General features: G+C 68.3%; 46 protein-coding genes and 4 pseudogenes. 22 read left to right on the forward strand and 28 right to left on the reverse strand.

All coding sequences use genetic code 11. The features are described 5' to 3' along the window. Nucleotides 1-366 precede the first annotated feature (366 nt). The gene (locus Pth03_RS34225) at nt 367-663 is read left to right on the forward strand and encodes a hypothetical protein (protein WP_203948616.1); all 297 of its coding nucleotides are present in this window, start codon (nt 367-369) and stop codon (nt 661-663) included. Nucleotides 664-779: 116 nt separating this feature from the next. Here Pth03_RS34225 and Pth03_RS34230 read toward each other — a convergent pair whose 3' ends face one another. Genes Pth03_RS34230 through Pth03_RS34245 form a run of 4 tightly spaced genes read right to left on the reverse strand, consistent with a single transcriptional unit; the run spans nt 780 to nt 8197 of the window. Then, a complete protein-coding gene (locus Pth03_RS34230; protein WP_239119583.1) occupies nt 780-1466 on the reverse strand; it encodes an ABC transporter ATP-binding protein in 687 nt (228 codons plus the stop codon). Next, nucleotides 1459-2349, reverse strand: a complete 891-nt coding sequence (locus Pth03_RS34235; RefSeq protein ID WP_239119584.1) for an ABC transporter ATP-binding protein — start codon at nt 2347-2349, stop codon at nt 1459-1461. Before Pth03_RS34235 ends, Pth03_RS34230 begins: the two co-directional genes overlap by 8 nt. Then, nucleotides 2346-4964: an FtsX-like permease family protein gene (locus Pth03_RS34240; RefSeq protein ID WP_203948617.1), complete on the reverse strand. Its 2619-nt coding sequence runs from the start codon at nt 4962-4964 to the stop codon at nt 2346-2348. Before Pth03_RS34240 ends, Pth03_RS34235 begins: the two co-directional genes overlap by 4 nt. After that, entirely contained in the window at nt 4964-8197 is a 3234-nt protein-coding gene (locus Pth03_RS34245; RefSeq protein WP_203948618.1) for an FtsX-like permease family protein, read from the reverse strand. Before Pth03_RS34245 ends, Pth03_RS34240 begins: the two co-directional genes overlap by 1 nt. A gap of 641 nt (nt 8198-8838) precedes the next feature. Between Pth03_RS34245 and Pth03_RS34250 the strand changes: the two genes are divergently transcribed. Together Pth03_RS34250 and Pth03_RS34255 are read left to right on the forward strand one after the other, a co-directional pair. After that, nucleotides 8839-10101, forward strand: a complete 1263-nt coding sequence (locus Pth03_RS34250) for an AlbA family DNA-binding domain-containing protein (protein ID WP_203948619.1) — start codon at nt 8839-8841, stop codon at nt 10099-10101. Nucleotides 10102-10320: 219 nt separating this feature from the next. Then, nucleotides 10321-11131, forward strand: a pseudogene (locus Pth03_RS34255) (IS5 family transposase). A gap of 8 nt (nt 11132-11139) precedes the next feature. Here Pth03_RS34255 and Pth03_RS34260 read toward each other — a convergent pair. The 4 genes from Pth03_RS34260 to Pth03_RS34275 form a co-directional block, all read right to left on the reverse strand. After that, nucleotides 11140-11682, reverse strand: a complete 543-nt coding sequence (locus tag Pth03_RS34260; protein WP_203948620.1) for an HAD family hydrolase — start codon at nt 11680-11682, stop codon at nt 11140-11142. Nucleotides 11683-11803: 121 nt separating this feature from the next. Next, the gene (gene msrA, locus Pth03_RS34265; protein WP_203948621.1) at nt 11804-12358 is read right to left on the reverse strand and encodes a peptide-methionine (S)-S-oxide reductase MsrA; all 555 of its coding nucleotides are present in this window, start codon (nt 12356-12358) and stop codon (nt 11804-11806) included. After that, a complete protein-coding gene (msrB, locus tag Pth03_RS34270) occupies nt 12355-12915 on the reverse strand; it encodes a peptide-methionine (R)-S-oxide reductase MsrB (protein WP_203948622.1) in 561 nt (186 codons plus the stop codon). Before msrB ends, msrA begins: the two co-directional genes overlap by 4 nt. A 413-nt stretch (nt 12916-13328) precedes the next feature. Then, nucleotides 13329-14663: a tyrosine-type recombinase/integrase gene (locus Pth03_RS34275; RefSeq protein ID WP_203948623.1), complete on the reverse strand. Its 1335-nt coding sequence runs from the start codon at nt 14661-14663 to the stop codon at nt 13329-13331. Nucleotides 14664-14985: 322 nt separating this feature from the next. Between Pth03_RS34275 and Pth03_RS34280 the strand changes: the two genes are divergently transcribed. The 4 genes from Pth03_RS34280 to Pth03_RS34290 all read left to right on the forward strand — a co-directional run bounded on the left by Pth03_RS34280 (nt 14986) and on the right by Pth03_RS34290 (nt 16803). Further along, a complete protein-coding gene (locus Pth03_RS34280; protein ID WP_203948624.1) occupies nt 14986-15297 on the forward strand; it encodes a hypothetical protein in 312 nt (103 codons plus the stop codon). A gap of 251 nt (nt 15298-15548) precedes the next feature. Continuing rightward, nucleotides 15549-15944 carry a DUF6193 family natural product biosynthesis protein gene (locus Pth03_RS42660; protein ID WP_373318641.1) on the forward strand — a complete coding sequence of 132 codons (396 nt, stop codon included), beginning with the start codon at nt 15549-15551 and terminating at the stop codon, nt 15942-15944. Nucleotides 15945-15962: 18 nt separating this feature from the next. Beyond that, nucleotides 15963-16361 (forward strand): DUF5958 family protein, encoded by a 399-nt coding sequence (locus Pth03_RS34285; RefSeq protein WP_203948625.1) that lies wholly within the window; start codon nt 15963-15965, stop codon nt 16359-16361. A 4-nt stretch (nt 16362-16365) separates the two neighbouring features. Next, nucleotides 16366-16803, forward strand: a complete 438-nt coding sequence (locus tag Pth03_RS34290) for a hypothetical protein (RefSeq protein WP_203948626.1) — start codon at nt 16366-16368, stop codon at nt 16801-16803. A gap of 35 nt (nt 16804-16838) precedes the next feature. Here the strand turns inward: Pth03_RS34290 and Pth03_RS34295 are convergent, their stop codons facing one another. The 3 genes and pseudogenes from Pth03_RS34295 to Pth03_RS34305 form a co-directional block, all read right to left on the reverse strand. Next, nucleotides 16839-17207, reverse strand: coding sequence for a tyrosine-type recombinase/integrase (locus Pth03_RS34295; protein ID WP_239119585.1), 369 nt, complete (start codon nt 17205-17207; stop codon nt 16839-16841). Between the two features lie 51 nt (nt 17208-17258). Further along, nucleotides 17259-17498: pseudogene (locus Pth03_RS34300) on the reverse strand (transposase); the annotation flags it as partial. A gap of 16 nt (nt 17499-17514) precedes the next feature. Further along, nucleotides 17515-18288 carry a maleylpyruvate isomerase N-terminal domain-containing protein gene (locus Pth03_RS34305; RefSeq protein WP_203948627.1) on the reverse strand — a complete coding sequence of 258 codons (774 nt, stop codon included), beginning with the start codon at nt 18286-18288 and terminating at the stop codon, nt 17515-17517. Nucleotides 18289-18658: 370 nt separating this feature from the next. Between Pth03_RS34305 and Pth03_RS34310 the strand changes: the two genes are divergently transcribed. Continuing rightward, nucleotides 18659-19552, forward strand: coding sequence for an IS982 family transposase (locus Pth03_RS34310; protein ID WP_203948628.1), 894 nt, complete (start codon nt 18659-18661; stop codon nt 19550-19552). A gap of 28 nt (nt 19553-19580) precedes the next feature. Here the strand turns inward: Pth03_RS34310 and Pth03_RS34315 are convergent, their stop codons facing one another. After that, a complete protein-coding gene (locus tag Pth03_RS34315) occupies nt 19581-19988 on the reverse strand; it encodes a Rossmann-fold NAD(P)-binding domain-containing protein (protein ID WP_203948629.1) in 408 nt (135 codons plus the stop codon). 15 nt (nt 19989-20003) lie between these two features. Beyond that, nucleotides 20004-20246: a Rossmann-fold NAD(P)-binding domain-containing protein gene (locus Pth03_RS34320; RefSeq protein ID WP_203948630.1), complete on the reverse strand. Its 243-nt coding sequence runs from the start codon at nt 20244-20246 to the stop codon at nt 20004-20006. Between the two features lie 505 nt (nt 20247-20751). Between Pth03_RS34320 and Pth03_RS34325 the strand changes: the two genes are divergently transcribed. Then, complete coding sequence (locus tag Pth03_RS34325; RefSeq protein ID WP_203948631.1) at nt 20752-21786, forward strand: alpha/beta fold hydrolase; 1035 nt, start codon at nt 20752-20754, stop codon at nt 21784-21786. Here the strand turns inward: Pth03_RS34325 and Pth03_RS34330 are convergent. The 6 genes and pseudogenes from Pth03_RS34330 to Pth03_RS34345 all read right to left on the reverse strand — a co-directional run bounded on the left by Pth03_RS34330 (nt 21781) and on the right by Pth03_RS34345 (nt 28569). Then, the gene (locus Pth03_RS34330) at nt 21781-22968 is read right to left on the reverse strand and encodes a hypothetical protein (protein ID WP_203948632.1); all 1188 of its coding nucleotides are present in this window, start codon (nt 22966-22968) and stop codon (nt 21781-21783) included. The two genes, Pth03_RS34325 and Pth03_RS34330, sit on opposite strands and share 6 nt — an antisense overlap. 162 nt (nt 22969-23130) lie before the next feature. After that, nucleotides 23131-23253: a hypothetical protein gene (locus Pth03_RS42250; RefSeq protein ID WP_275413269.1), complete on the reverse strand. Its 123-nt coding sequence runs from the start codon at nt 23251-23253 to the stop codon at nt 23131-23133. 43 nt (nt 23254-23296) lie between these two features. Then, on the reverse strand, nt 23297-24445 hold the full coding sequence (locus Pth03_RS34335; RefSeq protein ID WP_203948633.1) for a HesA/MoeB/ThiF family protein: 1149 nt from the start codon (nt 24443-24445) through the stop codon (nt 23297-23299). Nucleotides 24446-24651: 206 nt separating this feature from the next. After that, a pseudogene (locus tag Pth03_RS42770) lies at nt 24652-24840 on the reverse strand (IS701 family transposase); the annotation flags it as partial. Between the two features lie 139 nt (nt 24841-24979). Then, nucleotides 24980-26508: pseudogene (locus Pth03_RS34340) on the reverse strand (ISL3 family transposase). Between the two features lie 789 nt (nt 26509-27297). Further along, nucleotides 27298-28569 carry a CynX/NimT family MFS transporter gene (locus Pth03_RS34345; protein ID WP_203948634.1) on the reverse strand — a complete coding sequence of 424 codons (1272 nt, stop codon included), beginning with the start codon at nt 28567-28569 and terminating at the stop codon, nt 27298-27300. A gap of 555 nt (nt 28570-29124) precedes the next feature. On the opposite strand from Pth03_RS34345, the gene Pth03_RS34350 reads away from it, so the two are divergent. From Pth03_RS34350 to Pth03_RS34365, 4 genes are read left to right on the forward strand one after another with little or no spacing between them, the layout of a single operon-like run. Further along, on the forward strand, nt 29125-31515 hold the full coding sequence (locus Pth03_RS34350; RefSeq protein WP_203948635.1) for a xanthine dehydrogenase family protein molybdopterin-binding subunit: 2391 nt from the start codon (nt 29125-29127) through the stop codon (nt 31513-31515). Further along, a complete protein-coding gene (locus Pth03_RS34355) occupies nt 31512-32387 on the forward strand; it encodes an FAD binding domain-containing protein (RefSeq protein WP_203948636.1) in 876 nt (291 codons plus the stop codon). Before Pth03_RS34350 ends, Pth03_RS34355 begins: the two co-directional genes overlap by 4 nt. Next, nucleotides 32380-32916 carry a (2Fe-2S)-binding protein gene (locus tag Pth03_RS34360; protein WP_203948637.1) on the forward strand — a complete coding sequence of 179 codons (537 nt, stop codon included), beginning with the start codon at nt 32380-32382 and terminating at the stop codon, nt 32914-32916. The genes Pth03_RS34355 and Pth03_RS34360 overlap by 8 nt, the downstream gene beginning before the upstream one ends. A gap of 3 nt (nt 32917-32919) precedes the next feature. Then, a complete protein-coding gene (locus Pth03_RS34365; RefSeq protein WP_203948638.1) occupies nt 32920-33579 on the forward strand; it encodes an SRPBCC family protein in 660 nt (219 codons plus the stop codon). On the opposite strand, the gene Pth03_RS34370 is transcribed toward Pth03_RS34365, so the two are convergent. Beyond that, a complete protein-coding gene (locus Pth03_RS34370) occupies nt 33518-34201 on the reverse strand; it encodes a GntR family transcriptional regulator (RefSeq protein WP_203948639.1) in 684 nt (227 codons plus the stop codon). The two genes, Pth03_RS34365 and Pth03_RS34370, sit on opposite strands and share 62 nt — an antisense overlap. A 705-nt stretch (nt 34202-34906) precedes the next feature. On the opposite strand from Pth03_RS34370, the gene Pth03_RS34375 reads away from it, so the two are divergent. Genes Pth03_RS34375 through Pth03_RS34390 form a run of 4 tightly spaced genes read left to right on the forward strand, consistent with a single transcriptional unit; the run spans nt 34907 to nt 39345 of the window. Then, nucleotides 34907-35917 carry a DUF5685 family protein gene (locus Pth03_RS34375; protein ID WP_203948640.1) on the forward strand — a complete coding sequence of 337 codons (1011 nt, stop codon included), beginning with the start codon at nt 34907-34909 and terminating at the stop codon, nt 35915-35917. After that, nucleotides 35914-36870 carry a branched-chain amino acid ABC transporter permease gene (locus tag Pth03_RS34380; RefSeq protein ID WP_203948641.1) on the forward strand — a complete coding sequence of 319 codons (957 nt, stop codon included), beginning with the start codon at nt 35914-35916 and terminating at the stop codon, nt 36868-36870. The genes Pth03_RS34375 and Pth03_RS34380 overlap by 4 nt, the downstream gene beginning before the upstream one ends. Next, complete coding sequence (locus tag Pth03_RS34385) at nt 36867-38597, forward strand: branched-chain amino acid ABC transporter ATP-binding protein/permease (RefSeq protein WP_203948642.1); 1731 nt, start codon at nt 36867-36869, stop codon at nt 38595-38597. Before Pth03_RS34380 ends, Pth03_RS34385 begins: the two co-directional genes overlap by 4 nt. Before the next feature lie 19 nt (nt 38598-38616). Continuing rightward, nucleotides 38617-39345, forward strand: a complete 729-nt coding sequence (locus tag Pth03_RS34390; RefSeq protein WP_239119586.1) for an ABC transporter ATP-binding protein — start codon at nt 38617-38619, stop codon at nt 39343-39345. A gap of 52 nt (nt 39346-39397) precedes the next feature. Here the strand turns inward: Pth03_RS34390 and Pth03_RS34395 are convergent, their stop codons facing one another. Next, the gene (locus tag Pth03_RS34395) at nt 39398-40621 is read right to left on the reverse strand and encodes an ABC transporter substrate-binding protein (protein WP_203948643.1); all 1224 of its coding nucleotides are present in this window, start codon (nt 40619-40621) and stop codon (nt 39398-39400) included. A gap of 124 nt (nt 40622-40745) precedes the next feature. Here Pth03_RS34395 and Pth03_RS34400 point away from each other — a divergent pair, with 124 nt between their 5' ends. From Pth03_RS34400 to Pth03_RS34420, 5 genes are all read left to right on the forward strand, one after another. Further along, a complete protein-coding gene (locus Pth03_RS34400) occupies nt 40746-41237 on the forward strand; it encodes a hypothetical protein (protein ID WP_203948644.1) in 492 nt (163 codons plus the stop codon). A 266-nt stretch (nt 41238-41503) separates the two neighbouring features. After that, nucleotides 41504-43894, forward strand: coding sequence for a WD40/YVTN/BNR-like repeat-containing protein (locus Pth03_RS34405; protein WP_203948645.1), 2391 nt, complete (start codon nt 41504-41506; stop codon nt 43892-43894). A gap of 162 nt (nt 43895-44056) precedes the next feature. After that, nucleotides 44057-44215 carry a hypothetical protein gene (locus tag Pth03_RS34410; protein ID WP_203948646.1) on the forward strand — a complete coding sequence of 53 codons (159 nt, stop codon included), beginning with the start codon at nt 44057-44059 and terminating at the stop codon, nt 44213-44215. 559 nt (nt 44216-44774) lie between these two features. Next, on the forward strand, nt 44775-45062 hold the full coding sequence (locus tag Pth03_RS34415; protein ID WP_203948647.1) for a hypothetical protein: 288 nt from the start codon (nt 44775-44777) through the stop codon (nt 45060-45062). A gap of 122 nt (nt 45063-45184) precedes the next feature. After that, nucleotides 45185-45388, forward strand: a complete 204-nt coding sequence (locus Pth03_RS34420) for a hypothetical protein (RefSeq protein WP_203948648.1) — start codon at nt 45185-45187, stop codon at nt 45386-45388. Between the two features lie 97 nt (nt 45389-45485). Here Pth03_RS34420 and Pth03_RS34425 read toward each other — a convergent pair whose 3' ends face one another. From Pth03_RS34425 to Pth03_RS34455, 7 genes are all read right to left on the reverse strand, one after another. Then, nucleotides 45486-46205: an alpha/beta fold hydrolase gene (locus Pth03_RS34425; protein ID WP_203948649.1), complete on the reverse strand. Its 720-nt coding sequence runs from the start codon at nt 46203-46205 to the stop codon at nt 45486-45488. Between the two features lie 16 nt (nt 46206-46221). Next, a complete protein-coding gene (locus tag Pth03_RS34430; RefSeq protein WP_203948650.1) occupies nt 46222-47172 on the reverse strand; it encodes an alpha/beta hydrolase in 951 nt (316 codons plus the stop codon). Between the two features lie 212 nt (nt 47173-47384). Beyond that, nucleotides 47385-49661, reverse strand: a complete 2277-nt coding sequence (locus Pth03_RS42255) for an ATP-binding protein (protein ID WP_203948651.1) — start codon at nt 49659-49661, stop codon at nt 47385-47387. Nucleotides 49662-49801: 140 nt separating this feature from the next. Then, complete coding sequence (locus tag Pth03_RS34440) at nt 49802-50539, reverse strand: SDR family NAD(P)-dependent oxidoreductase (protein ID WP_203948652.1); 738 nt, start codon at nt 50537-50539, stop codon at nt 49802-49804. Nucleotides 50540-50620: 81 nt separating this feature from the next. Further along, nucleotides 50621-53392, reverse strand: coding sequence for an ATP-binding protein (locus Pth03_RS34445; protein WP_203948653.1), 2772 nt, complete (start codon nt 53390-53392; stop codon nt 50621-50623). Nucleotides 53393-53645: 253 nt separating this feature from the next. Continuing rightward, on the reverse strand, nt 53646-54413 hold the full coding sequence (locus Pth03_RS34450; RefSeq protein WP_203948654.1) for an SDR family oxidoreductase: 768 nt from the start codon (nt 54411-54413) through the stop codon (nt 53646-53648). 294 nt (nt 54414-54707) lie between these two features. Then, nucleotides 54708-57536: an ATP-binding protein gene (locus Pth03_RS34455; RefSeq protein WP_308442405.1), complete on the reverse strand. Its 2829-nt coding sequence runs from the start codon at nt 57534-57536 to the stop codon at nt 54708-54710. Between the last annotated feature and the right edge of the window lie 135 nt (nt 57537-57671).

Raw genomic sequence — 57671 nt, forward strand, 5'->3', positions numbered from 1 at the left:
GGGTCTTGACTATTGCTCCTAGCGGTGCCATGGGTAGGCTGACACTCGACCATGCCGGCGAAGAAGGCGAACAGGGCGGCGCCGTGCCCGAAGGGGTCGTAGACGCCCTTGAGCGGGCCGGTGAGCGATTCGAGCTCGATGTCGTGGCGCCGCATGGGCGCTGTCCTTCATTCCCGCCTGCGCGCGATCGCCTCGATCAGCCACAGGATGTCGTCCAGGTCGGCTTTGAAGGCTGCCTGCGACCAGGAACGGTCTCGAGGCGTACCTCGGAGGCTGCGGCAGGAGGACGTCAAGAGCGGTGTCAGCGGATGCGTCGCCTCCACCGATTTCGGCGAGTACGTCTACTTCAGCGCTTGAGGCCTGTTCATGGCTCCGACCACCCCCGGCACCCGGGCGGCGCTCTACCAGATCCTCGCGGATAGCCCGTCCGTCAAGGTCACCGGACAGATCACAGACCGACAGGGCAGGACCGGCATGGCGGTCAGCGCCTACTGCGCCACGGACGGCATTACGTCGCGGCTGGTGGTCGACCCCGCTACAGCCCAGCTCCTCGACTCCGAGGTACTGCCCGGCACCTTGGCCGAGCACAGTACCGGCGACTACGTCTCCCTCGAACGCCAAGGCTGGGTGAACAGGATCGGCGTCGCCCCAAAGGACTCGTAGTGGATGCGCATCCCGCAGTATGAACTGCCCGACTCGAACGAGAGTGAGAACAGCATTGCCACTTGCATTCGGAGAGCGGGGCGCCAAGCATGTCAATGACGTGCAGCCGCCCCTAGCTATCCCATGCGGGCGCTCTCTTCGAGGATCGCGCCGTCCCGGAGCTCCAGGACGCGGTCGGCCAGGCCGATGAGGCTAGGGTCGTGTGTGGCGACCAGGGCGGTCACGCCCTCACTGCGGACGAGTTCGCGGATCAGCTCCATGATCTTCCCCGCGGTCTGCGAGTCGAGCTGCCCGGTCGGCTCGTCGGCGATCAGCAGCTGGGGCCTGTTGGCCAGCGCCCGAGCGAGCGCGACACGCTGTCTCTGGCCGCCCGACAGCTCGTACGGGCGCTGGTTGACGTGGTTCTCCAGCCCGACCAGGGCGAGCAGCGTCCGGACCCGCTCCTCGCGCTCTGCCACGTCACGCCGGGCCAGCCGCATCGGCACGCCGACGTTCTCGGAGGCCGACAGAACAGGGATCAGCCCGAACGACTGGAACACGAACCCGATGACGTCCCGCCGCAGGTCCAGCAGGCCGGCCTCGTCGAGCGAGGTGACCTCCCGCCCGGCCACGACCACTGTCCCCTCGGTGGGGCTGTCCAGGCCACCGACCAGGTTCAGCAGCGTCGTCTTGCCTGAGCCAGAACGGCCGCGGATGGCGACCAGTTCTCCCGGATGCGCCTCTAACGACACGCCGCGCAGCGCCTCGACCCCGCGCGGGTACAGCTTGCGCAGCCCCTCGACGACGACCAGAGCGTCACTCATCCTCGTCCTCCTGGTTCGCGGGCCAGACGCCGATGTGGTCGCGCTCGAGCTCCAGGCGGACCCGGCGCTCCATCCGCAGAGCGCCCATGAAATCGCGCGGCAGCTGCAGCCGTCCGACCCGATCGAGCACCGCGTACTCCTCCGCGATCACGTCACCCTCGTCGGACGTACGACGCAACGTCTCGCTCGAGGTCCGGCCGTCACGGATCCCCACCGTACGGTCCACCTGCTCGGAGACCAGCGGGTCGTGCGTGACGATGACCACGGTCACCCCGAGCTCGCGGTTGGCCCCGCGCAGGGCCGCGAAGACCTCTTCGGAGGTCTCGCTGTCGAGCTCGCCGGTCGGCTCGTCGGCCAGGATCACCTCAGGCCGGTTGGCGAGCGCCACCGCGATCGCGACCCGCTGCTGTTGGCCGCCGGACATTTCCCCCGGCATGCGGTCCGCGCACCCGGCCACGCCGAGCAACTCCAGCAGCTCGTCAGCGCGCTCCCCACGCGCCTTGCGTCCGGCCAGCCGCGCCGGGAGCAGCACGTTCTCCCGGGCGGTCAGGTAGGGCAGCAGGTTGCGCGCGGTCTGCTGCCAGATGAACCCGACGATCGACCGGCGGTAGTGCAGCCGATCCTTCCCCGTCATCGACAGCAGGTCCATGCCCGCCACCCGTGCCACTCCGGCCGTGGGCAGGTCCAGCCCGGACAGCACGTTGAGCAGCGTCGATTTGCCCGACCCTGACGGGCCGACGACGGCCACCAACTCGCCTCTGTCGATCAGCAGGTCGAGACCCTGCAGCGCCACCACCTCGACGCCCTCGGTCTTGAAGATGCGGACCAGGTTGTCGCAGAAGATGTGCGCGTCCACGACAGGCTCGGTGAGCGACGGACTCACGAGGATTCCCCCAATCGAAGAGCTCCGGCGACCGCACGCCCCGCGATCGCGTGGGTGAAGGCACCGAGCAGGGCGACCGTGGTCAGCCCGGCGGCCAGCAGCAGCGGCATTCCGAGGTCGATCGGGAACCCGTCGACCGGCAACCCGGCATAGGCGGACAGATCGATGCCTGGGGCGAGCGCCACCGGCAGGACCAGCCCGAGCAGCAGCCCCGCGAGCGAGGCGAGCACGATCAGCGGGGCGATCTCCAGCATGGTCAGGCGGCGCGCCTGCCGCTGGGTCAGCCCGAGAGTCCGTAGGTACGAGAGCGCCCGGGCCCGCTCCGCTGCGCCTATCACCAGGGCGATGACCACCGCCACCAGCGCGTAGCCGGCGAGCGCGACCGTGACGATGGTGAACGCTCTGAGCACCGTGCTGGTCAGCGGCGTGCCGGCGATCTCGCGCAGCGCGTCGTCGAACGTCGTGACGAGAGTGTTCGGCGTGTTCACCACCTTGATCAGCTGGTCCCGGTCCACCTCGCCCTTGATGAGCAGCGTGTTGGCGAACTCGCGCAGCCCCGCCCGCTTCGCCGCGTCGTACGGCAGGACGATCAGCTCGTCGGTGGCGTACGCCAGACCGGGCAGGCCCTCGATCGTGCCCTTGGTGGTCGCCTGCATCCGGCCCGGCCAGCCGACCTCGAACGTCGTCAGGGCGCCGAGCGACGGGGAGACCAGCGCCGGGACGGCCGGGGCGGGCACCTCCGCCGGCGGCGCGGGCGCGGTGAGCGGGCTCCCGGCCACGATGTGCCGGTAGGCCGCCAGGTCCAGGGCGACGACGGTCGCCGTACGGCCGCCGAAGCCCACCTGGGTGGTGCCCTTGGCCACCGGCACCACGGCCTCGACACCAGGGAGTTCGCGCACCCGCTCGATGGTCGCGGCAGGGATGTCGGCCTCCCCCTCGACGCGGGCGGACGCGCCGACCTGCTCCCAGGCGGCCAGCCGCTGCGTGTTGCCGATCGCCCCTGACACCATCGACCCGAAGACGGAAACGGCCAGCGCGGGCAGCAGGATCAGCACGGGCAGCGCGGTCACGCCCCTGGCCCGGGCCGCCTGCGCGAGACCGAGGAACGGCACGGCCCTGCGCCGGCGCGCGGCCAGCCGTACGGCCAGGCGGAGCGGGAACGGATAGCAGCGTAGGGTGATCAGCGCAGTGGCGAGGGTCAGCGCCGCCGGCACGGCCATCAGGAACGGGTCGCCGCCACCATCCGCTGAGGCCGTGAGCCCGCGGGCACGCAGCAGGTAAGCCCCGACCAGCGCAAGGCCGACGACCGTGACCTCCGCCGCGATCCGGCGTGGGGAGGGGCGGCGCGCGACCACGTCGTCCCGCGTGTCACGCAGCGGCTCGCGCTGCGACAGCGCGAGCCGTGCCGCGGGGAAGGCGACCGCGGCGATCGCCGGCAGCAGCGGGCCGAGGTGGACGGCAGGCGTGACCGGGCCGGGCACGAGGAACGCCAGGCCGTAGCCGAAAAGGACAGCGGGGGTCGCGGCCAGCGCGGCGACGGCGGTGCCCGTGCCGACGATCCTGGGCAGCCCGGCGCCGCGGGCGCGCATCAGCGACAGCGCCGGCCGCATCCGCTCGGTGAGCAGCTGCGCGGCGAGCGCGATCACGCCGAGCGCCACCAGCCCGAGCCCGCCGAGCACGAGGAACATCAGCGTCTGGGCGGTGGACAGCCGCTTGAGGTAGCCGGTGAGCAGCGCCGGGAGGCCGCTTTGCAGGACGTACCGCGTCCCCCCGCCGGACTGACGGGCGACCGCCGCCTGGTAGACGCCGAAGTCGTCGACCACCGCCTGCGCGTTCCGCGCGGTCACCGCACCCCCGCCGATGCCGAGCACCCAGGAGTAGCGCAGATCGCGGTTGCTGTCCAGGTGCTTCAGGCTGTCCGCGCTGGTGAGCCCAGTGACCGAGTACTCCTTGGTCTCGCCGACCCACCGCACGGCCGCGTGCGAGACTCCCCGGTTGTGCTCCCAGAACCCGTCCGTGGGGTCGACGATCTCGTAGAACCCGGTGACGCGGGCCGCCATCGTGCCGCTGACACCGATCAGCAGCGTCGAGCCGACGCGCAGGCCCATCGCGTCGGCCGCCTCCTTGACGACCGCGACATCGAACCGCACGAGCGTCGTGCCGCCCACCATGACGGATCCGGTCGGCCCCGGCGGGCTGCCCTCGACATAGCGGACGCGGCGGTCGGCATCCGGCAGCCAGGCGAGGTCGAAGAACTGGTAAGGCCTGTTCCGTTCCCCCATGCGGCCGATCACGGGCGTGCCGTACGTCTGGGCCCCGTAGTGGCTGGTCCCGCCGGACGCGATGACCTCCCGGAGCGCGGGAGGCAGGTCGTGCCGCAACTGCGCGTCGCGTTCCGCGAACTCCTGCGGCGTGGTGAGCAGCCTGCCCGGCCGCTGTTCGAGCTTCAGGTCGGTGACGTCCGCCGTGCTCGCGTCAAGCACGGTGCCGAGCGCGCGGTCGTAGGCCTTCTCCAGTGCCTTCGGCAGCGCCGCCAGCAGCAGCGACGCGGTGAAGGTCAACAGGGCGAGAACGGCCACCGCTCCCCGGTGCACCCGCAGCAACGTGATCGGCATCATCCCTCCCTGATCCGCAGGACCCGGCCGAGGCCCTGGCGGCGCAGCCGCCCGGCCAGCCCTGCCACGATGCAGAACAGCACCGCGGCGACGGCCGTGAGCAGCGCCGCCGTGGGTAACCACGGGATGTCGAGCAGCACGGCCGGCGTGACCGCTGTCGCCTGCCCGGTGAGCACGATGTGCGGCACCACCAGCACGGCCACGACGACGGCCAGCACCGTGCCCGTGGCCAGCGACAGCGTGATGATGAACGCCTGCTCCACCGCGAGCAGTCCGAAGACCTGCCGGTGGCTGACCCCGATCGCGCGCAGCAGGGCGAACTCGGCCGTGCGCTCGCGCGCCGCCACCGCCGCGTTCACCAGGAATCCGAGCAGCGCGAAGACCAGCGCCGACAGGAAGCCGAGCACGAGCGCCCCCTGCAGCCCGCTCGCCAGCGGGTCGTCACGCAGCTGGCGGGTGAGGGCGGCCCTGTCCACCACCGTCTGATCCCACTCGGGGTGGCGGGCCAGCTCGGCCGCGGCCTGGGAGGTGTCGCCTCCCCGTACGGCCAGCCACCACTCGGCGGCGGGGCCGGGCGCGCGCCCGTCAATCAGGTCGCGGTAGGCCAGCGTGGGCAGGTCGGCGAGCAGGGCCGGCTCGCCGGCGGCGGTGCCCGGCAGCGCGGGCACGACGGCCACGGGCACGACGGGCGTCGGCACGCCGCTCATGGTGATGGAGCCGGCCGCCCCTACACGCAGACCGGAACGCCTGGCCAGGTCAGCGGTGATCACCACCGGCACGGAGGCACCGCGGGAGGCGGAGGAAGGGGAGCCGCCCGGCACGAGCGCCAGCCGCAGCGGCGCGCCCGGTTCATCGAGGCTCGGGGCGCGGCCGGACGGGCCGGGCACCTGGGCGGTGAACCCGCCCAGCGCCACCTGGCGGTGATCGGTGTCCGTCCAGGCCGTCCACTCGCCCGGCAACGCGACCTCGGTCCCGGCATCGGTGCGCAGGCCGTCCACGGCCAGTGACACCTCGCCCACCCGGCCAGGGTCGGGCGCGTCCACCAGCAGGCCCTGTACGGCGAGCGGTAAGGCGAGCCGGCCCGATCGCCCGGCGAGTCCCGTCAGGTCGACCCGCATCTCGTGATCGCCGGTTTCCAGGGGATCGCTGGCCAGCTCCCGGGTTGCCCCGAGGGCATCCCTGATCACCACGCGCAGCCGGATGTCCCCATGCCGGGCGCCCGGCGGGGTGAGAGCGAGCCGCACGCGAAGCGACAGGGCACGCGGTTCGCCGGGAATCGGGATGGGCGGCGCCTGCGGCCGGGCCGCGGCGAGCTCGCGGGCCAGCGTCGACACCGGGGGCGCGAGATCCCGGCGCAGCAGGAGCAGTCCGTCGAGCCGGTCCGCATCCACGGCGAGCAGGCTCGCCGGAGCCCCCGCGAAGTCGACGGTCTCCCGGCGGACCGGCGCGAGCCCGGTCACGCCCGGCAGCGCCGCGTACACCGCCCCCCGGCCGAGCGTGCCCAGCTCGACGGACTCGACCGAGGTCGCGATCCGCAGGTCGGCCCCGGCCTGGTGGCGCGCCTGGTCCTCCTGCGAGCGGCGCCAGGTCGCGGCCGTGGCCAGCGACACCACGCCGATCGCGATCGCCATCGTCAGCAGCAGCGCGGGACCCGCGTACCGGAGAGGGCGGCGGCTGACCTGCCAGACGCCGAGGGCGGGGGCGAGGCCACGCCGCCGTGCCGTCATCCGCTCGGCGACCCTCGACACCACGGGGACCAGGCGCAGGCCCAGCATGCCGCCGCACAGCAGCGCGAGCGCCGGACCTGCCACGATCAGCGGGTCGACGCCCAGTCCTCCCCCCGCCGTCGACGTGACCGGCGCGCCATACCGCCCGAGCTGCCAGATCGCCAGCGCCGCCACCACGAGCAGCGCGATGTCGGCGCCGGCCCGCTGGATCAGTCCCTGCCGGTCCCCGCGCCCGCGCGCCGACTGCTCCTCGACGTACGTGCGTCGCGCACCGCGCAGCGCGGGCAGCGCCAGCAACACCGCGGACGCGAGGGCCACAGCGGCCGCGACCAGGAAGGACGTCGCGTCCGTTGCGGGCGAGAGCCGTACGCCCGAGGCCTGAATCCAGGGAATCGCGTTGGTCGCCGCGAGGACCCACGGGGCGAGCAGCGGCGCGATCACGGCGGAGGGCAGCGCGACCAGCAGCGCCTCGCCGCCCGCCAGCAGGGCGAGCCGTACGGTGCTCGCCCCCCGCGAGCGCAGCAGCGCCAGCTCCATCCGCCGGTGGTCGGCGAGCAGCCGGGCCGTCAGCATCAGCGCGTACGCGGCCAACAGCAGCAGTTGCAGCACCGGCACCAGCATGGTGGAGCGGGCCACGAGCGCGGCCTGGTCGAGCTGCCCGAGCATCTCCGGCAGGCGGGTGAACGTGGTGCACGTCCCGCAGTCCCGCTGCAACCCGTCGCCGAGAGCGGTCACCGAAGTCGCGAGAGGCCGCAGCCCGTCGCGGGGCAGCTCCCGCAGATCGGGTACGGCGAGCCAGGTGGCGCGCACGCTGGTCGCGAACCGCCGCAGGAAGGCGTCCTGCGCTACCACCAGCGGCCCGTATGTTGTGTAGTCGCCGGTCTCGACGCCACGCCGCAGCAGCTGGTCGTCCCGCCACCGGTCGTCGTAAGGGTTGTACAGCTCGAACAGGCCCACAACCCGGGCGCGGACCGGCTGGTGGTTCAGCCGCCCCACGACGGTGAAGTCGTCGCCGACGGACAGGCGCATGGCCTGTGCGGCGGGCTGAGAGATCGCGACCTCCAGTCCGTCACCGGCTTCCGGCCAGGCCCCGGTGACCAGGCGGGTCTGCCGCTCGATGCCCTCGTACGTGGCGAACCTGGTCAGCTCGGGCTGCTGGCGGTGTTCTTGGCCCGGCATCGCATACGAGTCGGAGCTGATGGACAGGGTCACGGCGGACGGCATGCCGCCGTAGGCCTCCCGCAGGTGGGCGCGGACCGTCGCGTCGATCTCCTGGAGGTCATCCACGCTCACGGGCGAGGTGACCGTGGCGGCTTTCACGGACTGTGGCGCCGTCTCCATCGCCCGCTGGACACCTACCTCGGCCACCACCATGGCGTACATGATCAGTGCCACGAGCGTGGTGGTGGCCAGCAGGACCGAGCCGAACGCGCCGAGGAGCAGCAGCGGCTCGCTCGACGCGCGCCGGAGCACGAGTAGCGTCCGTCCCCCGCGTCCCAGAGCCATGCCGATGCTCCCCCCTTCCTCGATCACAAACCCTGCAAGAATATTTGTGGAGCTCAGCCAGTCAAATATGAATGATCTCGGCCGCTCGGCTGCATCGGCCGTACGGACGTGGACGACTGCGAGCTGCGCAAGGCCATCGCAGACTGCCCGCGCTGTACCGGGCCGGGCACGGAGCCGGAGAGGAAGACGCTCCGCCCGAACGCGGACAACAAGTAAGGCTGGCAAAAGTAAGTGCCGCTGGCGGTATGCCGGGGCACTTTCTGTTTCCCTGCTATGCGGCGCTATGCGGCGGACATCGCGGGCATCCGCGAGGAGCTGCGCCACGAGCGCGGCGATCGCTTACCTGGCGGGGAAGGTCCGCGCGGACTGGCAGCGTACGAGGGACGTGGGGGTGAGAGTGTGCCCGCCGAGCCGCCGGCGAACGACAGCCAGGCCATGGCACCGGCAATCTCAGCCGGTGCCGGGAGCGAGAACGCGGTGCCGGCCGACTCGCCCGGAAAGCTCGGCCGATCGCATAGATCAACAACGCCAAGTGCAGCACTGAAAACTCCGGTGTCCATCCCATCCGCCGGGCATAGCCTGCTCCCGACATACGGGACGGGTTGCCGGGAATGGTCACCCGGTGCAGACAGGAGCCGCCCATGGCCAACGTGGGACAAACCGACCTGACCGAGCTATGCGCGATGCTCGACAAGCGCGAAGCGGTGAACCTGCGTGCGGCCCTCGTGCAGGACAGCGATGGATGGCGGCTCCACCACGGCGAGGTCAATCTCGACTCCCCGAACACGGCGGTGGAGCGGGCTTGGCACTACGGCACCGCAACCTTCCTAGAGCGGAGCCTGCCCGGCTTTACTATCACCGCCCTGCTGCGTGGACACCCGCAGGAGGTCGGCGGTCTCACCGTCGAAGCCAAGGGCATGCAGGTGACGACCGCTTCGACCGAGCGACTGCGCGGGCAGCAGGACTGGGGGAGAGTAATCACGCCCTGGCCGCGAACCGAGTGGACGATCGGGCGGAGCTCCGACACCCAGTCCCCCAGCTACGGCGTGCTGGTCGGCGACGACGACGTCCCCTCCTTTCTGAACTTCGACCAGGCGTTCAGTGCCTTCTTCTACGAGAGCCCGCACAACAGCAACGTCAGCGGCTCCGCCCTGTGGCGAATCGTCCTGCCACAACGCGACGCATGGTTCGCTCGGATCTCCATCAGCCCGGACACCATGACCATCAACGTGGCTGGCGACGATCTTGGCAACGTCACTCTGGAGCTCAGCACTGCGGCAACCCATCAGGCCCGCGTGCTCGACGGCCCTGGCACATACACCTTCGATCTGCCTGATGGCCTCGCTCCCGATAGCTTCCTCGTGCTGAGGCGGGCACGGGACTGGCTGGACCAACGCTCCTTCCCCGCCCTCCAGCACGGGCGTGTTCGTGACGACTCGGTGGTGTGGGAGCAGCCCGGGGCCGAGTTGGAGATCCTGCTCGCCAGCGGCGAGGGGCAGTACCTGGAAGCGAAGAGGGAGGTACCGCACGCGGAGGAGCGCAAGAAGACGCTCAAGACGATTGCGGCGTTCACCGCGCAACCGGGCGGCGGAACAGTGCTCATCGGTGTAGCGGACGACCTGGAGATCGTCGGACTGGCTGAAGGCAAGGTCGCTGACAAGGAGATGCTCACCGTCGGCAACATGATCCGCGACAACATCGAGCCCGAGCCTCCGTATGCGCAGCGCATCATCGACCTCGACGGCAAAAAGGTGATCGCCGTCGAGGTAGGCCAGGCAGCAGTCCCCTGTGCCTACCGCAACAGCGGAGGCCGACTCGAATTCTTCGTTCGACGCGGCTACAACACGGTGCCCGCGCGCCACGTCGAGATCACCGCCGGGTTTCAGCAGAATCTGCCCCGCTAGTCGTCAGCGCGCACCCTAGCCCGACAGTGCTGGGGTGCGCAGGTCTCGGGGGACGTGTAACGGCAGAGACTACCTGGGCTGTAGTTGGGAACGATGGCCGAACAGCCTTACGGGGCCAGCCTACTGGGTGACGATCGACCAGGATGATTTACTGACCGTTTCAGAATGAGTTGAGCCGCAGGTCTTGCATCTGGCGATCTTGGTGGCAGGGTGTCCCGGGTGCGTGCCGATCTTGTTCCGGATGACCTGTGGGGGCGCATACACCGCTCCTGCCACCTGCGCCCGAACGGCGCCACCGCTACCCCGGACGCCTGCGTGTTCCGGATCGAACGGCGCTCGCCGGCGTGCTGTACGTGCTGCGGACCGGTGTCGCCTGGCGCGACGTACCCGCCGAGACCGTGGGCTGCTCCGGGGTGACGGCGTGGCGCCGACTGCGGGACTGGACCGAGGCCGGCGTCTGGCCTCGCCTGCACGCCGCCCTGCTGACCGAACTGCGCCGGGCGGACCTTCTGGACCTGGACGACTGTGCCGTGGACGGGTCCCACGTTCGGGCCCTCAAAGGGGGGACCACGTGGGCCCCTCACCCGTGGATCGTGCCCGTCCCGGCTCCAAGCACCATCTGATCGTCGACCGTTACGGAACCCCGCTCGCCGTCACGCTCACCGGCGGCAACCGCCACGACATCACCCAACTCCTGCCGCTGGTGGACGCAATCCCACCGATCCGGGGCCTGCGTGGACGCCCCCGCAGCAAGCCCCGACGCCTGTATGCCGACCGGGGCTACGACTTCGACAAGTACCGCCGGCTGCTGTGGAAGCGCGGCGTCAAGCCGGTGATCGCCCGACGCGGCGTACCCCACGGCTCCGGGCTAGGCAAAGTGCGCTGGGTTGTCGAGCGCGCCTTCGCCTGGCTGCACCAGTTCAAGCGGCTCCGCATCCGCTACGAGCGGCGCGCCGACCTCCATCAGGGCCTGCTCGAACTGGCCTGCAGCCTCATCTGCCTCCGGCGTCTGAGAACGCACGCTCGATGATCAATAGATCAAGTTCTGGGCGGTAGTTGAGTGTCGCGGCTGAGGAGATCCGGGAGTGTCGGGCTCAGGCGGTGTGGCAGGTCGAAAACTGTGTCCAGCCGATGGTGTAGCGGGACAGAAGTCCTGCCCTGGGGGTCGATCAAAAGCGCCTCCATGCCCATGCGGCGCGGGCCGACGTAGTCGGCTTCGTAGGAGTCGCCGATGAACCATACGTCCTGGGCCGAGACCGCGAGCTGGTGGAGTGCCTCCTGATAGATGTCCGCGTGGGGCTTGCGCCTGCCTACGTCCACGGAGAGCACGACTGCGTCCATGGAGTCCAACACTCCCATCGCCGCGAGTTGCTCAGGCACCATGGTCGGGCTGTGGGTGTTGGACACCACCGCCAGGCGAAACTCCGAGCTCAACCCTTTGAGCAGGACGTCGATACCAGCGTGGTGGCGCACTGGGGCGCTCCACTCGGCGAGATAGGTCTTCACGAAAGCGTTCACCTGCCCAGGCGTCGGCTCCCGAGGAAGCGCCGCGCGCAGGAACGCGGTCGTGACGTCGGCCATGGAGAACTCACGGTCATCGAGCGGACGCCGCTGAGGGTGGACGCCGCCTGGCATTGGCGGCGGAACGGGGTGCGGGCGCGCTCACCGCTTCAGCGGTGAGCGCGCCCTCGGCGTAGCGCAGTCAGCTAGAGGTCGCAGCGCGCCTGGGCAGCACCCAGTCTGGGCGCGGGAAGTGGCACGTGTAGCCGTTCGGGTACGTGATGAGGTAGTCCTGGTGCTCGGGCTCGGCCTCCCAGAACGGTCCGGCCGGCTCGATCGTCGTCACTGCCTTACCCGGCCACAGCCCCGACGCATCGACGTCCGCGATCGTGTCCCGTGCGACTTGCTGCTGCTCGGGCGTCAAGGGGAAGATCGCCGAGCGGTAGCTCGTGCCGCGGTCGTTGCCCTGACGGTTCAACGTCGACGGGTCGTGGATCTGGAAGAAGAACGCCAGGATGTCACGGTAGGTCGTCTGCGTCGGGTCGAAGACGACCTCGACGGCCTCGGCGTGGCCGGGGTGGTTGCGGTACGTGGCGTGATCGTTCTCGCCGCCGGTGTATCCGACCCGCGTGTCCAGCACGCCGGGCTGCCGGCGGATGAGGTCCTCCATGCCCCAGAAGCACCCGCCGGCCAGGACGGCAGTTTCGGTGCCCGGGGTGCGGGTGATCTGTCCGGTGTCGTGGATCCCGCTGGTCATGATGTGTGCTCCTCGGTGCTGGTGGTGTCGGTTGTCTCGAACAGGGAGCGGTACTCGGCGTAGCCCTGTGCCTCGAGCTCAGAGAGCGGGACGAAGCGCAGCGCGGCCGAGTTCATGCAGTACCGCTGGCCGCCAGCATCGGCAGGACCATCGCCGAACACGTGCCCAAGGTGACTGTCGGCCCCAGTGGACCGCACCTCCGTGCGGGTCATCCGGAGCTTCCGGTCGATCTCAGTGCGTACGGCGTCGGCCACAATCGGCCTGGTGAAGCTGGGCCATCCGGTGCCGCTGTCGTACTTGTCGGTCGACGAGAACAGGGGCTGGCCGGAGACCACGTCCACGTAGATGCCGGCATCGTGGTTGTTCCAGTACTCGTTGCGGAACGCCGGCTCCGTCCCGTCCTCCTGAGTGACGCGGAACTGGCTGTCAGTGAGGCGGCTCAGCGCCTCCGGGGTCTTGCTGTAGTCGTGCGACACGATTTCTCCTCCTTCGGCACCGCTGGCTGCGGCGCCGATGGAGACAACACCGCACAGAACCGATTTGGTCCCGGGGTTCATGACGGTGCGTTGTGGTGGCGATCTCAGGCGATGATCGTGGCGGATCAAAGCCACTGATCGGGGGCGTTGGCCGGTTTGGATGGGTCGGGCCAGAGCTCGTATAGGCCGCAAAACGAGAGCGGCTCCTTATCGCGCTCGTTCCTCGACGCCCGCGCGCAACGCGATCAGGGTGGTGACACGCCGAAGTCTGGTGACACCAATGCGGAAGCGGAGCACGGGTGAACTGCGCGCCGCACTCTAAGGACCTCAGATCTGACCGGCATCGGTCCGTTGGAGGAGAGACACACCCTGAAGCCTCTAGATGTTCTGTCCTGACAGGTTGGTGACGCGGCGGGACTGTAAGACGACGAAAGAGAGATAGAGCCGTTCAATGGATAGACCCAAGTCGGGCAAAGGCCCACATGAGTTGTTGGTCAGCGCCGGGAGCGCGAGCGGGTTCGGGCCAGCGCGTCGAGGGCGGTGTCGTCGGCGTCGGGGAGGGTGTGGAGGTATTTCTCGGTGGTGGAGATGCTGCCGTGGCCGAGGCGTTCCTTCACCACCTGAAGGTCGGCGCCGCCGGCCAGCAGCCAGGAGGCGTGAGCGTGACGGAGGTCGTGCATCTTCACCTTGAACTCCAGGCCTGAGGCGGCGAGCGCTGGCCGCCAGACCTGGTCGCGGAACCAGCGGCGCGGGATGTGACCGTCGGTGTCCCAACGGCGTGGCCGGCGAGGGGCGTCCCGGCCGGCGGCCCGGCGCTCGGCTCGGTAGGTGGCATAGGCGTTCTTGCAGTGCTGGCAGCGGCACTTGCCCGCGGAGTAGGCGCTGAGTGTTCCGTGCCGATAGCGTCGCCCGGCCGCGTTTGGCTCGGTTAGGCCGAGGTGCTCCACTGGCTCCAGCTTCGGCTGCGGTGCGGGCTCCTCCGTCTGGTAGATGAAAAGGAGGTCGTCGCGCTCCAGTTTGCTGTCCTCGATGTGCTGCTTGAGCTTCGCGGCGATCTGCGGGCTGAGCTTGAAGCGGCGGTACTCCTTGTCCTTGGGGTACTCCTTGATCAGGAACCGCTTGCCCTCCGGGTGATGCTTGGCGTTGATCTCGACGACCGTACGGCTCACTGTGACGATGCGGCTGACGAGTTCGAGGTCCTTGACGCGGAGTTCGGTGAGCTCGCCCCAGCGCATACCGCTCTCGATGGCTGTCTCGGCCAGGAGCCGAGCGTACTCGGTCGGGAGCGCGGCGTAGAGCCGGTCGAACTCCTCTGGGGTGACGATGCGCAGCGGCTTCTTCGGCAGGGTCGGAGTCTTGACCCCCTTACACGGATGAAGCGCGGTGACCTGATCGTGCAGCGCGGTTGTGAAGATCCCGCTGAGGATCGATTTGTTGAGCTTGATGGTGGTGGGGGAGAGGCCCCGGCCCTGCTGGTCCTTCACCCAAGCGCGCACGTCGCTGGGCAGGATCTCCACCATGCGCATGTGGCCGAACCAGTCCATGATGTGCGCGTAGATCGAGTAGGTGTACCCCTCCCGCGTCGTTGCCTCCATCACGTGATGCGGCAGCCACTCCTCCTCGACGTACCTTTGGAAGGACTGCTTGTTCCGTGCAGGGTCCCCTGCACGACCTTCCGCCACCTTCGCTTCGGCCTTCTGCCAGGCCTTGTCGGCCGCCTTCTTGCTGGCGTAGGTCCCGGCGGAAAGCTCCCTGCCTCGGAGGTCCATGTAGTACGCCGTGTACCTCGGCCTGCCGTTGATGCCAAGGCGATTCCGCGAGAAGCCCATGATCCCCCTCCAAGATCGTCTGACCGTCATTTGACCGTGGACTGTGTGCCAGCTGGTGACACTCACCGGAACGGCGCGGCACGACGATCAGGCGGTCTACCTGGAGTTTCTCGCATCAGACCCGGTAACTCAAGGTGACGAATGAACGCCGGAACGCGACTGGGGGTCAAGGGGTCGCAGGTTCAAATCCTGTCGTCCCGACCAGGTTTTTGCTGGTCGGATAGGGTGTCACGTGATCACGTGGCACCTTTTTCATGTGCTGAGTGACTAACTGAGTGACAACGGATCCGATCTCGGTGCGGCTTCCGGAAGGGCTCATGGGATGACCGCGAAGCGAGCCGCCTCCATCGCGAGGTCTGTTGGCGCGGTGGCGCTCTACGCGGTGGCGGCGTTTTGGGTGCTGTTCAGCTACGCCGCGACGATCGAGGCGGATAATCCAGAGGCCTTTCCCGGCATGCTGGACAAGGACGAGGCCTTCGGCGCGTTTTTCTGCGTGAGTCTGGCGGTGCTCTTTGCGGCGGCGGCCTGGGCTCTGCTCAGGCGGCCCCTTGTCTCCAAGGCTGTCTGTGCGTTGATCGTCTTGGTGTGCGTCTATCGGGCGATCAGCGTCTACGGGCAGTTCTACGGGACCTGATCACGCGAAGATCAGGTCCATCGCTTCGGCTCCACCGAGCAGGACCGGGCGGATCTGGCTTCGGTGACGACCGTGCCGCTGCGGCCGACGAGGCGGGCGCTGTCTTCCAGGGGGCGCCGGAGTCGGAGCGTAGCGAGACGAACATGTGCCGCCACTCGTGGTGTCCAGTCGTCAGCCGGTAGACCGGCGTCCTTGACGATCTTTCGGAAGGCTTACCGCCTCACCTTGGTACACCTGTACATAATGATCACATGCATCCCCATTCATCCGGAAAAGCCATTGTCGAGGCTGCTTGGCAGGCCGTCCGTGCTGATGGGCGCGTACGTACAGAGTTGCTCGACGCGGCTTACGGAGAGCCTCGCCTGCGCCAGTTGTTCCCGTGGACAGGTATGGGAGAGCTGCACTTCAGCCGATGCACGAGCCCCCGATGGACATGGGACATTCCCTATATCCAGCCCGCCGAAGGCGGTGGCTACTGGGTATCTGGGCCCCTCCGCAGTGAAACCGTGGGGCCAGCGGCAACGGCCGAGGAGGCCGTCGCAATGGTGCTGGAACGTCTCCCACACGGCTGCGGAGCTGCCTTTGTGGGTAGCCCGGAAGAGCTGGCTGCCTACGAGAACTCTCCGACGCTGGATACCTCGGGCTAGCCAGGGGAGTGTGGCGACGTGTATGAGCGTGAGGTCATCCTGAACGAGCTGGCGCAGGGCTTGCGGCCCATGTCGTGGGGCGTCGAATGGTTCGAGGGACTGACCGCTGAAGAGCAGCTCGCCGCTCTGCGTGATCTATCTCGATACTGCATCCAGGCTCGCGCGACCGTCGAGGACGGGCCGGAGAGCGTGCGTCTGGCGGGTATACGGCCCACCCATACACCTGCAGTACTGATCACACGTGGCCGTCTGATGGAGCAGCTGGGGAAGATCATTAATTTGCCGCAGGATGAGCGGGCCAAGGCGTTTCGGCTTCTCGTCGCTCTTCTGGCTGTCGCGGACCAGCGCCGACGTGAGCGTTACTGCGCCGGCGGTTGCAGTCATGCGTGGCACCAGCTGGGGACACGAAGTGACTGAACCTATGAATCTCGAGTCCAGGGCGCTTCTGCTGCAGGAAGCAGGGCTGATTGTCGTAGCGGAAGCCTGGTCAGGACAGGTGCCGGCACCCATGGAGGCCTGGCGTTTGATCATCGGTGGGGAAGTGACTCCTACGGCGGTGGTTCCGACCCTTGACGGTATTGATCAATGGGACGAGGTGGAGGCCGTGTGGGACTCAGTCGCCAGGGATTCGGGGATCTTCGGTGGCCGAAACGAGTTCCTCATCAGCGTGGCGGGCCCCGGTGCCGCTGACGCCCCCTGGGCTCATGTCCGACGCGACTCGCGTCCGAAGCTGGCTCACCTCTCCTTCTCATCAGTTGAAGAGCCAGAATTCGTGGCCATGTCGCTCGACGGCCGTTGCGTGTGTGGGGTGACCGCGGAAGAGTACGCGGTTTGGGTTGTGGCTCGATCCTTCGAATGATCGCTTCGTAGCTCCGGGCGGTTCTACCGGACGGATCACGTGAAGATCCGATCCATGGCTTCGGCTCCGCCGAGCAGGACTGGGCGGATTTGCTTGCGGTAGACGGCTTCGGTGACGGCGGTGCCGCTGTGGCCGACGAGGCGGGCGATGTCTTCCAGGGGAACGCCGGAGTCGGAGAGCAGTGAGACGAAGCTGTGTCGCATCTCGCGTGGCGTCCATTCGTCGTCGGACAGACCGGCATCCTTGACGATCTTCCGGAAGGCTCGCCGTACGTTGTGGGAGTCGAGGGGAGTGCCGACGAGGGAGGCGAAGACGAGGCCGTTTTCCCGCCACTTGTCGCCGGCAGTCTTCTGCCTGATGTTGCCGCAGGTTGCCGGGCGTTCCGGACCTTCGGCGAAGGTCACCTCCAGCGGGGTGGTGTACGAGTCGACCTCCGCGTGATCCGTTTCTGCAGGTTAAGCGGTGAGTGTTTCCGGTAGCTGTTGCTGGGCCGGTGTGTCGCCCGGGATTACGCGTAGGCGGGCTTTGGCCAGGACGTCCAGGCCCATGTATCGGCGGGCTTCGGTCCATTCGTCGGTCTGCTCGGCGAGCACGGCGCCGACGAGGCGGATGATGGCGGCTCGGTCGGGGAAGATGCCGACGACGTCGGTGCGGCGGCGGATCTCCTTGTTCAGCCGAGCGGAGCCAGATGACGAGTGCCAAGTGCGCGTTTTACGCGTTCGGGTCCCAGTCTGCGAGCTGCTCCATTGGCTCGGTGTCGCCGGTGGTCTTCAGGCCGTCGAGCGGGACGCGCTCGTAGAAGTAGAGGACCAGTTCGCTCGCTGCGCCTCGCATCGCCATGTCGCCCGGCTCCGCGTCGGCGGCGAGGTCGTCGCAGCGGACGCCGTCGGCGTTGAGGGTCAGGCGCCAGGAGCGGCCCTCGGTCGTGTGCAGGTCGATGGTCGCCGGCTTGAACGGCCAGGGGACGGTCGTCGCCGAGACGGTCGTCAGGAACTCGTCGACGCCCTCGACCGCGACGTCCGTCGGCAGCGGCTGTGCGGCGCCCTGGGTGAGCTGGGCGTCGTAGGTGTGGACGGCGATCTCCTGGATCTGGTGCCGGGCCACGGCTCCGCTGGTCTCCGGGGTCTGCGAGCGGCCCCACCAGGTCCAGCAGCCGCGGTCCGGGCCGGTCTCGCGCATCGCGTGGAGCATGAGCTCGGTCGACTCGGCGAGCCAGGCGTCCAGGGCTTCGCGGTCGCGGGGCGCGGTCGGGGCGCCCTTCGGGTCCGTCCTCGCCGGGGGCTCAGCGCCCGGGCCCGCCGCGACGATGGCGGCCTGGCGGCGGCGGCCGTCGCCGAGGTGCTGCGCCAGTTCGCGCAGCGTCCAGTCCGGGCAGGTCGGGACCTGGACGTCAAGGTCGGGGGCGGACGCGATCGCGGCGCGGAACGCGGCCGAGCGGTCTTCGATCAGCCGCAGGACCTCGGGGAACTCCAAGATGTTTTGCACGGCGGTTGTGTATCACGGCGTTCCGGCCGCCGGGTAGCGAATTTGTCGGACGAACGCGTCGACGGCCGGGCGGAGCGCCGGCGCCGAAGCCGTCCTGAGACTCCGCGCACTGCTCGCCAACGGCGACTTCGACCGCTACTGGACCTACCATCTGGGCCAAGAGCACCAGCGCAACCACCAGGCCCGCTACCAACTCGCTGCTTGACCTTCGAAGTCACTCCCAGCAATCCGCACGCCTGGCCGATGTCATCGGCCTGAGTAGTGTGTGCGGCCTGGCGGCGCCAGCGCCAGAGGAGTGAAACGAGAGCTAGACGAGTAAGTCCTAAGTCGTTCGGCTGCGGGAATGACGAAGGGTGTTGAAGATCGATTTGTGACGAAAGATCTCAACACCCTTCTCACCGCACTGTATGTGAAGATCGACGACTGGCTCAGCACAACGCCGCGGTTCGGCCGGCCGCCCAAGCTGACCGACGCCGAACTACTGACACTCGCCGTGGCCCAGGTCCTGCTCGGCATCCGCTCAGAAGCCCGCTGGCTGCGCTTCATCCCGCACCACCTGCCCGGAGCGTTCCCCTACCTGCCCGGGCCATCCGGCTACAACAAACGCCTCCGCGCCGCACTACCTCTGCTCAAACAGGCCATCCGAGCCCTGGCCACCGACAGCGACCTATGGACAGACCCCGTCTGGGTGGTCGACTCCACCCCGGTCGAATGCGGCCGATCCCGCGCAACAGCCCAACGTTCCAACCTGGCCGGCTTGGCCGGATACGGCTACTGCGCCTCCCACTCCCGCTTCTTTTGGGGCCTACGCCTGCACCTGATCTGCACCCCGGCCGGGCTCCCGATCACCTGGGCACTGGCCAACCCCAAGATCGACGAACGGCAGGTACTGATGGCCGCCCTCGACCACGATCCCGGCCTGACCGCTGACCGCCCCAACCTGCTGATCATCGCCGACAAGGGCTACGTGTCCACTGAACTGGACGCCTACCTGGCCGAACGCGGCGTAAGGCTCCTTCGCCCCTCATACCGCAACCGCACACCCCGCGCCGGCGAGCAATACCTGAAACCGATCCGCCAGCTGATCGAGTCGGTCAACGACACCCTCAAGGGCCAACTCGACCTCGAACTGCACGGCGGACGCACCCCGCTGGGCGTCGCGGTCCGTGTCGCCCAGCGCATCCTCGCCCTTACCGCCGCCATCTGGCACAACCGCACAACCGGCCAGCCCATCACCCGATCACTGATCGCCTACGACCACTGATCACTGATCAGACTTCGGATTTATTCGTCTAGCTGATGGGTGCCGTCGTGTTGTACGAACCGGACAGTTGGTTCTCGGCGGCCTTCAGCAGGAAGCCGGCGAGATCGCGGACATCGATCGGTTGGATCGGCCAGGACGGCTCGCCCGGTGCAAGGACCTGGCCTCCGCGCCTGATGCGATTAAGCCACCACGGCAATCGTCCGACGTACTCGTAACGGCCGAGAATCACGCCGGGCCGTACGATGAGCGAGCGATTCTCAAGGGCGGACGTGACGGCATATTCGCAGCCGACCTTTTCGCGGCCGTATTGGTCTGTGACAGCTTCGCCATCTGGACCAACGGGCTGGTATTCACGTAGTGGCGAGTCGTCAGTCAGCGGATCGGTTGGCCACTCTCGGTAGACATTGACCGTCGATACCAGCAGGTATCGGTCCACTACATCGGCAAGCGCTCAGGTGGTGTTGCGTACCATTTCTGGTTTCATGCCGCTCGTGTCGATCACTGCATCCCACGGGCCGTAGGCGGCGAGCTTCCTGAGATCCTCTGGTTGGGTGCGGTCACCTCTGATCGGTCGAACGCCGACGACGTCCTGTGCTGAGCCGCGGTTGAACGTCGTTACATCGTGGATACGGACTGCATCTTCCGCTACGACGCGGCCCAAGAACCACGTACCGCCGAGAATCAGGATGCGCATGCCCCGATCTTCGCTTAAAACTGAGCCTGTTTCAGCCTGACGTAGCTGGTCATAAGGTGATCGCCAGCCACGTGTTTGCCGTATGAATTGGAGAAGCCGCTGGTAGATACATATCTGCCAAGATCATTTATTGCCAGGGGCTTGGGTGCCCTGCTAGCGTGCCAATCTTCCGTTGTCATGCTGGACGTTGGACTACGTGAGGCGAGCGATCCGGCGTCATCGGCGGCCATCTGTTCTCGGTTGGCGCGGTCACGACCCTCGTTCAACAAGCCCTCAACAAGCCCTCAACAAGCCCTGCTCGTACGGGGCATGATTGTCGTTCACGGCCCTCTACGGAAACCATGGAGCTGGATCTGGACGGGTCAGCGAAGGGTGAGGCAAGGATTACAGCATGCGGTATCTCCAGGTGTGGCCCCCAAGCGAGCAGTAAAGCCCAGGAGTTCCGCCTATCAGAGGGTCAGCCGCCCGGTTGGACGCCGAGAAGTGGAGTGTGATGGACCGCGGGATGCGCAGCAGGGGAATCATCGCCAAGACGTTGGCTGGGCTGGTCGTCGGCGCGATCGCTGGGGCGGCCGCGAGTGCCCTCTATCAAGCCCGCGGGACAAGGCGTGATCGTCGCCGCTTTCCCCCGCCTGGGCGGATGGTCGACGTCGGCGGCCGCCGGATCCACCTGTGGACGGCGGGCACAGGCTCGCCCACTGTGGTGATCGTGCCCGGGCTGGGTGAGCCGGGGTTGAACTGGGCCGCATTGTTACCAGACTTGGCGGCAGAGTCGTCCGTCGTGCTGTACGACCGGGCCGGGCTTGGGTGGAGCGACCCGTTCCCGTGGTCGGGCTCCGCGTTGGGAGCGGCTCGCGATCTGCGTAAAGCCCTGGATGGGGCGGGGATCGCCCCGCCGTACGTTGTGGTCGGGCACTCGGCCGGAGGGTATATCGCCCGGCTGTTCGCCGCAGAGCATCCCGACGTCGTGGCGGCGGTCGTCCTCGTCGACTCCAGCCATCCCGAGCAGGTTCACGGGCTGCCCCGGGCGAGAACCACGATGGCTCGTCAGATCGTGCGATGGCGTCTGACGCCGCTCGGGTTGCGGCGCCTCGCCTTCGATGCCGGATGGAGCGAACGGGTACGCCGTGAAGCCGAAGCCCGGCTCCTGCCGTCCGAACTCGTCCCCACCAGGATCGCGTTCGACCTTAGCGATCGGGTCCGTCGCGCGGAGCTCCGCGAAATGGCGGCTTCCGTCACCGTCAGCCCTGTACAGGTCCGCCGGCGAGCCGCCGACCTGGGGGCGGTTCCGCTCACTGTAATTTCCTCCAATCCCGACGAGCCGCCGAGCACCGACGCGGAGGCGGTCGCCGAGCACCGGCGCTTCTATTCCGTCTGGTCTCCGCTCCAGGCCGATCTGCTGCGGCTGTCCTCGAACGCCGTACACGTCGTCGCGGAGCATGCCGGGCACCAGGTCCACCGGTATCGGCCGGACCTGGTCGTCGAAAGTATCCTCGATCACGTCCGGCGCAATCAGGCCGAAGCCCAGACATCCTCATAAACGTGCATCGCTCCGGGACCTACGGTGAAAACGATGACCGTGGCGCCGCCACCAGGCGCGCAGCCAGAGCAGTTGGCTCGTCGTCAGGATCGCCAGGACTGCCGCTGCATCCACTACAGCAGCCAAGCGGTGCGAGGAGGTCAAGGCCCGGACCGAGCGAACTACCAGGGTCGCCGTCACCGGAAGGGTTATCGTCACGAAAACGCCGAGGCAGGCAATTGTTCCTCCAACCAGCACTATCCCGTAGATAGTCAGCCAGCGGCGCTCTCGGCGGCTTACTTCGGTGATTGGTCCAGGTCGAGGCCGTCCCATCAATCGTGCGAGTCCGCGGCGAACATACGCGATGGCGTCGCTGTACATGTTGCGGCACCCGGTTAGGTCTTGGAGCAAGAAGTACAGATCTGTGCGCATGAACACAAAGGCTTGGGTGGCCAGCATGGCGATACCAGTAAGCAGCACGATCGAGTACACGGAATGCGGGCCCGTCAGAAGGCTGAGCATCACGCACACTGCGCATAGCGCGCAGTCCACAGCTATGCCAGAGAGGTAGACAGTGAGCCGCACCCGGCGCGGTGCCAGCCAGATACCCGAAACATCGGTCTGCACTACCAGGAACTGTAGCCTGGTTCCAAAAGCGATCCGACCGGGAACTCCGGCCGCCCGGGCAGTAACCAGATGCGCCAGCTCGTGGATGAGAAGCATCAGCCAGCCGACCGTGATCTGGGTGAATAGCACCGCTGCCCCGCTCGGACTCCACAGTATCGCGCGCCAGTTCGGCAGTAATGACGGTTGCCGCACCAAAATGATCGTGCCAATCGCTATCACGGCGGCAACGCAGATATGCAGGACGGGGCTCAGCGTCCAGCGGACGCTAACTGGTCGTATCCAGGGAAGGGTCGGACGCGGTGGAGCAACTGCTGGGACGGGATTGCCGTCTATGGCCGCCACCAGGCCTGCCTCTGCCAGCCCCCGCACGAAGGAGTCGATATCCAAGGTGCGGCCGGTTTCTTGCCGCAGCCGTGACTGTGCGTCCGCAATGGGAAGTCCACTCTGTAACAGCTGCAGAGCTCGCATTCCCACCTCGGGAAGAGCCACGAAGTCACCTGTCGAGATACGGCCTACGATCCACTCTTCCCGGTCTCGGCGCACCCCGAGTTCGTGCAGCAGCACCCTGTTGGTCACGAGCGGACACCACCGGGAAGAACGGCCACTGGGACCATGCATGTTCGTGACGAACACAGTCCCATGTCGGGGGTGGGCGGGCGCTCGATAATGCTCATCAGTGCTTCCCCACAGTGATGCGCGGCTAAGCCGGACATGTGCCGGCTCAGCCGCGTCGAATCCCTAGCTGCCTTGGCTGTTGCTGTCGAGCCCGGTCGTCTCGATCTTGTCGAGCTTTCGGATCGAGATTGCCTGGGGCTCTTCAGCCTCGTCCGAAACAGGATGCACTTCGCGTTCCTCCGCCACGAGCTTCCTCCTCATGTTCTTGCCTCGACACGTACACCATGGATCATGATCTTCTTCCGAAGGAAGTCAAGGGGTAGCAACTAGCGCAGTCATCTCGCGGCGGTGCTTGAAAAATGTCGTAGTCACCAAGCACTGCGAGATTCATAGCCCGCAGCGTCCCCGGCATCGGATCCGGCACTCCGGTGATGAGAGAAACGACGGATTGTGCGATCATTTGGCCGGTGAGTCCTGCCGAGAAGGCGATTACGCCGGGCCCGCCGAGGTTGACGTCGACTCCCGGCCGTCGTGTGGCGACCGCCTGCGCGCTCACGCATTCGTAGCACGCACCTCGTGGCGGGGCGAAGACGCCGCACGTGACAATGGGTCCGGAGTAGCCTCCGCCGGCCCATGGCACCCCCGCCAGAGCGCAGGCACGACTGGCCCAAGCCTTGATGTTCTGCGACCCCCGAGGTTCGTCCGCACAAAGAGCCAGAACGTCGTAGCCATCCACCAGTCGGGCGAGATGGGTCTGGCTTTCCACCCGCTCACGGGAGCGGGTAACAGTGATATCGGAGTTGACACGGCTGATCCGGGCTGCGGCCACATCTGCCTTGAAATGACCGATATCATCCTCGGTGTAGAGGATCTGGCGGTTCAGGTTAGACAGTTCGATCCGGTCTGGATCGACGCAGTGAATTTCCCCGACACCAACTGCGGCCAGTGCCCATGCGACATGCGAGCCCGTACCGCCCAGGCCGAGTACGACCACACGAGAACGTTTTAATTTGACCTGGAGTTCCCAGTCGTGCGCTCGTGGGATGAGATCGATACGACGGAAAAACGCGCGGTTTCTACTGTATCGATCGAGCTCACGTTCGCTGAGCTCTGATGGGGTGGAGGCGGCGGCATCCTCGATATAGCCAGATGCCAGTAATTCCGAAACAATATCCGAAGCCCGACTTCGAGAAAGTTCAGAAAAATGTTTCGATAACAGCGACGCAACGGTGGTCGGATCGTGAGTCCCATTCATCAGTTGCAGAGCTGACCATACCCAGCCCTCCGGGTCGTCGATCTCCGCGGCAATGCCGTAAGTGTCACCACCGATTCGAATGGTCCCATCACTAAGCCTCTGTGGATTGTGCTCGGGCTTTACCATCGGCATGCGATATACGTACGTCATTGTCAACACCCCGTCCTGAGATCTATTGATCATCAGATGACTATTTGACAGTGTCAACCCTGATGGCCCGGTGAAGCCGACCTTGGTCGCGCCGACCAGTCTGTAGGGGGCAGGGACGGAGTGCTCTTTATAAGCAGGTCAGCGCCGCCGACCTGCTTACCCTGGCCGACAAAGGCATACGTGGGCGGGCCAGCCAGTCCGGGTGCCCTGCAAAGGTCGGACTAATACTCCAGTCGCACTTACTGATCTTTGAGGTGTTGTCGCTGGTAGTGGGATTGTCGAGCACGGGTCTGGTGGCGTCGCCGCCATAGGTACCAGTGGCGGATGTGGTGTTCGTTGATAGGCGGTCTGGTCAGCATTGCGAACAATCGGCGGATCTCGTTGGCGGAGATCGCGATCAGTTGATCACTGTGGGTTGCTGGTGTTGGGCCCCCTCTCTGCGGTCACCGCATGCGGGGGGACCGCGGCTTGACCTGGATGCTCTGCGCGTGCCGAAAATGCCATCCGGCCAGGTCAGGGACTGTAAGACACGAACGGCTCTGTCTCTCTTTCGGTGGTAACGGAGAGTTAGGCCAAGAGAATGCGGTGGCGGAGTAGGGCGAAGCCGGCCTGGCCGTGCATCTGGCGCATGATGCGCTTGGTTTCGTGTTGACGCCTTCGGTGCCGCCGTTGTGGAAGGGCAAGGTGACGGCCGCGCGGACGGCGTCGCGGTCGTGGTCGAGGCCGCGGGTGAAGGCGTGCAGGTGAGGCAGATCGCTGGTCCGGGCGGTGGTGATCCACGCGTCGAGGCGCTCGGCGTTGTCCTCGTGTGGCCGTAGCAGGTCGGCGAAGCCGCGGACGAGTTCGGCCAGGTCGATCATCTGGGGGCAGGCTGTGGTGAGGTCGTCCAGCAAGTGGCGGTGCTCGTCTTTGAGGTTGTCGGGCCGGGTGAGCAGGAGCCGGGCAAGGCGGCGGGGTGAGATGGGCAGGCGGTCGGCTTCGACCCGGCCTTGGGTGATGTAGCGGTAGAGGAGGTTGAGGCCGCCCTGGTAGCCGAGGGATTTGATCTCGTTGAACAGGTGGCCGACGGGGACGGCGGGGTCGTCGGAGCGGCGGCGCCGGAGATGGTCGCGGTAGGGGTCGACGAGGGTGGGCCGGTATTGGGGGGCGCGTTGCAGGCGTTCGGGTTCGCCCACGCGGGCGTAGCGTTTGACGGTGTTGAGGGACACGTTCAGGCGGCGGGCGCATCCCAGCAGGCCGACGCCCTTGCCGAGCAGGTCGTGGACCTGGTGCCAGCGCTCGCGGGTGGTCGTGGCGCGCTTGCCGTCCTGCAGGGGTGGTCCGGTCTTGGCCCAGCAGGCACTGTGTCCGGCTACTTCTTTCCCGACGGCCTCGCCGAGGTTGTGCCACAGGTGCCATCGGTCGGTGACCTGGACGGCGTCCGGCAGCGCGCGGCGCACGGCTTCGGCGTAGGCGCCTGAGCCGTCCCGGCACACGACCTGCACTCCGGGATGAGCTCGAAGCCAGGCTTCCAGGACATCGGCGGTGCGGCCGGGCAGGACGTCGATACGTTCGCGTGTTTGGGCGTCGATCAGCACGGTGGCGTAGCGGTGGCGTCGGCGTAGCGCGAAGTCATCCACGCCGAGCACACGGGCACCCGAGGTTGGGGAGAAGGCAAGCGCAGCAGAAGGCGTAGCGGTGTGCCGGGACAGGTCGACAGCCAGAGCGGATAAGGCGCGCACGCCGGCTCGTCCCGCCAGTTCGCGGACCACCGCACCGATCTGCGAGGTCAGACGGGGTGTGCGCCGCTGGTAACGCTCCAGTACACCGGGCAGCTGTTCGCGGAAGGTCTGGCGGCAGCCGAGGGTCGGGCAGACCAAGCGGCGGATCCTCACCACCACCAGCACACGGCGTGCGTTGACCGGGACATCGGCAACGGTCCGGTCGTGATAGCCGTGGACCCACGCTGTCTCAACCCCGCACCCCGAGCAGGCGACCGACCCGTCCGGAGTTCGCGCCCGCACTCGGATCCGCTCGCCCTCGTCCACGATGTCCTTCACCACCAGCGGCGACAACCCCGAAAACACCACGCTCACAAGCTCATCAAGATCAATCATGACTCACTGTGACGCAGCCGAACCTTTCGTCACCACCGAATCTGCGACAGAGCCGAAAGAGAGACAGAGCCGTTCAATGGACAGACCCGGACAGACCCTCGAAGCCAGGCTCGCTCCTCCGTCACAAGCCAAACGAGTGGTCGCTTGACATAGGAGCGTCAGAAGGTCAAGCCTCCATTGAGGCGGGAGCGGCTCAGCCGCGGCCCTTGATGACGTGTTGGTAGCCCATGTTCTGCGAGCGGTCGCATCGTGAGGATGTCACCAGCGTCCGATGTTGACGTGCTGCTGGACCACGCCGAGGAGGTCGCCGCCGCCGAGCTGTCGTCCATGCGGCGCAGCTGGTCGGTGATCACGTCGAGGGATTCGACGACCTCAAGAGGCAGAGGGGCCGACCCCTTGGGTCGTCCGCTGCCATTGGTGGAGTGCGTGGCCTCCGTCAGGGGAGTCACGAGTTCGTTGACCAGCGGGCTGGCCGCGGAGACCAGCCCAACACGTATGGCAGTTCGTCGCTTCGTCCTCGTCACTGGCGACCAGGCCAGAGCATTCGCGCTGACCCCAGTCGGGCGTACTAATAGGTCACCTATCAGACATCGGTAGATCTGCGCTAACCGGGCGATGTGGTGTAACTCGGCTCCCGGGCGTTGGGCGACGCCGGACTTCCCGGCCCCTCCCATCGTTCCCAGTACGAGATGTACTTCCCCGTCTTGGGCTTTTTGCTCGGCCAGCGCTAGTTGTACAGATCTACGACGCCGTCTTGGGTGAGACCCAGCGCTCGATCGTATTCGCAGTTCAGGAGCGTTGCTCGGGTGACGCGTGGCGTTCGCGGGCGGCACCGAGGCCGAAGACGATCTGCGGGAGTACCAGCACCGCCAGAAGCAACAGTGGAATCGTCCAGCCGCCGGTCAGCTGGTGGACGCCGCCCAGGGTGAGGGGACCGAGGGCGGCAAGGACGTAGCCGAAGCACTGCGCCATGCTGGACAGTTGAGCCGCGTGCCGGGCGTCGGGGGCGCGCAGCACGATGAACAGCATTGCGAGGCTGATTGCCGCGCCCTGCCCGAGGCCGAGCAGGACCATCCACAGGTAGATCCAGGCCGTCGGGGAGACCAGAAGGCCGACGAAGCCGAGCACGCACAGCACCGCGCCGGACGACGCCAGCACGCCCGGGTGCACGTGCCGGTTGGCCAGTATCGGGGTGAGGAACGCTCCGACGATGCCCAGCAGGCTGGAGAAAGACAGCATCCAACCGGCCACACCCTCGTGCGTGCCCGCGTCGGTCAGCACGCTGGGCAGCCAGGCGGTCGCGGCGTAGTAGGCCAGCGACTGCAGGCCCATGTAGAGGGTGACCATCCAGGCCACCTGGTGTCGCCACAGTCCGCGCACGGGTGGTGTCGCGCCGCGCGCCCCCGTGGCTCGGGTCCGGGTGTGGCGCAGGACCTGCGGCATCCACACGATGAGGGCCAGTATCGCGGGCAGGCCCCAGAGCGCCAGCGTGGGACGCCAGGCGAGGTCGGCGGCGTGTTCGACGGGCACGGTGACGCCGGCGGCCAGTGCGGCGCCGCCGAACATCGACATCGAGTACAGGCTGGTCATCAGCCCGATCCGGGAAGGAAAGTCCCTTTTGATCACCCCGGGCAACAGCACGTTGGCCACCGCGATGCCCGCGCCGATGAGCACGGTGCCGGCGAGTAATCCGGCCATGGCGTCCAGCATGCGCAGAGCGGTGCCGGCGCAGACCAGCGCCATTGTGGCCGCCAGTGTCGGTTCCATGCCCCACCGGCTGCCGATCTGGGGAGCCAGCGGGGCCAGCAGACCGAAACACAGCAGTGGCAGCGTGGTCAGCAGTCCGGCCGTCGTGGCGGACATCCCGGTCGTGGAACGGATGGTGTCGAGTAGCGGGGAGACAGCCACCAGAGCCGGACGCAGGTTCAGCGCCAGCAGGATCACACTCACGGCCAGCCAGACCGCCGGCCGTCCGTACGCTGCCCGTGGTTCCTCTGGGATGCGGCTCGAGCCGGGGGCCTGCCGGCCCGTCTCCGTGTGTGCTGCCGATGTGTTTGGCACGGTCACCTTTACTCCTCACGTGGGTTGTCCTGCGGGGCTGCCAGGGAGGGAACCCGCGTCCCGCAGGACCGCCGGACTGCTCGTCGCCTGCATGCGGACACTCCTCTTCGTTGCGGGCGGCAGCCGCGCTTCAACCGCCTGGTAGCGAAGAATGGTATACAACTCGTGAATGCCGGTGCGCGCGGGGTAGGTGCGAGGCTCGCCACAAGCCACGGAGTGTCGTTGGATGACTACTTTAAGCGGCCGGACCTTGACAGATCAGTAGTGAATAGAATTCCATAGACGAAGAGGCAAATATATGGTTTAGCTGCGCAAAAGTGGCGCCGCTCCGCGGATGTGGCAGACCTGAACCTCGGTTGGCGGCCGTTCTGTCTGCTTGAGGCCGGCGCGAAACCTGCGGTGGATGCACCGGCTGAAGGGCTATCGATAGCCGATCACGGCAAATAAGTTGTATACGATCTGGCCCAAAGCTTGTGGGCATGGGAACCGGCACCCCGGCGGTGGACGCCTTGCCGTACGACGACAGAGGGAGACCGGTACAGCGAGGAGGGGCACATGACCACCGGTGACAGCACACCCGCACGGCGCTACGGGATCGGAGCCAGAACGCCGCGGCGTGAGGACGCCAGGCATCTGGCCGGCCGGGGCTCGTTCGTCTCCGATGTGAAACTTTCCGGTCTCAGGGAGGTGGCCTTCGTCCGCAGCGTGGTCGCGCACGGACGGATCACGGCGGTGTCGGTCCCCGACGACGCCGAGCCGGGTTCGGTGTGGACCGCGGCCGACCTCGCGCAGCTCGCCGAACCCCTCACCGCGACATCGACCCTGGCCGGCTTCAGGGCCGCGCCGCTGCCCAACCTCGCGGCCGACAAGGTTCGCTACGTCGGCGAGCCAATCGCCGTCGCCATCGCCGGCACCCGGGCCGAGGCCGAGGATCTCGCGGCGCGGATCACCGTGGACATCACGCCGCTGCCCGCCGTGGTCGGCTTTTCTGACGCGCTGGCGCACAACGCGCCCAAGGTGCATAACGACTGGCCCGACAACATCTTCGCGACCACGTCGGGAGACGTCGGAGATGTGGACGCCGCGGCGCGCGAGGCAGCGGTGTCGGTCACCCGCGAGTACACCATGAACCGGCAGGCAGTGGTGCCGTTGGAGGGTCGGGGCGTCATCGCGCACTACGACCGGTCGGCCGATCGGCTCTCCGTGTGGTCCTCGACCCAGACCCCGCACATGATCCGCGAAATGATCGCGATCCTGCTCGGCATCGAAGCCAGGCGGGTGCGGGTGATCGCCCCCGACATGGGTGGCGCCTTCGGCTCCAAATGCTCGCTCTACCCGGAGGAAGTCGCACTCGCCGCGATCGCGATGAAGCTCGACCACCCGATCCGCTGGGTGGAGGACCGCTGGGAGGGCATGGTGGCCTCCACCCAGGCGCGTGACCATCACTACCTGGTCACCGCGCACGCTGCGGCGGACGGCACGCTGCTCGGTGTCGAGGCCGACATCCTGGTGAACGGCGGGGCCTACTCGGTGTATCCGTGGACCGCGACGATGGACGCCACCATGGCCGCGGCCATGATCCCGGGGCCCTATCGCGTGCGGAACTACCGGTTCCGGACCCGCAGCGTGGCGGCCAACAAAGCACCGTCGGGGCCCTACCGAGGGGTCGGGCGCCCCGGTGCCTGCTTCGCCATCGAGCGGACCATCGACGAGTTGGCGCACGAGCTTGGCCTTGAGCCTTACGAGATGCGCCTCAAGAACATGGTGCGGCCCGATGAGATGCCCTACACCTCGGTGGCCGGCAAGGTCTACGACAGCGGCGACTATCCCGAGGCGGTACGGCAGGCCGCCGTCCTCATCGGCCACGACACGTGGCGGAAACGGCAGCGGGGCGTGCCGACGGACTCGCGGCACAGGATCGGCATCGGTTACGGCTCATGCACCGAGCAGACCGCTCACGGCTGCGTCGAATGGGCCACCCGTGGGCTCGCCATCACGATCGGCACCGAGGGCGCCCGCCTGGAGATGGACGCGACCGGCGGCTTCACCCTCAGCGTCGGCATCAAGAGCCACGGGCAGGGCTCGGAGACCACGCTCGCGCAGGTGGTCAGCGAAGTCTTCGACGTCGAGCCCGAACACGTCACGGTCATTCACGGCGACACCGCGCTGACTCCCAGGAGCGAAGGCACCTTCGCCTCCCGATCCATGGTGATGGCCGGCGGCGCCAGCTACGGCGCGGCGCGGCAACTGGCGCAGAAGGTGAAGCGCATCGCCTCCGTGCTGCTCGACGAGCCGGTGGAGGACCTGCGGCTGCGCGATCACGCTGTGGTCGGGCGGGCAGGTTCGCTCGGCTATCGGGAGTTGGCCAAGGAGTTTCTGTTCACCCCTGACCATGTGCCCGGCATCGAGGGTGGGCTTGAGGCGACCTACTACTACCGCCCGGCCGTGGAGACCGGTGCGTTCAGCTATGCCACCCACGCCGCGGTGGTGGATGTGGACCTGGACACCGGCGGCGTCACCCTCCTCGACTACGCGGTCGTTGAGGACTGCGGAACCGTGGTGAACCCGCTCATCGTGGAGGGGCAGATCGTCGGCGGCGTCGCGCAGGGCATCGGCAGCGCGCTCCTCGAGGAGCTCGTCTACGGCGACGACGGGCAACCGAAGTCGTCGAGCTTCCTGGACTACCTGCTGCCCGGCACGACCGAGATCCCGGAGCTCAAGATCGGGCATCTACGGACGGCGTCGCCCAACACGGTGTTCGGGATGAAAGGTACGGGGGAGTCCGGCGCCATCATGCCGCCGGCGGCGATCGGCAACGCCGTCACCGACGCGCTGCGCGAGTTCGGCGCGCAGGCCAACGAGACGCCGATGACGCCCCAGCGGGTGTGGACTGCACTGCGTGATGCCCAGGACGCGATGGCGCCGATCGCGGAGACGGTGTCATGAAGCCCGCGGCCTTCGACTACCACCGGCCGGCCGGCACCGCCGAGGCCGTACGGCTGCTGAGCGACCTGGGTGACGACGCCAAGGTGATCGCGGGTGGGCAGAGCCTCCTGCCGATCATGAACATGCGGCTGGCGGAGCCGGCGCACCTGGTCGACGTCACCGGGATCGCCGAACTGAGGCAGACCACCGTGGACGCCTCGGGCGCCCGTTACGGCGCGACCACCACGCACATGAGGTTCGAGTACCAGCTCGTTCCCGATGTCACCGGCGGGCTGCTGAGCCGAATGGCGGCGGGGATCGGCTACCAGGCGATCCGCAATCGGGGCACGGTCGGAGGCAGCCTGGCGCACAGCGACCCCTCCGCGGAATGGCCCACGGTCATGGCGGCGCTCGACGCCGCCGTGCACGTACTGTCGGTGCGCGGCATGCGGCGCGTCCCGGTGCGCGACCTGCTGCTGGGCTTCTTCTCGACGGCATTGGAACCTGACGAGCTGATCGTCGACGTGGAGGTCGGGCGGCTGCCCGCGAGCACCCGCTGGGGCGTATGCAAGACGGCACGCAAGCCGGGCGAGTTCGCCGAGTCACTCGCCGTCGCGCTCATGGAACACGACGCCACCCCGCGTATCCGCCAGCCGCGACTATGGCTCGGGGCCGCCGCGGACACACCGGTGCGTCTCGCCGGAACCGAGCGGCTGGTAGAGGGCCATGACGTCGACGCTGTCACCGCGGACGACCTGGTCGTCCCGATCGCCGCCGATCTCGGTGCCGATCCGGGCGCCGGCGATCCAGCCGCCCGTTACGTCCTGCATCTGCACGCGGTCACGGTGCACCGGGCACTGCGAGCCGTACACGAGGAGGTGTCCGATGAATGAGGTGACAGTGCACCTGACGGTGCAGCATCAGCCGCGAACGATGATCATTCCCGCTCGTACGACCCTGGCCGACCTGCTACGCGACCATCTTGGCCTGACCGGTACCCATCTCGGGTGCGAGCAGGGCGTGTGCGGGGCCTGCACCGTGCTTCTCGACGACCTGCCGGTGCGCGCCTGCCTCACTCTCGCCGCGGCCTGCGAAGGCGCCGAGGTGATCACCGTGGAAGGCCTCGAAGGACCCGACGCGGAGCGACTACGCGCCTGTTTCGCCGAGCAGGGCGCTCTGCAGTGCGGATTCTGCACTCCGGGCATGCTGCTAGCGGGCTACTACCTCGTACGAGGGCGGCAACCGCTTTCGCGCGAGGAGGTATGCCAGGCGATGTCCGGCAACATCTGCCGCTGCACTGGTTACAACGCCATCGTCCGGGCGATCGAGGCCGCCATCAGCCAGGGCATCGAAGCCGAAACCGCGCCTGCTCAGACGGTGCCCCGGTCTTCGGGGGCCCCGGCGGCAGGGACAGAGGAGTAGACCATGCAATTCACCAACGAGTTCATCGTGCCGGCCGCGCCGGACGCCGCCTGGACGCTGCTCACGGACGTGCCGAAGATCGCGCCCTGCATGCCGGGCGCCACCGTCACCCCGCTCGCCGACGGCGGATACGAGGGCACCGTCGCGGTGAAGGTCGGCCCGATCAAGGTCACCTATCGCGGCACCGCGTCGTTCACCCAGGTCGACGCCGGCGACCACCGCATGGTGCTCGACGCTCGTGGCACCGAGAGCAGTGGCAAGGGGTCGGCCGCCGCCGTCGTCACCATAGACCTGGTTGGCGAAGGACCGGACAAGACCAAGGTGCTGGTCGACACGCAGATGCAGGTCACCGGGAAGGTCGCACAGTTCGGTCGCAGCGCGATGGCCGATGTCGGGGCGCGGCTGATCGGAATGTTCGCCGCCAACCTGGAGGCGATGCTGTCCCAGCAGGGAGAGCGGCCTCCGTCGGTGTCCGGCAGCGAGCTGCGCATGACACCGGCTGAGCCGGAACTGGACGCGCTGGCACTGGCCTGGCCTCTCATCAGACGAGGCGCGGTGGTGGCCGGGGCGTTCGCGTGCGGCGCCCTGATCACCTGGCTGGTCACTCGCTACCGGCCGCGGCGGGGGCCTCGTGGAGGAGCGCGGCGCGCTGTGCGGCGTTGATGTGCACCTTCATGATCAGTTCGGCGGAGACGGCGTCTCCGCGGCGCATCGCCTCCACGATCTCGCGGTGATGCTCGACGGTGCGCTCCAGATCACGAGCGGTGTAGCGAAGAAAGGTTCGGCGTACCAGCGGTAGGCCGAGCACGCCGCCGAGCAGGGTGACGAGGCTCTCGTTGCCCGTTGCGTCGAGCACGATGGCGTGGAACTCGTTGTTCAGCTCGGCCGCCTGCTGCCTGGCCGGGGCGTCGCCGTCCGCGATCACCCGTTCGTATTCGGCGAGGTTGGCGTCGAGTTTGTCCAGGGCCTCAGGGCTGATCTTCTGGGCGGCGATGGCGGCGACGTACCCCTCGACGACGGCCCGCAGGCCGTACATCTCGGAGATCTGCTGAGGGGTCCAGCTCACGACCTGCGCGCCGCGATGGCGTTCGAGCCGGACGAGCCCTTCGGAGGCGAGCTTGCGCAGCGCCTCCCTGACGGGGGTACGGCTGATGCCCATGGAGGCGGCGAGTGACTTCTCCCGCAGCCAGACGCCGGGGGGCAGGTCGTCCGAGGCCATCCGGCCGGCGATCTCGGCGTAGGCGCGCTGGGCCGCGGAGGTTTCCGGCCACTTGTCGTCTGCCATCGAACTACCTCCTCACAAGGGCTATGGCCAAGCCTATCCTCGCGTCACGCGCCAGCCGGGCATCGCGCTCCCTCGTCGGACCGCCCGCCTCGGCCCCGCTCAGTACGGGCGTCGCGACGCCGCCGAGGCGCCAGGTAAGGCCGCCGGCGACCCACCAGAACAAAGGTCAACTGGCCTCCACGCTTCCGGGGAGTGCAAGTCCTGGGTCGCAGGGCTCGCGCTCGCGTCGCCGACCCGCTGCCGCTCTACGACCACGACAAGTACCGCAAGCAGGTCCGAGCAGCCGGGATCACGTGGACGCTTCCGACGACAGCGCCCCGATCCTGCAGCGGCTAGGCTTCCACGCTGTGACCACCACCACGCCCCACGTATGGTCACCACCACAGCAGCCTTGACGCGAACGGCAGCCGTGCAGAAGTTCCGCCCGCTCCGGTAACGGATGAGCACCGAACATTCGGATCGGCGGCCAGATCCGCCAGGATGCCCGGCAGCACCCGCCACATCGCGGCGGTCAGGCGTTGCGCTTCGCGGGACGGCTCAGGGTGAGGGCGTGCTCGTCGAGGATTAGTTCAAACCCATCGGTAACTATCATCCCTTGATTGTCCAGGCCGCCCCTCCGTCTTCTCCAGCAGGGTCCCGGCCGTTGGTGGCATAATCGCCGCGCAACGGGACGATCCCGTACGCAATGACCTCCAGGGAGTCTGGGTGTTCGGGATCCTCCGGCCGGGTGCCCGCCACTCCTGCCCCTCCGTCCACAAGGCCTGGCGCGCGCATCTGTGCGGGCTCTGCCTGACGCTGCGGGACGGGCACGGGCATCTCTCCCGCATGGCGACCAACTACGACGGCCTCATCCTGCCGGTCCTGACGGAGGTACAGTCACGGGCCGGAACCGGTCCGAACCGGCGGGCCGCCGGACCCTGCGCGCTGCGCGGCTTCCGGTCCGCCGAGGTGGTGCCGTCGGACGACCGGGGCGCCCGCCTGGCCGCCGTGGTCTCGCTGGCCCTCGCCGCGGGCAAGATCCGCGACCACGCGGCCGACGGCGACGGGATCGCCGCCCGGCGCGTGACCGGCGTCCCGATGCGCGCGACCGCCGCCGCCTGGACCTCTGCCGCCCAGCGCGGCGCGGAGTCGATCGGCTTCGACACCGCCGTCCTGACCGAGGCCTCCGCCCACCAGGCGCTGCACGGCCTCCGCCTCGCCGTACGCGACCTCGACCTGGACGACCGCAACCTGGTCGAGTCGCTGCTGTGCGACGAGCCCCGCCGCGCCGTCGGCCGCGCGTTCGGGACCCACGCGTATAGCGCCGCCCACGCCGCCGGACCGTCCGCGCGGCCGGACGTGCCCTACACCGGCTCGCCCAGGGACGTGCCAGGGCCTCTCGGGGAGCAGGCGTACGGCGGCGGCCGGCGTGGCGACCTTCCTCACCTGCGGGCTCTATCGCCCGCCGTGGAGCGCCTACCGGCAGGCGCCGTGGACCGAACGCTGCTTTTGCGACCTGTGCGACTGCCCCTGCTGCTCGGGATGCTGCGACTGCTGCTCCGGAAATTCGTGCTCCGGAGAGTGCTGCCTGAAGGACTGCTGCTCCTGCGACGGGTGCTGCTGCGACTGCGGTTCCTAGAGCACCGGTCGCCGCTCCAGAAGACTGACGAAGGGTGCGTCGACATCTCCTGCTATCACTCATCTGGCTCGCCGATCATTGAGGATGGCGCTCGGTGAGCGGAGTGGTGGCCCTGCAGGCGTTCCTGAGCGGGTTGGCTCTGGGTACGGCCTACGGCTTGATCGCGATGGGGTTCAGCCTCGTCTACCGGCTCACCGGCGTGATCTCTTTCGCGCATGGCGATCTCGTGGTCGGCGGCGTGTTCATCGGTGTGCTGGTGGTGCTCGGGTCCACGCCGGTGGCGGCGGCCCTGGATGTGGTGCACTCCGTCGGGCTGGCGGTACTGATCGTCGCCGCGGGAGCGGCACTGTCGGCGGGCGTCTACCTCGTCGCCGTACGGCCCTTCCTGCCGGGAGTCGGGCACCGGTCCACCCGCGGGGACGTCTTGGGCTGGGTGGCGGGTGGCCTGGCCGCCGGCCTGCTGATCCGGGAGGTTCTCGGGCTGGTGCTCACGCAGGACGCGTACGCGGTCCCGGATCCGTTGCGCCTGGGCAGCCTGACGCCTTCAGGGGTGCTGCAGCTGCCCGGGGGAGGGACGGTGGCGGTGCGCACTCTCGGGGTCATAGGGATCGGGTTGGCCGTAGGGATCCTGGTCGAGCGGCTGCTCGTGCTCACCCCGGTCGGCACGGCGATGAAGGCGGTCAGTGAGGACCCCACCGCCGCCGCGCTGCTCGGACTCCCGGTACGGCGGCTGGTGCTCGTCGCGTTCGTGGTGGCCGGCGCGCTGGCGGGTCTGGCGGGGCTTCTGATCTCCCCAGACCGTTCGCTCGGTGTCGACGACGGCGTCGTCCTCGGCCTCAAGGCGATGGCGGCCGCGCTGATGGGCGGCCTGGGATCGGTGCGTGGCGCGCTGGCCGGAGGGCTGGCGCTCGGCGTGATCGAGTCGTTCGTCGTCGCATCGAGCGTTCTCGGCCCCCACTACGCCGACGTGGTACCGCTGGCCATCCTGCTGATCGTGCTCGCCCTCGGACGGCGGGGCCTGCGATCGCCGCTGCGTGAGGACCTGGAATGACGGTCGAGCTGGCACACCATCTGTACCTGTTGATCGCGGTGCTGGGGCTCGCGCTGTCCGTCTCGTACGGAGGGCAACCCGTCCTGTGCCAAGGCGCGTTCCTGGCCGTGGGCGGTTTCGGTGTCGTGCATCTGGAACGCGCCGGATTGCCGCTCGCAGCGGCCGCGTTCGCCGCCGCCGCGATCGCGGCGTGCGCCGGCTACCTGGTCGGCCTGCTCACGGCTCGTCTGCGCGGCGCGGCGGTCGCGTTGTCGACATGGGCGTTCGCCTGGCTCGTGTACGCGTTGCTCCAGGCGTTCCCCGCGGTGTCCGGTGGGAGCCAGGGGCTGGTTCGCCCGACACCGGCCCGCCTGAACTCACCGTTCTTCGGCGTGACCGTCACTCTCACCCCGTGGGCGCACGTCGCCGTGGCGGGAACGCTGTGCCTGCTGTCACTGGCCGCCGTGGCCCGGCTGACCCGCGGGCCGGCCGGCCTGGACTGGGCGGCCCTTCGCGAGGCTCCCGCGCTGGCCACGTCCCTCGGGGTGCCGGTGCTTCGCCGCAGGGCTGCTCTCTTCGCCACGACCGCGGCCATCGCGGCGGTGTCCGGCGCGGGCATCACCGTGCTGCTCGGGGTAGCGGCCCCATCCGACGTCTCGCCATTGCTGTCCCTCCAGTTGTTCGTGGCGGCGCTGATCGGGGGTACGGCACGGCTGTGGGGGCCGGTGCTCGGCCTGCTCGTGATCGCCGTGATTCCACCGCTGGGCGACGCGCTCGCCGGCGCGGTGGGTCTGCCGGCCGGGGCATCCGGTGGCGTGCTCACCGCCTTGGCGCTGGTCGCGGTTCCGTTCCTTCGCGAGCCGATCGAACGGCTGGCGGCCTGGTGGCCCGAGCGGGCGGAGCGCCCGCGTGAACCGGTGGAACATTCCGGGGAATTCACGACCTCCACCGTTTCCCGGGAGGGGGTGATGTTGGCCGCCCAGGGGCTGGATGTCGGTATCGGGGAGACGGACATCCTCACGGGAGTGGATCTGGAGGTACGAGCCGGAGAGGTCCACGCGCTCATCGGCCCCAACGGCAGCGGCAAGACGACGGCCTTACGCGCCCTCGCAGGCGCTCTGCGTCCCAAGGGCGGCCGGATTCTGCTGGAGGAGACCGACGTCACCGGGGCCGGCCAGTTCGAGATGGTCAGGAGGGGAGTGACCCGGACGTTCCAGCGCACCGTCGGTCTGGAGCGGCTCTGTCCTCATCGTCAGGTGCTGCTCGGGGTGCGCGGAGGAACACCGGTGCCGTTCGCCGTCGTCCGGCACCTTTTCGGAAGTGCGTCTATGCAGGACCACGCGGCCACCGCCGACCGCGAGGCATGGAGGGCGCTGCATGTGACGGAACTCGCCCAGCGCGCGTTCGACCGCCCGGGCGCGCTCGGCGCCGGCGAACAGCGTCTCCTGCAGGTGGCCCGGGCCGTCGCGACCGGGGCGCGCGTGCTACTGCTCGACGAACCGGCCGTCGGCATGACCGGGCCGGAACGAGCCGCCCTGGCCCGTGTTTTGCGTCGCCTCGCGGCAGGCGGCGTGGCCGTCCTGCTGGTCGAACATGACCTGGCGCTGGTGTACGGCGTCGCCGACAGGATCACCGTCCTGGATCGCGGCCGGGTGCTGGCGAGCGGAACCCCTGAGTCGACGGCCGCCGATCCCGCCGTACGCCGGATCTACCTCGGCGATGCCGATCCGTCGTCCACCCCTGCCTGAGTTGCTGAGAGGAGACCGCGTGGCGCTGCTCGACGTTCGCGGACTGTGCGCCCGCCACGGCGCTGTACCGGTGCTGGACGACGTGTCCTTTCACGTCGAGCGCGGCGAGATCGTCGCGTTGCTCGGCGGCAACGGCGCGGGTAAGACGACCGTCGCCCGTGCGGTGTCGGGCCTGCATCGGCCGAGCTCGGGCGAGGTGATGTTCGACGGCCGGGACATCACCCGGTGTGACCCTCGGCGGATCATCCAGGGGGGACTGAGTCACGTGCCCGACGGCAGACGAGTCTTCCCCAGTCTCACCGTCGAGGAGAACCTGACCCTCGGCGGCTATCTCGACGGCCGTAGGAAGAACGTCGTCGCCGAGCGCCGAGAGGGTGTCTACCGGACCTTTCCGCGGCTGGCGGAGCGGCGCGCGCAGCGCGCCGGCAGCCTGTCCGGCGGAGAGCAGCAGATGCTCGTCATCGGCCGCGGCCTTATGTCGGACCCCTCGCTGCTGGTCCTCGACGAACCGTCGGCTGGTCTGGCTCCTGCGTCGATCGCCGCGCTCGCCGAGGACATCGCCGCCATCCGGGCCGCGGGCACAGCCGTTCTGCTCATCGAGCAATACCTTCAGCTGGCTTTGCGGCTCGCCGATCGGCTCGTCGTGCTGCAGGAAGGTCACGTGATCCTCAGCGGGTCCACCGCGGCGGTGGCGGCCGACCCGCGGATCGGCCGGATGTACTTCGGCGACGGCAACCCCCTGAAGTGAGCCGCTCCCGCTTTCCCGGAGGCCCCGATATGCGTCCCCGTGGTGACGGGCGTCAGTCCTGCAGTTGGTTCACGGAGGGGATGGTGTCGGAGAGCGGGTCGTCGCCGACGGGTTCGAAGACGAAGCCGTGGAACCGGGCGAAGTACATGTCGCTGGGGTTCACCCCCTCGTGCTGGTCGGCCGCGTAGCCGCGGTAGTCGCCGTTGGCGCCGGTGATGCTGATTTTGTTCAGGGCCTCCATGAGCGGTTCACCCGGCGCGCCGCTCTCGCTGAGCGATGCGGCGACCAGGTGAACCGCGTCGTAGGAGAACATCGGCCAGTCCGGCGGCTGCACGACCTGCTTGCCGTCCTGGCGGACACCGACCAGATCGACGCCCATCTTCGCCTCGTAGCCTGCGCGGAACTGCTCGAACGGCCCCGGCCCGACCTCGCTGGTCATCCGGAACGAGACGAAGGTGACCTGGTCGAGCCATTCCGGATGCTCGGCGAGGCGCTGGCGGACCAGCGGGTCCTCACCGGTGGGCCCGGTGTAGACGGGCACCTTCCAGCCCAGCGCGTGGACGGCCTGGATGGCCGCGATCACGTCGCTCGCGCTCGCCCACACCACGAGCTTGTCGGCGCCCGCCTGCCGCGCGGCCAGCACCTGCGTCGTCAGGTCGGGGGAGCGTGCCGGCGCCTTCTGATCCGCCACCACCTCCACCTCGTCGATCTTGAAGGCCTGTAGCAGCGCCTCCCGGCCCTGTTCTCCGTACGTCGAGTCGTCACTGATCACGCCGACCTTGGGGCGGCTGTTCGCGATGTAGTCGGCGAGCCGGCGCGCCATCGGCTTGTTGGCCGGCGCCATGCGGAAAAGGCTCGGCCAGCGGGACGGGTCGATCAGCGCGTCGCCGCCTTCGAAGCAGATGAAGACCGGCAGATGCGCGGCGTCGGTGATCGGCGCGACGGAGGCCGCGCCGGTGCCGTCTGTGAGCAGAACGGCCGCGTGGTCGTCGACCGCCCCGCGGGCGTTCTCCGCGGCCTTGGCCGGCGACCCGGCGTTGTCGAGCACAGTCAGCCTGACCCGGCGCGATCCGGACGAGGTGGTGACCCCGCCGTGCGCGTTGAGCTCGTCGATCGCGAGCCGCGCCCCTCGCTCGATGAAGGCGCCGATCCACGGCTCTGTGGACATCGGCGCGCTGACCACCACCAGTAGGTCGTCGGTGGACGCCGCCTGCGACCCGCCGCCCGAGCAGGCGGAGATCAGCACGATGAGCGCGGCGAGCCACGTTGGCACCATCCGTGGCCTGTGGCCACGCCGGCGAACCTGGTAGCGTCGCCGCCCACGGGCGCATCCGCCCGTTTTGAGGGATTCCTGCCCGATCATGCGCAGGACCTTATCTCACCTCCCAAGGAACCCTTTCATGAACATCACACGACTGATCGCTACGGCGAGCGTCGCCGTCGCTGCCGTGGCGTCACTCGCCGGTTGCGGGGACACTTCTTCGAACGCCGCTGCGCAGGAAAGCCCCGTGAGCGTGACTTCGGCGGCGGCGAGCCCTGAGGCGGCGGGCAACGGCATCCCCTGCTCGCAGGCCGGCGACCTGACCGGCAAGCCGGACCGGCAGCCGCCCGCGGACCTGCCGATGCCGTCCGGCGGGCAGCTCTACATGTCCAAGGGGCCCTTCGGCAAGACCGAGCTGTTCTTCTTCGCGAAGGACGCGGATCCCACCAACCTCGACAGTGTTCGCGACGAGGCCGCGGACGTGCTCGCCAAGGCCGGGTACAAGCTCGAGCGCAAGGACCAGGAAGAAGGCTCGGAGGCCGAAGCGCACCTGTCTGGACCTCACGACGTGGCCATCCAGGTGATCCAGCTGTGCGAAGGAAAGGTCCGGGTCAAGTACACGTTGTCCTAGGAGACGAACGCCGGCCCGTGGCTTCCTACATTTGTCGCACGAGACCCTGACGGCTCCGCCAACGGGTACGTGCTGCTGGAGGCGGTGCACGGGCCGGCCCCTGTACGACGCCGACGCGCGGTACGGCATCGAGCGGGCGCGGAGATCACGCCCGCAACGTCCCGGTAGTTAGTTAACCTTCGACAAACGTCTATTGACTCAATCCTTCCGCTCTCTTTACCTTTTGCCCCGGATGTCCAACTGTGGACGGGTTATTGGGAGACGGAATGATCAAGAGACGTAAGGGCCGGATGAGGCATGCCCTGCCCGCGATCGGTACGGCGGGCGTGCTCGCAGTTGCCGTGTCGGCCTTGACATTCCAGGGGCCCGCGTTCTCGGGTCAGGCGGTCCTGTCCGCGGGAAGCCAGACGAGCGCCTCTCTGCAGCTTCCCGGCGAGGAGGAGGACGGTGGTCCCGCCGAACCGGCGAAATACCTCACGCAGAAGTTCACCTCCGGTCAGGAGGTGACGGCCGCGCAGATCAAGCAAGCGGTCCAGCAGGCCAAGGCGCTCAAACCCGGCGACGGCACCTGGGATCTTGTCGGCCCCTCGAACATCGGGGGCCGTGTCACCGATCTGGCCGTCGACCCCGCCCACACCGACACGTTGTACGTCGCGGCATCGGGCGGCGGCGTCTGGAAGAGCACGGACGCCGGCGACACCTTCGAGCCGGCCTGGCCGGACGACTACACCCAGACGGTGGGCGCGCTGGCGATGGGCCCCGACGGCACGCTGTGGGCCGGCACCGGCGAGGCGAACCCGTCCGGCGGCGGTCTGACCTACTTCGGCGACGGCGTCTACAGGTCGACCGACGGCGGCAGGCACTGGCAGCAGTGGGGCCTCACCGGCAGCGCGGCGATCGGCAGGATCGTCGTCGACCCCACGGACCCGCAGACGGTCTTCGTCGCGGCCGCGGGGAACCTGTCCGGGTCGGCGAGTGAGCGCGGCATCTACCGGCTGACGAACCACGGCAAGGACTGGAAGCTCGTCCTGCCGACGCCGAACGCCACCACCGGCGGCGTCGACCTGGCGATCGACCCGACAAACCCCAAGCGGATCTTCGCGTCGCTGTGGGACCACCAGCGCAACAGCGGCGCACGCCTCTACGGCGGTGTCGGCTCCGGTCTGTACCGGTCCGACGACGGCGGGGACACGTGGAAGCGGCTGGAGAACGTGACCGGCAGGCACGTCTCGGACGCCTCGGGCACCGGCCTGACGAGCGACGCGAGCCTCGGCCGCATCGGAGTCGCGGTCGCGCCGAGCGACCCGAACCGGGTCTACGTGATCTCCGGGAACACCTACGGTCCTGACAAGGGCTTCTATGTCTCGGACGACGGCGGCGACTCGTTCGTGCCGAGCGGTCGTGCGGGCGGCTCGAGCGGCTTCGAGTGGTGGTTCGGGCGCCTGTGGGTCGACCCGAAGGACAAGAACCACCTGTTCAACGCCGATGTGAATCTGCGCGAGTCCAAGGACGGCGGCGCGACGTGGGCCACCTCCAGCGGACCGCACTCCGACCAGCACATCGTGCAGTGGGACCCCAACGTCCCGAACCGGGTGTATCTCGGGGACGACGGCGGTGTCTACCGCTCCGACGCCAACGGCGCCACACGCTCGTGGATCCACGCGACGTACGAGCCGTTCAACCAGTCGTACCACCTCGCGGTGGCCATGGACGACCCGAGCCGGCTCGCGAGCGGCCTGCAGGACAACGGCAGCAACCGTACCTGGACCGCCGCCGCCGGGCCTTCGGACCTGACGCAGTGGAACTCCTACGGCGGCGGTGACGGCCACTACGTGGTGATCGACCCGAGCGACCACAACATCTACTACGAGTGCTCCCAGGTCGGAAACTGCACGCGGCACGAGGACGCGAACGGCACCACCCGCAACATCCGGTTCGGACAGCGGCACTCCTCGCGGATCACGACAGACGCGCCGGTCGTCCTCGACCCGACCGACCCCTCGATCGTGTACTTCGGCGGCAACGTGCTCGACCGGTCGACCGACCGGGGCACGACCTGGACGCAGATCAGCCCGCCCGGGGACTACTTGACCGGCCCGGTGCCGCCGGAGCAGGACGACAAGGGTTCCTATGGCGGCCTCTACTCCACGATCACCTCGGTCGGCGTGGCGAAGACCGACGGCAACACGATCTACGTCGGCACCGACACCGGCCGGCTCTGGAAGACGACCGACCTCGGCGCCAACTGGACCGAGTTCACCGGCAAGGGCCTGCCCGTCCGGTGGGTGAACTCGATCGTGGTCGACCCGGCCGACGCCGACCACGTGTACGTGGCCTACTCGGGCTACCGGGAGGGCGACTACGCGGCCAACGTCTGGGAGACGACCGACGGCGGAGCGAGCTGGAAGAACATCAGCGGAAAGCTGCCGAACGCGCCGGTCGAGATGCTCGCCTACGACCAGCCGAACGACCAGCTCTACGCGGCGACCGACTTCGGTGTCTTCTACGACAAGAACGGCAAGAAGAACTGGAAGCGGTTCGGCGACGGCCTGCCCAACACGCCGGTGCTCGACATCAAGATCACCGGTGACGGCAAGACGCTCTACGCGGCGACGTTCGGCCGCAGCGTCTGGAAGATCGCGCTTCCGCAGCAGTAGCGAGCCGGTCGGGGAGGGCGGGCGCACAACGGGCCCGCCCTCCCTGCGTTTTGGTCGTCCAGGTCATTTCCGAAAGCGGCCTGGTGCCGCGGCCGGTTCGATACGGACATGCGCGTCACGAACCCCCTACGTCTGAAGATCGTGCAGAGACATGGTCGGCAGATGGGAAGATCGCGGCCTTTCCGCAGGCTCACCCCGGCCGAGCGACGGCTGTGGGAGGCCTATCCCACCGGCGCCCGGGTCGACCTGCGCGAGGGCCGCGAGGTGACCCTTCCTCCGGCGGCTCGTGGGGCCGCTCCAGCGTGGTCAGGGTCGAGGTGATCGCCGCCCTGCTGCTCGACCGGGGTACCGGCGGATCGCCCTGGGCGCCGGTGTGTCCGGCTCGCCTGCGCCCGGATCGTCGGCGACCTCAACCTGTCCGACGCCGCGATCGAGGCGAAGGTCCACCTGCTCGACTGCCACATCGCCGGAACGGTCTCGCTCGACGACGCCCGGTCGGGTTGCTGGGCGGCCAAGAGCCGACGAACCAGACCCGGGGAGACGTCCACCTCGGCGGCAGGCATGCGGTGATGACCCACCCCGCGACCCTAACCGACTGACTAATCGGATCTGCCGCGGACCGGGCGAACGCGACTTCAATGTCGACCGGGTGGCCGAGCAGGTCAGCCGCATCGTGGACCAGCGCGCGGAGCCGTCGGCGCCGCAACCAGCCCAGCCCTTCTCGCGGGTCGTCGGTCTCTGGCGTGCTGGTCCAGATGCTCGCGCGGCGACCGCGCCTAAGGGGATGCCCGCTCATCACCGGCACAGAGCGGTGCACGGTCGGCATGCGCTGGACCATGATGGCCCCTCCCGACCAGCGGGCGTAGGGGTTCTCGAGCCGATGGTGCGCCAGCACGTCGCTCAGGCCGTCGAGCATCCGTGCCAGCTGCTGCCGTCATGGATATGCGGGCTCGCGCCGAAACCGTCGCCGGACGGGCTGCTCACCGAGACGGCGATGCGCACCGGGCCTTGGATTTTCATCCATGCCTGCCGGATTGCAGTCAGAACCCTCGGCTCCTCGGCCGATCGCGGTGATGGGCAGCACGAACCCGTGCGCGACCGGCAATCCCAGCAGCAGAGCTCTGGACAGCAACGCGGCGCCATCGCCGACGAGCTCCGGCTTCAGTGAGTGAGGTGTGCCCAACGGGATGATCAGAGGTACAGACGCGCTGTCCAGGGCAGGATCGTGGACAACATTTCGCATGGTTTCCGCTCTCACTTCAGAGACCTGCAGAACGGCGGTGGTGAGGGTTGTGGGTCGCATGCGACCTTCTGCTGGGCGTGCAGGCGGGCGTCGAGCAGGCCGGCGATCGCCGTGCCCTGCTCACCGCCAGGAGCGCGGACAGCGTCGTCGTCGCCGAAACCTTGTCCGAGCTAGCCGTGGAGGAGGACGACCGGGTCTCCGGCGGCGGGCCCTGCCTCGTGGCTAGGCCACATCGGGCACGTTCGTGCTGATATGCCGACTCGGCGGGTTCGTCATTTGCCTTCTCCTGCTTCAGCTGTTGGGTGAGGTCCCCGTTGGCGCTGCCGGGGACCTCACCGCTGAACCTGGTTACGCCCCGACCGCGTGCACGGCTTCGAGGATCGACGCTGTTACGACTTCAGGCTGGGAAACGCTGAGCGCGTGGGACGCGCCGGGGACCTCGCGTATTCCCTTGGCGCCGGCCCGGTCCGCCATGAAGCGGTGCAGGGCGACGGGGATGTTGAGGTCCTCGTCGCTGAAGACGAACCACGACGGGATAGATCTCCACGCCGGGGCGTCCGTCGGCAGCGCTGCGGCGAGGGCGATCTCCGTGACCGGGCGCTGGGTCGCGCTCATCACGGCGGCCCGGCCGGGGGGCACGTCGGCGGCGAACTGGTGGTGGAATGCGTCCGCCCGGATGGCGAACTCGTTGCCGCCGGTCGTGACCGGGTAGGCGATAAGGGCGTCGCCGAGGGTACTCCCGGGGAACTTGGTCGACAGCGCGAACGCGGACTCACCCTGCTCGGGCGCGAACGCGCAGACGTAGACGAGGCCGGCCACCTTGTCGCTGCCGGCGGCTTCGGTGATCACCATGCCGCCGTAGGAGTGCCCGACGAGGACCACGGGGGTGTCGATACCGGCAAGCACATCGCGTAGATAGGCGGCGTCGCCCGGCAGGCTGCGTAGCGGATTGGCGACGGCGATCGCGGGTACGGCGTTCGCCTGCAGTTGCTCGACGACGCCGTTCCAGCTGGCAGATTCGGCGAAGGCGCCGTGCACGAGGACGACGGTCGGTTTCTGCTGGGCCATGATTCTGCCTCTCTGATCAGTAGCGGCCGAGGGCTTTGCGGAGGACGTGGATCGCCTGCTCGATCGCGGCAGTCGCGGCGGCGGTCCCGCGCACGGGGTTGAGCATCATGAAGTCGTGGAGAGTGCCGTCGTAGCGGACGGTCGTGGTGCGAACTCCGGCCTCGATGAGCTTGCGACCGTAGGCCTCGCCCTCGTCGCGCAGGACGTCGTTCTCGTCCACGATGAGAAAGGTCTCGGGTAGTCCGGCGAGTTCCTCGACGGTCGCCCGCAGCGGCGACACGGTGATCTCGCCGCGCTTGTCCTTCTCGGGCAGGTAAGCGTCCCAGAACCACGCCATGGCCTTGGCCGTCAGATGCGGCCCGTCGGCGAATTCGCGGTAGCTGTCGGTGTCCTGGCCCGCGTCGGTGACGGGGTAGTACAGCGACTGGTGCACGAAGCTCACGTCGCCGCGCTGCTTGGCCAGGATGGCGAGGGCCGCGGTCATGTTCCCGCCGACGGAGTCCCCCGCGACGGCGAGTCGAGAGCTGTCGAGGCCCTCGGAGGCCCCGTGCCTGCTGATCCATTGTGCGGTGGCGTATGCCTGCTCGATCGCGACCGGGTAGCGGGCCTCGGGCGAGCGGTCGTATTCGACGAACACGACTGCGGCGTTCACCCCGACGGCCAGTTCCCGGACGAGCCGGTCGTGCGTGCCGGCGTCGCCGAGGATCCAGCCACCGCCGTGGACGTACAGGACGACCGGCAGTTGATCTTCGACGCCGACCGGCTTGAGGATGCGGACGCGCACTTCGCCGACCTTGGCGGGGACGGTGATCCACTTTTCCTGGACGTCGGGCTTGTCGATCGGAGCGGCCTGGATGTCGTCGAGCACCTTACGGGCGCGTTCGGGCCCGAGCTCGTACGGGAAGGGGGGTTTTGCGGCGGCATCGGCGAATTCCTGCGCCGCTGCTTCCAGAACGTGCCTGTTCATAGTGCTGCCTTTCTGTCGTGTCATTCAGCAAGACAGCGCAGTCACTCGGGTTCGTGACGGGACGGCACGAAAGCCTTTGCCTGCACCCGCCCAAGCCCAGCCGGAGAAGCAGGCCGGCGGCGTACCGAATCAACGAGTGGCTTGATGGCGGGCAGCATGAACGCGCGTGACACGGTGGTCGCTGATGTCGGCATCCAGCATCGTGACCGCGCTCAACTGCCGACTGCCGTGCCGGGTCCGGCTATCTCCTCGAGTTCCTTGACCACCTCAGCGGCTTGCTCGCTATCACCGCATTCCTCGAACTCCCGCAGCGCTTCCACCAACGCCTCGCGCGCCTCCTCGACCCGGCCCACCTGCTGCAGCGCTGTGGCCAGGCCGCGCTGGACACGTCCCAAGACCTGACCGATCGGGCGGGAGCGCAGCTCGGGCAATGCCTGCTGGTAGGCGTCGACCGCCTCCTCCCCGCGTTCGAGCGCGAGGTAGTCCATGCCGAGCTGGGTCAGGGCGACCCCGATACTGAAGCTGATGATGTCCGGGGAACCGCCGTAGGCGGGATCACGCAGCCTGGCCACCAGTGCCAGGTTGCGCTCCGAGGCCTCTTCTGCCCGGCCCGCCCACCGCAGAGCGCCGGTGTGCTGCACCATGGCCTGGGGATAGCCCTCCAGATCCCCGGCCTGCAGGAGGAGATCAGCGGCTCGCTGGCTGTAGTCCAGCTCACGCTCCACGTTCGCCGGGTCGCCCTCGACGGCCCATGCGGCGTGGTACAGCGCCCACCCCTGACGGCGTACGTCGCCGACCTCGAAAGCCAGTTCCAGCGCCCGCAACGCGGTCGCCTCCGCCTCCTCCTTACGGCCCTCACACACAATCAGCGCCCAGGACAGGTAGTTGAGAAGCACCGCCTCCTGCCGACGGTCCCCCATGGCCCGCGCCGCGCTGGAGGACAGCTCGAACACCTCTCGCCAGTGCCCCCACTGGACCCATTGGTCGGAAAACCAGTACATCGACCCGGCCACCTCGACCACCGTCGAGTACTCTCCGCGCCGAGCCGCTGAACGCAGCGCCTCCAGCCAGGTCGCGCCCTCCGCCTGCAGCCAATCGTTGGCATGCTCCCGGCTGTCGAGCGTGACCAGGGAGCGCCAATCCGGCGGTGGCGCGCCGTAATCCGGCTCGAACCAGCGTCCGGCGACCAGCGCAACCTCCAGTAGCCAGCTCTCCATCCGCCGGCGCGCCTCCTCCTGCGCCTCGACCGGCTCCTCATGCTCCAACTGGGCACGGGCATACAACCGGACCAGATCATGGAAGACGTAACGGCCGGCGTACGGCGAGGTCAGCAGGCCCAGCTCGACCAACTCCTCCAGCGCGTCCTCGGCCTCGAACAGGTCCACCTGGGCCAGGACGGCGGCCAGTGGCACCCCGAAGTCCGGTGCGGCCGCCAGCGCCAGCCGCCGGAAACCGATCCGCGCCGTACCGGACACCTGCTGGTACGACAAGGCGAACGCGGCCGCGACGGCCAGGTCACCCACCGCCAGCGCCTCCAACCGGCGCTCTTCATCACCCAAACGCCCGGCCAGCTGACTGATCGTCCACCCCGGCCGGCTCTGCAACCGGTTCCCGGCGATCCGCACCGCCAGCGGCAGATTCCCGCACAACCGGGCCAGCTCGGCCACGCTGTCCGGATCGGCCTCGGTCCGCTCCGCCCCCACGATCGCTCGCAGCAGCCTGGCCGCCTCCGCACTGGACAGGTGGGCCAGCGGGATCTGCCGTACCCCCTCCAGCCCGGCCAGCGACCGGCGACTGGTGACGATGGTCATCCCAGGACCACCGGACGGCAGCAGCGGCCGCACCTGCGCCTCATCCGCGGCGTTGTCGAGCACGACCAAGCGACGGCGATCACCCAGCAGAGCCCGATAAAACCCAGCCCGTTCTTCCTCATCGCCCGGGATCCGCTGCTCGGCCACGCCCATGGCCTTCAGCAGCCGCGACAGCACGATCCCCGGGGCCAGCGGGGCGCTGTCCATGCCGCGCAAGTCCACGTAGAAGCAGCCGTCGGGGAACACCTCGGCCAGGTGCCGGGCGGCGTGCACGGCCAAGGCGGTTTTCCCGATACCGGCGGTACCGGAGATGGTGGCCACGACCGCCGGCTCCCCAGCCCTGGCCTGCCCGGCGAGCCGGCGCAGCAGATCTAGTTCCCTCTCGCGACCGGTGAAATCACCCGCTTCACGCGGCAGCTCACATAGACCCGGCACCGTGCCACTCGGTCGCGGCCGACCCGCCCGCGCGGCCTCGGTCAGCTCCGCCCGCTGCTCGTCGCCGAGCCGCAACGCCTCTGCCAGCGCCTCCACCGTCCGCTTTTGCGGGCCGCGGCTGACGCCTCGCTCCATGTCACCGATGGCCCGCACACTCATGCCGGACGCATGGGACAGCTCCTCGATCGTCAACTGCGCGGCTTGCCGCAAGCTCCGCAGGAGCAGGCCAAACGAGCTGACCATTCATCCTCCTCAACACCGCCCGCACTCCGGCCATCGGGCGAGCTTGATCTAATCGGGTCTTCGTACTCGCCGATGCCCCACCGGGCCGTGGTACGTCCGGCGCGCCGAAGGTCGCGCCGGCGCAGGGCCGGTGCCGCTCCCTACCGGGTCTGATCGGTGGGGCGGATGAGGATCTCGTTGACAGCGACGTGCTCCGGCTGGGTGACCGCGTACACGACGGCATCGGCGATGTCCTCGGGCTGCAGGGTGCGCATGGAGGTGCCTATGTTCTTGGCGGCGGCCTGCATCGTGGGGTCCGTGATGTGGTCGGCCAGTTCGGTGGCGACGAAGCCGGGTTCGATGACCACGACACGCACGCCCTGGGCGGTGACCTCCTGCCGCAGCGCTTCGGAGAAGGCGGTGACGCCGAACTTCGTCGCGGCGTAGACGCCGTTGCCGGCCGACGCGGTCCGCCCCGAGGTCGAGGAGATCTGCAGGACCGTGCCCTTGCGCTCCAACAGATGCGGCAACGCAGCGTGGACCGTGTACATCGACCCGAGCAGGTTGGTCTCGATCATGCGCGTCCATTCCGCGGTGTCCGCACCCGCGATCGGGCCGGCGAGCATCACCCCCGCGCTGTTCACCAGAATGTCCAGGGCGCCGAAGCGCTCGACGGTCGCGGCGACCGCGGCCCGCACCGACTCCTGGTCGGTCACGTCCAGGTCGAGGGCCAACACCTCACCGGGCGCCTTGCGCGCCAAAGACTCCAATCGGTCGGCCCGCCGCGCCCCTACCGCGACACGGGCCCCCTCCGCCGAGAGGGCCAACGCGGTGGCCTCGCCGATGCCCGACGACGCTCCAGTGACGAGGACGACCCTTCCGTCCAACGTGTTACTCATGTGCTTCCTTTCCGCAGGGGCTCACAGATTCCACCCCGACCACGCGTGCTGATCGGGGCGACTGTCGATATAGGGGTGCCGTCATGCCGTAGCCGCCGTGCCTTCGAGCAGGGTGGTGCGGATCTGTTTGCGGGAGGCGATGCCGAGCTTCGCGAAGACTTTGCGCAAGTGCCATTCGACGGTGTGCGGGCTGATGAACAGCTGAGCGCCGATCTCGGGGTTCGTCAGTCCGTCGCCGGCCAGGCGCGCTATCTGCGCTTCCTGGGCGGTGAGGGTGTCGCGGACCTCGGCGGGGATCTTGCGTGTCGCCTCGCCGGTGGCCTGCAGTTCGCGGCGGGCGCGTTCCGCGAACCCCTCGGCCCCCATCTGGCTGAGCATCTCGTACGCGGCGCCAAGCTGCTCGCGTGCGTCGTGGCGACGGCTCTCCCGGCGCAGCCACTCGCCGTAGAGCAGCTGGGCGCGGGCGAGTACGAGCCGCGCCCCGGTGCGGCCGAGCCGCTCGATCGCCTGATGGTACAGAGTCTCGGCTGCCGGTCCTTCGTTCACCTGGGCACGCGCGGCAGCCGCCGTACCGAGGGCCCAGTCGGTGCCGCTGGCCTGTGCCATCTCGTCGAGTCGCTGGGCGGCTTCGGCCGCGCGGGCCGGCCGGCCGGTCCGGTTGGCGGCCTCCACGAGCTCGACCATGGCCCTGATGAACGGTCCGCCGAGCTCCTCCGGGTGCTCGCAGGCCCGCTCGGCCGCGGCGTACGCCTCCTCGTGGCGCCCCAGGCTGTTGTAGAGCACAGAGCTCGCCCATTGCCCGGCGGTCAGCACTTTGGCCTCCCCCGCGAGGACCGTGTCTCGCGTGATCGCTTCGATCACTTGAAGTGTCGCGACCTCCCGGCCCCGCCACGGTTCGACAACCAGGGCCGTGTACTGGGCGAAGAAGCGGCTGCTCGTCGCCTCACCGATCGCGGCCGCCTCGGCGACCAGCGCATCGGCGACGGCGAGCTCACCGGCGAGGGCCCGGTTCGACACGAGCAGCAGCAGAGCCGACGGCAGAACCGATAAAGTCCCCGTCTCGCGAGCCAGGTCGACCAGCCTCGCCGACAGCGCCGACCAGTTGTCGAAGTCCCAGACGTTATGGGCCATGCGGCACGCGAGCGGGAGCCAGCCAAGGCCTTCTTCCCGGGTGACCCCTTCGGTACGGAAGGCGTCCAGAGCCTGGCGCACCAGCGGCACGCCCGCCGCATAGCCCTCGGTGGCCACCACGGCCAGGCCACGCAGGAGCAGGTCGTTGCGTTCCGGTGGCGGCCCCGGCGATGCGGCGAGCAGCGCCTGGGCGATGTCCACCATCTGAGCTCCGCTCGGCAGCCGGCCTGCGGTCATGGCTGCGTGCAGCGTGTCACGGTAGGTCTCGCGCGTCAGTCCGGCGTCCAGCCGCTCCGACCGCTTGGCGGCACTGAGTAGCAGCGGCAAGGCGGCGCCGGCGCTTGTGGAGGCGAACACGATCTGCCCACGCAGCAGGCCGGCTTGAGCAAGCTCGTGTTCGTTCAGGGGGCTGAGCTCTGCCGCGTCCAGCAGTTCGAGCGCGGCGTCATATCCGGCGGCCTGGTACTTGGCCCGTGCCGCCGCCAACGCTCTGGCTCCGCGGCGTGCGGGATCGGGGGTCAGCACGGCCGCCCGCTCGAGAAACACGGCTGCCGCCGCCGCTCCGCCGCGCGCCTGCGCTCGATCGGCACAGCGCTCCAACTCGGCGGCCACCGCCTCGTCGGGGCCGACTGTGGCGTTGGCCAGATGCCACGCCCGGCGATCGGGATCCGACTGAGGATCGGTCGCGTCGGCCAGCGCCTGGTGCACGTTCTGGCGGTCCCGCGGGGTGCCCATGTGATAGGTCGCCGAGCGCACGAGGGGATGACGAAAACGCACCCGGGTCCCGATGGTGATCAGTCCCCCCGCTTCGGCCGGCGACGCGGCGGCCACGTCAATCCCGAGCAGCTCCGCCGCGTGGGTCAGCAAGGTCACATCTCCCACCGGCTCGGCCGCCGCGATGAGCAGTAACTGCTGCGTCTGGGCCGGGAGCGACTGGACCTGTCGTAGGAAGCTCTGCTCGATCTGGCCGGCCAGCGGCCGCGCGTCGGGCCGCCCGAATCCACCTGCCAGCTCCGCCGGCGTCAAACCCCGAGGCAGCTCGCGCAGGGCCAGGGGATTTCCCTGCGTCTCGGCGACGATCCGGTCCCGGACCCACTCGTCGAGTCGTCCGGGAGTCACGGAGTCCAGCAGGGCGCGAGCGTCGCAGTCGCTCAATCGCCCCACCTCAAGCTGGGGCAGCCCCGCCAACTCGGGTTCAAGGCTGGGCTCGCGCACCGCGAGGACCAGCCCGATCGGCTCGGCGAGCAGACGCCGCGCGACGAAGGCGAGGGTCTGTGCGGAGACCCGGTCAAGCCACTGGGCGTCATCGATGAGGCAGACCAGCGGCTCTTTCGCGGCCGCGTCGGCGAGGAGGCTGAGCACCGCGAGCCCGACCAGGAAACGATCCGGTGGAGTTCCCGCACTCAGCCCGAATGCCGTCTCCAGCGCGTCACGTTGCGGCTCCGGCAGGCGACACAGACGATCCAGAAACGGAGCGCACAGCTGATGCAGCCCGCCGAAGGCCAGTTCCATCTCGGACTCGACGCCCGCCGCTCTGGTGATCCGGCAGCCAGGCGCGCTGTCTCGCACGTATTCCAGCAACGCCGTCTTGCCGATGCCGGCCTCACCGCGCAGGACCAGGACCGCGCTACGGCCGGCCTGCGCAGTCGCCACGAGCTGGGCCAACGTCTCGCACTCGATCTGCCGGCCACGCAACCGCAACCTGGGGTTCCTGCCGGCCATCAGCACCGCCCAACCGAAACCGCGGCGTCGATGCCACGGCGGAGCCCGGCCGCGAAGCCCACGCCGATCACGACAACGTCGTAGTTGCTGCTCATCTGTCCACCTGCTGCTCGTTGCGGTATGGGATGTGCGCTGCCGTCCGGTGTTCACGGTCGCGGCTGAGCACTGTTGTCCGGTCGGTCCTCAGTGGTGCCGCTGGGATGACGGACGTCGCGGCACCGGCCTTCGTGGACTCGCGCTCGAGTAGGCGCGGTTACCACGTTTGGCCGCCGGCACGAACCAGCATCTCGTTGACGGCGACCCGCCGGTCTCGCGTGATGATGTAGCTGATTGCGTCCGCGATGTCCTCCGGCCGCAGCGCTTCGATTCCGTCGATCTGTTGGCGGGCCGCGTCCCGGGTGGTGTCACTGAGGTGGTTCACCAGTTCGGTGTCCACGGTGCCGGGCTCCACCACGCTGACTCGGACGCGTTCGCTGAGCAGTTCCTGACGAAGCGATTCGGTGAACGCGTTCAGGCCGAACTTGGTCAAGCCGTAGACGCTGCTCCCCGGCCGGGCGACTCGCCCGGCCGTCGAGCTGACGTTCACGAGATCGGCCACCTGCCGCGGGGATGTGGATGCCGCGTAGATCAGATGCGGGATGGCGGCGTGCGTGACGTGCAACAGCGCCGCCACGTTGAGCGAGATCATCCGATCCCACTCCTCGATGGAGGTGTGCAGCGCCGAGTTGAGCAGCATGATCCCGGCGTTGTTGACCAGGATGTCGAGGCGCCCGAACCGATCCAGCGTTTCCTGCACCATGTCGTCGGCGCGTTCGGGCTCGGTGATGTCGGCCTCCAACGCGACCGCCTCTCCGCCCAGCTTCGCGATGTCGCACGCGACCTGGTCCAGGCGGTTGCGGCGACGGGCGACCAGGGCCACCGCCGCGCCCTCGCGGGCGAGGCGGCGCGCGGTCGCGGCACCGATCCCGCTGCTCGCGCCGGTGATCAGCGCGACGGCTCCATCTAGCGGCAGATCGTCCATGGCTGCCTCATTCCCTCGGGTCGAGGATGACGCGGCTTCATGTCCATCACCGCTTCTCCCGTGCTCGGACGAAAAGCCGACACGAGGAGACTCGCGCAGCCGCCTGCCGGGTCGCACCAGGGAGTCTCACTGGTCACCGGGGGCCAGGGAGGGTTCACGGGTGTCAGCAGCCGCCCGTCGGCCCGATGCCGCTGGCCGCACCGGTTCTTCACCGAACTGCCCACGCAGGTCAGCTGGGAGTGGCCCGATCTACGCACCGATCACCGAGATGGACTTCGATCAGACACGGCACTTTCACTGCGTCATGGACTCGTACTCGCCGCGGGACAGGGCGTCGCCGAGCTGCCTTCGGGAGCTGATCCCGAGCTTCGCGAAGATCTTGCGGAGGTGCCACTCGACCGTACGCGGGCTCAGGAAGAGACGAGCCCCGACCTCCGGGTTGGAGAGGCCGTCCCGCACGAGCAGGGCGATCTGTGTCTCCTGCGCCGTCAACTCGTCACTCGTCGAGGCCTCGTTCCTGCGCTTGCGGACAGTCTCGCCCGTGGCGAGAAGCTCGCGGCGGGCACGCTCGGCGAACGCCTCCATCCCGATCGACACGAACATCTCGTACGCGGTACGCAGGTGAATCCGCGCCTCGGCCCGCTGACGGTCCCGGCGCAACCACTCGCCGTACAGCAGGTGAGCGCGCGCCTGTTCGGGGCGCAAGATCGTCCGGCCCAACCGCTCGATCGCCTCGCGGTAGAGGTCGTCCGCGGCGGCATCGTCGCTCAGCAGCGCACGGCAGCGAGCCAGGATTCCCTGTGCCCAGTCCGTGTCACACGTTTCCGCCGAGTTCGCCAAACCTTCGAGCGCCCAGAGAGCGGCCGTATCGTCTCCGACGCGCGCCGCCGCCTCGACGAGCTCGGGCAGCGCCCATTGGGAGACGATCAAGTTGGCGCTCTGAATGGTGGCCTGGGCCGCGGGCAGCGCGAGCCCATAGCGGGCGAGGCCGTTGTAGAGGACCGCGGCCGCCCACTGGGCGGATGCGACGCCGTTCAACTGACCACTGGCACCGGCCTCCTCGATCGTCGCGGCGATCAGCGCCGAGGCCTCGGCCTCCTTACCCTGCATCGCCGTCAGCAGGAGCTTGGTGTGCTGCGTCATGGGCCCGTGCGTCGCCTCGGCGACGGCATCGGCTTCGACGACGATCGCGGCCCCGGCCGCGAAATCACCGCTCAACGAGACCGGTATCCCCAACGCGTGGAGATAGATGGGAAGCTCGGACAGTGCGCCGGCCGTACGCACCTCCTCGACCGCCCTGGCGGGCGTCTCGGGCATGATCCGGTCCTCCCAGATGAGCGCGCTCACGCCACAGGCCGCCCAGCCCCATTTCAGGAAGTCCTGCACGGGATGGTCCGTGAGCGCGGTCTTCGCCCTTCGCAACGTGGGAAGCGCTGCGCTCCGGCCGTCGGTGACGAGCAGCGCGTAGCCCTCCATCACGAGATCGAGAGCACGCGGGCTGCCTTCAGGAGAGGGCAGCTCCCTCATCGCCCGAGAGATGGCCATGAGGCTGTCCCGGTTTCCGGCACCGAATGACGCGGAAGCCCAGGCGATGAGATACGTCTCCCGCGCCAGGTCCATGTCGAAGGGTTCCAGCCGGTGCGCGGCCGCCAGCAACATCAGCGGCGCCTCGTCGTTGAATCCGGCCGCGAACGTGATGTGACCGCGTGTCAGGTGCGCTCGAACGCGTTGGAACTCGGTCAGAGCATCCCGATCGGCGATGTCGACGAATCGGCGCGCGGCGTCGATGTCGCCCGCCCGAAGGCTGGCGTCCGCAGCCGTCAAGGCACGTTCGGCGCGCCGCGAGGTGTCGATGGTCAGAGCCACGGATCGCTGCAGGAACGCCGCTGCGGCGGCCAGCCCACCGCGCGCCTGCGCCCGGCCGGCAGACCGTTCCAGTTCGGCGGCGACGGTCTCATCGGGCGCTGCCGTCGCGGACGCAAGGTGCCAGGCACGGCGGTCCGGGTCTGCCTGCGCGTCGGTGACCTCAGCCAACGCAAGATGGACCGCCCGGCGATCCCCCTCTTTCGCCGACCTGTACACGGCCGACCGCACGAGGGGGTGACGGAAGATCACCCGCACGTCGAACTCCAGCAGCCCGTCCGTCCCGCTCGCCAGGACCGTTGCCGGCATCACGCCGAGCCGTTCGGCGGCACGCCACACCAACGAGGGATCGCCGACCGGCTCGGCGGCGGCGATCAGCAGGAACAACCGGGTCTGCTCGGGCAAGCCTTCGATCCGGGCCATGAAGCTCTGCTCGATCCGGCTCGGCAGCGTGTCGGCGTCCAGGAGGCCGGATCCGCCCGCCATCTGGGTCACGGCCAGCTCACGCGGGAGCTCCAGCAAAGCAAGGGGGTTGCCCCTGGTCTCGGCCACGAACCGATCGCGGATGTGTTGATCGATCCGGACGTGCGTCACCGAGTCCAGCAGAGCGTGTGCGTCCGCGTCCTTGAGCCCGGTGACCTCCAATTCCGGTAGTCCGAGCAGTTCCTGAGCCCTCCGGCGAGAGCCGAAGACGAGGGCGACCGACTCCGCCAGCAGCCGCCGGGCGACGAAGCCGAGGACCTGCGCCGAGGATCGGTCCATCCACTGCGCGTCGTCGATCACACAGAGGAGAGGGTTCCCCTCCGAGACGTCCGACAGCAGACTCAGTACCGCCAGCCCAACCAGGAAGCGTTCGGGCGGCGTTCCCCCTCGCATCCCGAACACCCTCTCAAGCGCATCGCGCTGCGGCGCGGGAAGGTGCTCCAGCCGATCCAGCAGCGGCGCACATAACTGATGCAATGTGGCAAAAGCCAATTCCATCTCGGACTCAACACCGACCGCACGCAGTACCCGCATGCCGGCCGCCGAGTTCTCCGCGTACTCCAGCAGCGCCGACTTTCCGACTCCCGGCGCGCCGTGCACCACGAGCACACGACTCTCCCCCATGCGGACGGCCGCGATCATCTGATCGAGGACAGCACACTCCGACGCCCGCCCGAGCAGCCCGACATTCTCACCGTGCCCGGCGCCCCGCTTACGTTGGCCCACGGCCTCCCGCCCTTTATCCCAATTGCACGACTCTGCATACACCCAAGACACACGCCAGGCCAAGTTTCGGACTGGGGGGTCGGTAACGGAGCTGTCATGAAGTCCACGCGACGGCGTTCGGCCAGGTCAGCGGCTTGCGCTTACCGGACAGGGACGGCCGGGCAACGACCTCCAGGCCGGGCGCTG

It is taken from the genome of Planotetraspora thailandica (genome assembly GCF_016863335.1).
In the GTDB taxonomy this organism is placed as follows: Bacteria; Actinomycetota; Actinomycetes; order Streptosporangiales; family Streptosporangiaceae; genus Planotetraspora; species Planotetraspora thailandica.

What these genes read in the sequence shown, in the direction of transcription:
- Pth03_RS34440 (WP_203948652.1), bottom strand. Translation starts at nt 50,539, where the DNA reads ATGAGTAACACGTTGGACGGAAGGGTCGTCCTCGTCACTGGAGCGTCG.
- Pth03_RS34355 (WP_203948636.1), top strand. Translation starts at nt 31,512, where the DNA reads ATGAAGCCCGCGGCCTTCGACTACCACCGGCCGGCCGGCACCGCCGAG.
- Pth03_RS34405 (WP_203948645.1), top strand. Translation starts at nt 41,504, where the DNA reads ATGATCAAGAGACGTAAGGGCCGGATGAGGCATGCCCTGCCCGCGATC.
- Pth03_RS34290 (WP_203948626.1), top strand. Translation starts at nt 16,366, where the DNA reads ATGAATCTCGAGTCCAGGGCGCTTCTGCTGCAGGAAGCAGGGCTGATT.
- Pth03_RS34335 (WP_203948633.1), bottom strand. Translation starts at nt 24,445, where the DNA reads ATGATCAATAGATCTCAGGACGGGGTGTTGACAATGACGTACGTATAT.
- Pth03_RS34320 (WP_203948630.1), bottom strand. Translation starts at nt 20,246, where the DNA reads ATGCGCATCCTGATTCTCGGCGGTACGTGGTTCTTGGGCCGCGTCGTA.
- Pth03_RS34400 (WP_203948644.1), top strand. Translation starts at nt 40,746, where the DNA reads ATGAACATCACACGACTGATCGCTACGGCGAGCGTCGCCGTCGCTGCC.
- Pth03_RS34365 (WP_203948638.1), top strand. Translation starts at nt 32,920, where the DNA reads ATGCAATTCACCAACGAGTTCATCGTGCCGGCCGCGCCGGACGCCGCC.
- Pth03_RS34230 (WP_239119583.1), bottom strand. Translation starts at nt 1,466, where the DNA reads ATGAGTGACGCTCTGGTCGTCGTCGAGGGGCTGCGCAAGCTGTACCCG.
- Pth03_RS34325 (WP_203948631.1), top strand. Translation starts at nt 20,752, where the DNA reads ATGCGCAGCAGGGGAATCATCGCCAAGACGTTGGCTGGGCTGGTCGTC.
- Pth03_RS34250 (WP_203948619.1), top strand. Translation starts at nt 8,839, where the DNA reads ATGGCCAACGTGGGACAAACCGACCTGACCGAGCTATGCGCGATGCTC.
- Pth03_RS34425 (WP_203948649.1), bottom strand. Translation starts at nt 46,205, where the DNA reads ATGGCCCAGCAGAAACCGACCGTCGTCCTCGTGCACGGCGCCTTCGCC.
- Pth03_RS42660 (WP_373318641.1), top strand. Translation starts at nt 15,549, where the DNA reads ATGCATCCCCATTCATCCGGAAAAGCCATTGTCGAGGCTGCTTGGCAG.
- msrB (WP_203948622.1), bottom strand. Translation starts at nt 12,915, where the DNA reads ATGAACCCCGGGACCAAATCGGTTCTGTGCGGTGTTGTCTCCATCGGC.
- Pth03_RS34225 (WP_203948616.1), top strand. Translation starts at nt 367, where the DNA reads ATGGCTCCGACCACCCCCGGCACCCGGGCGGCGCTCTACCAGATCCTC.
- Pth03_RS34240 (WP_203948617.1), bottom strand. Translation starts at nt 4,964, where the DNA reads ATGCCGATCACGTTGCTGCGGGTGCACCGGGGAGCGGTGGCCGTTCTC.
- Pth03_RS34445 (WP_203948653.1), bottom strand. Translation starts at nt 53,392, where the DNA reads ATGGCCGGCAGGAACCCCAGGTTGCGGTTGCGTGGCCGGCAGATCGAG.
- Pth03_RS34245 (WP_203948618.1), bottom strand. Translation starts at nt 8,197, where the DNA reads ATGGCTCTGGGACGCGGGGGACGGACGCTACTCGTGCTCCGGCGCGCG.
- Pth03_RS34410 (WP_203948646.1), top strand. Translation starts at nt 44,057, where the DNA reads ATGGGAAGATCGCGGCCTTTCCGCAGGCTCACCCCGGCCGAGCGACGG.
- Pth03_RS34395 (WP_203948643.1), bottom strand. Translation starts at nt 40,621, where the DNA reads ATGGTGCCAACGTGGCTCGCCGCGCTCATCGTGCTGATCTCCGCCTGC.
- Pth03_RS42255 (WP_203948651.1), bottom strand. Translation starts at nt 49,661, where the DNA reads ATGGTCAGCTCGTTTGGCCTGCTCCTGCGGAGCTTGCGGCAAGCCGCG.
- Pth03_RS34360 (WP_203948637.1), top strand. Translation starts at nt 32,380, where the DNA reads ATGAATGAGGTGACAGTGCACCTGACGGTGCAGCATCAGCCGCGAACG.
- Pth03_RS34350 (WP_203948635.1), top strand. Translation starts at nt 29,125, where the DNA reads ATGACCACCGGTGACAGCACACCCGCACGGCGCTACGGGATCGGAGCC.
- msrA (WP_203948621.1), bottom strand. Translation starts at nt 12,358, where the DNA reads ATGACCAGCGGGATCCACGACACCGGACAGATCACCCGCACCCCGGGC.
- Pth03_RS34415 (WP_203948647.1), top strand. Translation starts at nt 44,775, where the DNA reads ATGGTGCGCCAGCACGTCGCTCAGGCCGTCGAGCATCCGTGCCAGCTG.
- Pth03_RS34450 (WP_203948654.1), bottom strand. Translation starts at nt 54,413, where the DNA reads ATGGACGATCTGCCGCTAGATGGAGCCGTCGCGCTGATCACCGGCGCG.
- Pth03_RS34385 (WP_203948642.1), top strand. Translation starts at nt 36,867, where the DNA reads ATGACGGTCGAGCTGGCACACCATCTGTACCTGTTGATCGCGGTGCTG.
- Pth03_RS34370 (WP_203948639.1), bottom strand. Translation starts at nt 34,201, where the DNA reads ATGGCAGACGACAAGTGGCCGGAAACCTCCGCGGCCCAGCGCGCCTAC.
- Pth03_RS34275 (WP_203948623.1), bottom strand. Translation starts at nt 14,663, where the DNA reads ATGGGCTTCTCGCGGAATCGCCTTGGCATCAACGGCAGGCCGAGGTAC.
- Pth03_RS34430 (WP_203948650.1), bottom strand. Translation starts at nt 47,172, where the DNA reads ATGAACAGGCACGTTCTGGAAGCAGCGGCGCAGGAATTCGCCGATGCC.
- Pth03_RS34260 (WP_203948620.1), bottom strand. Translation starts at nt 11,682, where the DNA reads ATGGCCGACGTCACGACCGCGTTCCTGCGCGCGGCGCTTCCTCGGGAG.
- Pth03_RS34280 (WP_203948624.1), top strand. Translation starts at nt 14,986, where the DNA reads ATGACCGCGAAGCGAGCCGCCTCCATCGCGAGGTCTGTTGGCGCGGTG.